53 protein-coding genes, 1 other RNA gene and 1 pseudogene (2 of these 55 running past the window's edge) are annotated in these 55,790 nt (G+C 61.5%); 24 read left to right on the top strand and 31 right to left on the bottom strand.

Annotated elements, in window-relative coordinates; all coding sequences use genetic code 11:
- From gcvP to CKW30_RS15790, 10 genes are all read right to left on the bottom strand, one after another.
- On the bottom strand, positions 1–1,521 hold the 5' portion of the coding sequence (gene gcvP, locus CKW30_RS15835; RefSeq protein WP_095181285.1) for an aminomethyl-transferring glycine dehydrogenase. It extends 1,353 nt beyond the left edge of the window; the window shows 1,521 of its 2,874 coding nt (coding positions 1–1,521); its start codon is at positions 1,519–1,521; its stop codon lies beyond the left edge, outside the window.
- Positions 1,522–1,757: 236 nt separating this feature from the next.
- The gene (gcvH, locus tag CKW30_RS15830) at positions 1,758–2,141 is read right to left on the bottom strand and encodes a glycine cleavage system protein GcvH (protein WP_095181284.1); all 384 of its coding nucleotides are present in this window, start codon (positions 2,139–2,141) and stop codon (positions 1,758–1,760) included.
- Between the two features lie 47 nt (positions 2,142–2,188).
- Positions 2,189–3,271, bottom strand: a complete 1,083-nt coding sequence (gene gcvT, locus CKW30_RS15825) for a glycine cleavage system aminomethyltransferase GcvT (protein ID WP_095181283.1) — start codon at positions 3,269–3,271, stop codon at positions 2,189–2,191.
- Between the two features lie 155 nt (positions 3,272–3,426).
- Positions 3,427–5,043, bottom strand: a complete 1,617-nt coding sequence (locus CKW30_RS15820) for an iron ABC transporter permease (RefSeq protein WP_095181282.1) — start codon at positions 5,041–5,043, stop codon at positions 3,427–3,429.
- A gap of 242 nt (positions 5,044–5,285) precedes the next feature.
- A complete protein-coding gene (locus CKW30_RS15815; protein ID WP_095181281.1) occupies positions 5,286–6,290 on the bottom strand; it encodes an extracellular solute-binding protein in 1,005 nt (334 codons plus the stop codon).
- Positions 6,291–6,510: 220 nt separating this feature from the next.
- The gene (locus tag CKW30_RS15810; protein ID WP_177434217.1) at positions 6,511–7,728 is read right to left on the bottom strand and encodes a 2-octaprenyl-3-methyl-6-methoxy-1,4-benzoquinol hydroxylase; all 1,218 of its coding nucleotides are present in this window, start codon (positions 7,726–7,728) and stop codon (positions 6,511–6,513) included.
- A 9-nt stretch (positions 7,729–7,737) separates the two neighbouring features.
- The gene (locus CKW30_RS15805; protein WP_095181279.1) at positions 7,738–8,223 is read right to left on the bottom strand and encodes a DUF4442 domain-containing protein; all 486 of its coding nucleotides are present in this window, start codon (positions 8,221–8,223) and stop codon (positions 7,738–7,740) included.
- Positions 8,216–9,403 (bottom strand): 2-octaprenyl-6-methoxyphenyl hydroxylase, encoded by a 1,188-nt coding sequence (gene ubiH, locus CKW30_RS15800; protein WP_095181278.1) that lies wholly within the window; start codon positions 9,401–9,403, stop codon positions 8,216–8,218. Before ubiH ends, CKW30_RS15805 begins: the two co-directional genes overlap by 8 nt.
- Positions 9,400–10,734 (bottom strand): Xaa-Pro aminopeptidase, encoded by a 1,335-nt coding sequence (gene pepP / locus CKW30_RS15795; RefSeq protein WP_095181277.1) that lies wholly within the window; start codon positions 10,732–10,734, stop codon positions 9,400–9,402. The genes ubiH and pepP overlap by 4 nt, the downstream gene beginning before the upstream one ends.
- Positions 10,735–10,761: 27 nt before the next feature.
- The gene (locus CKW30_RS15790; protein WP_041476897.1) at positions 10,762–11,322 is read right to left on the bottom strand and encodes a YecA family protein; all 561 of its coding nucleotides are present in this window, start codon (positions 11,320–11,322) and stop codon (positions 10,762–10,764) included.
- Positions 11,323–11,447: 125 nt separating this feature from the next.
- Between CKW30_RS15790 and CKW30_RS15785 the strand changes: the two genes are divergently transcribed.
- The 4 genes from CKW30_RS15785 (at position 11,448) to CKW30_RS15770 (ending at position 12,867) form a co-directional block, all read left to right on the top strand.
- Positions 11,448–11,657 (top strand): TIGR02449 family protein, encoded by a 210-nt coding sequence (locus CKW30_RS15785; protein ID WP_007911197.1) that lies wholly within the window; start codon positions 11,448–11,450, stop codon positions 11,655–11,657.
- Positions 11,654–11,971, top strand: coding sequence for a cell division protein ZapA (locus tag CKW30_RS15780; RefSeq protein ID WP_056791703.1), 318 nt, complete (start codon positions 11,654–11,656; stop codon positions 11,969–11,971). The genes CKW30_RS15785 and CKW30_RS15780 overlap by 4 nt, the downstream gene beginning before the upstream one ends.
- Before the next feature lie 30 nt (positions 11,972–12,001).
- Positions 12,002–12,180, top strand: a non-coding RNA gene (gene ssrS, locus CKW30_RS15775) — 6S RNA.
- Between the two features lie 81 nt (positions 12,181–12,261).
- Complete coding sequence (locus CKW30_RS15770) at positions 12,262–12,867, top strand: 5-formyltetrahydrofolate cyclo-ligase (RefSeq protein ID WP_095181276.1); 606 nt, start codon at positions 12,262–12,264, stop codon at positions 12,865–12,867.
- A 35-nt stretch (positions 12,868–12,902) separates the two neighbouring features.
- Here the strand turns inward: CKW30_RS15770 and CKW30_RS27330 are convergent, their stop codons facing one another.
- Complete coding sequence (locus tag CKW30_RS27330) at positions 12,903–13,058, bottom strand: hypothetical protein (protein ID WP_024014743.1); 156 nt, start codon at positions 13,056–13,058, stop codon at positions 12,903–12,905.
- Between the two features lie 197 nt (positions 13,059–13,255).
- Here CKW30_RS27330 and CKW30_RS15760 point away from each other — a divergent pair, with 197 nt between their 5' ends.
- The 4 genes from CKW30_RS15760 (at position 13,256) to CKW30_RS15745 (ending at position 18,632) form a co-directional block, all read left to right on the top strand.
- A complete protein-coding gene (locus CKW30_RS15760) occupies positions 13,256–13,705 on the top strand; it encodes an EVE domain-containing protein (protein ID WP_095181275.1) in 450 nt (149 codons plus the stop codon).
- A gap of 123 nt (positions 13,706–13,828) precedes the next feature.
- A complete protein-coding gene (locus CKW30_RS15755; RefSeq protein ID WP_095181274.1) occupies positions 13,829–14,794 on the top strand; it encodes an HlyD family secretion protein in 966 nt (321 codons plus the stop codon).
- Complete coding sequence (gene rbbA, locus CKW30_RS15750) at positions 14,791–17,514, top strand: ribosome-associated ATPase/putative transporter RbbA (RefSeq protein WP_095181273.1); 2,724 nt, start codon at positions 14,791–14,793, stop codon at positions 17,512–17,514. The genes CKW30_RS15755 and rbbA overlap by 4 nt, the downstream gene beginning before the upstream one ends.
- Positions 17,514–18,632, top strand: a complete 1,119-nt coding sequence (locus CKW30_RS15745) for an ABC transporter permease (RefSeq protein ID WP_095181272.1) — start codon at positions 17,514–17,516, stop codon at positions 18,630–18,632. The genes rbbA and CKW30_RS15745 overlap by 1 nt, the downstream gene beginning before the upstream one ends.
- A gap of 19 nt (positions 18,633–18,651) precedes the next feature.
- Here the strand turns inward: CKW30_RS15745 and CKW30_RS15740 are convergent, their stop codons facing one another.
- Positions 18,652–19,059 (bottom strand): flagellar basal body-associated protein FliL, encoded by a 408-nt coding sequence (locus tag CKW30_RS15740; protein WP_041476900.1) that lies wholly within the window; start codon positions 19,057–19,059, stop codon positions 18,652–18,654.
- Between the two features lie 150 nt (positions 19,060–19,209).
- Here CKW30_RS15740 and CKW30_RS15735 point away from each other — a divergent pair, with 150 nt between their 5' ends.
- Positions 19,210–20,187 (top strand): NADPH:quinone oxidoreductase family protein, encoded by a 978-nt coding sequence (locus CKW30_RS15735; protein WP_041476901.1) that lies wholly within the window; start codon positions 19,210–19,212, stop codon positions 20,185–20,187.
- Positions 20,188–20,444: 257 nt separating this feature from the next.
- Complete coding sequence (glpT, locus tag CKW30_RS15730) at positions 20,445–21,794, top strand: glycerol-3-phosphate transporter (RefSeq protein ID WP_024014747.1); 1,350 nt, start codon at positions 20,445–20,447, stop codon at positions 21,792–21,794.
- Here glpT and CKW30_RS15725 read toward each other — a convergent pair.
- From CKW30_RS15725 to CKW30_RS15700, 6 genes are all read right to left on the bottom strand, one after another.
- A complete protein-coding gene (locus CKW30_RS15725; protein WP_024014748.1) occupies positions 21,770–22,438 on the bottom strand; it encodes a gamma-glutamylcyclotransferase in 669 nt (222 codons plus the stop codon). The two genes, glpT and CKW30_RS15725, sit on opposite strands and share 25 nt — an antisense overlap.
- Before the next feature lie 184 nt (positions 22,439–22,622).
- Positions 22,623–23,591, bottom strand: coding sequence for a CDP-6-deoxy-delta-3,4-glucoseen reductase (locus CKW30_RS15720; RefSeq protein ID WP_056791686.1), 969 nt, complete (start codon positions 23,589–23,591; stop codon positions 22,623–22,625).
- The gene (gene ubiD / locus CKW30_RS15715) at positions 23,591–25,057 is read right to left on the bottom strand and encodes a 4-hydroxy-3-polyprenylbenzoate decarboxylase (RefSeq protein WP_039757427.1); all 1,467 of its coding nucleotides are present in this window, start codon (positions 25,055–25,057) and stop codon (positions 23,591–23,593) included. The genes CKW30_RS15720 and ubiD overlap by 1 nt, the downstream gene beginning before the upstream one ends.
- A 239-nt stretch (positions 25,058–25,296) precedes the next feature.
- Complete coding sequence (gene rho / locus CKW30_RS15710; RefSeq protein WP_003229334.1) at positions 25,297–26,556, bottom strand: transcription termination factor Rho; 1,260 nt, start codon at positions 26,554–26,556, stop codon at positions 25,297–25,299.
- Positions 26,557–26,804: 248 nt separating this feature from the next.
- Complete coding sequence (gene trxA, locus CKW30_RS15705; protein ID WP_003206727.1) at positions 26,805–27,134, bottom strand: thioredoxin TrxA; 330 nt, start codon at positions 27,132–27,134, stop codon at positions 26,805–26,807.
- A gap of 120 nt (positions 27,135–27,254) precedes the next feature.
- A complete protein-coding gene (locus CKW30_RS15700) occupies positions 27,255–27,962 on the bottom strand; it encodes a FadR/GntR family transcriptional regulator (RefSeq protein WP_056791723.1) in 708 nt (235 codons plus the stop codon).
- A gap of 256 nt (positions 27,963–28,218) precedes the next feature.
- On the opposite strand from CKW30_RS15700, the gene CKW30_RS15695 reads away from it, so the two are divergent.
- The 5 genes from CKW30_RS15695 to ppx all read left to right on the top strand — a co-directional run bounded on the left by CKW30_RS15695 (position 28,219) and on the right by ppx (position 32,788).
- Positions 28,219–29,004, top strand: a complete 786-nt coding sequence (locus tag CKW30_RS15695; protein ID WP_016772623.1) for a transporter substrate-binding domain-containing protein — start codon at positions 28,219–28,221, stop codon at positions 29,002–29,004.
- Positions 29,005–29,025: 21 nt separating this feature from the next.
- Complete coding sequence (locus CKW30_RS15690) at positions 29,026–29,694, top strand: amino acid ABC transporter permease (protein ID WP_024014752.1); 669 nt, start codon at positions 29,026–29,028, stop codon at positions 29,692–29,694.
- Complete coding sequence (locus tag CKW30_RS15685; RefSeq protein ID WP_016772621.1) at positions 29,691–30,341, top strand: amino acid ABC transporter permease; 651 nt, start codon at positions 29,691–29,693, stop codon at positions 30,339–30,341. The genes CKW30_RS15690 and CKW30_RS15685 overlap by 4 nt, the downstream gene beginning before the upstream one ends.
- Positions 30,328–31,065, top strand: a complete 738-nt coding sequence (locus tag CKW30_RS15680) for an amino acid ABC transporter ATP-binding protein (protein WP_007911148.1) — start codon at positions 30,328–30,330, stop codon at positions 31,063–31,065. Before CKW30_RS15685 ends, CKW30_RS15680 begins: the two co-directional genes overlap by 14 nt.
- Before the next feature lie 220 nt (positions 31,066–31,285).
- On the top strand, positions 31,286–32,788 hold the full coding sequence (gene ppx / locus CKW30_RS15675; protein ID WP_041476907.1) for an exopolyphosphatase: 1,503 nt from the start codon (positions 31,286–31,288) through the stop codon (positions 32,786–32,788).
- 245 nt (positions 32,789–33,033) lie between these two features.
- Here the strand turns inward: ppx and ppk1 are convergent, their stop codons facing one another.
- Together ppk1 and hemB are read right to left on the bottom strand one after the other, a co-directional pair.
- On the bottom strand, positions 33,034–35,259 hold the full coding sequence (ppk1, locus tag CKW30_RS15670; RefSeq protein WP_095181271.1) for a polyphosphate kinase 1: 2,226 nt from the start codon (positions 35,257–35,259) through the stop codon (positions 33,034–33,036).
- A gap of 18 nt (positions 35,260–35,277) precedes the next feature.
- Positions 35,278–36,291 carry a porphobilinogen synthase gene (gene hemB, locus CKW30_RS15665; RefSeq protein WP_095181270.1) on the bottom strand — a complete coding sequence of 338 codons (1,014 nt, stop codon included), beginning with the start codon at positions 36,289–36,291 and terminating at the stop codon, positions 35,278–35,280.
- 207 nt (positions 36,292–36,498) lie between these two features.
- On the opposite strand from hemB, the gene CKW30_RS15660 reads away from it, so the two are divergent.
- Together CKW30_RS15660 and elbB are read left to right on the top strand one after the other, a co-directional pair.
- Complete coding sequence (locus CKW30_RS15660; RefSeq protein WP_095181269.1) at positions 36,499–37,158, top strand: DedA family protein; 660 nt, start codon at positions 36,499–36,501, stop codon at positions 37,156–37,158.
- Between the two features lie 167 nt (positions 37,159–37,325).
- Positions 37,326–37,994, top strand: a complete 669-nt coding sequence (gene elbB / locus CKW30_RS15655) for an isoprenoid biosynthesis glyoxalase ElbB (protein WP_016772616.1) — start codon at positions 37,326–37,328, stop codon at positions 37,992–37,994.
- Between the two features lie 128 nt (positions 37,995–38,122).
- Here elbB and CKW30_RS15650 read toward each other — a convergent pair whose 3' ends face one another.
- The gene (locus tag CKW30_RS15650) at positions 38,123–38,578 is read right to left on the bottom strand and encodes a YaiI/YqxD family protein (protein WP_041476910.1); all 456 of its coding nucleotides are present in this window, start codon (positions 38,576–38,578) and stop codon (positions 38,123–38,125) included.
- Between the two features lie 102 nt (positions 38,579–38,680).
- On the bottom strand, positions 38,681–40,579 hold the full coding sequence (locus CKW30_RS15645; protein ID WP_095181268.1) for an FTR1 family protein: 1,899 nt from the start codon (positions 40,577–40,579) through the stop codon (positions 38,681–38,683).
- Between the two features lie 242 nt (positions 40,580–40,821).
- Between CKW30_RS15645 and CKW30_RS15640 the strand changes: the two genes are divergently transcribed.
- From CKW30_RS15640 to CKW30_RS15620, 5 genes are all read left to right on the top strand, one after another.
- A complete protein-coding gene (locus tag CKW30_RS15640) occupies positions 40,822–42,228 on the top strand; it encodes a COG3014 family protein (RefSeq protein ID WP_095181267.1) in 1,407 nt (468 codons plus the stop codon).
- Between the two features lie 205 nt (positions 42,229–42,433).
- The gene (locus tag CKW30_RS15635; RefSeq protein ID WP_095181266.1) at positions 42,434–43,828 is read left to right on the top strand and encodes a COG3014 family protein; all 1,395 of its coding nucleotides are present in this window, start codon (positions 42,434–42,436) and stop codon (positions 43,826–43,828) included.
- Between the two features lie 16 nt (positions 43,829–43,844).
- Positions 43,845–44,216, top strand: coding sequence for a YcfL family protein (locus tag CKW30_RS15630; RefSeq protein WP_095181265.1), 372 nt, complete (start codon positions 43,845–43,847; stop codon positions 44,214–44,216).
- 36 nt (positions 44,217–44,252) lie between these two features.
- Positions 44,253–44,840 (top strand): penicillin-binding protein activator LpoB, encoded by a 588-nt coding sequence (gene lpoB / locus CKW30_RS15625; protein WP_016772610.1) that lies wholly within the window; start codon positions 44,253–44,255, stop codon positions 44,838–44,840.
- A 3-nt stretch (positions 44,841–44,843) separates the two neighbouring features.
- On the top strand, positions 44,844–45,590 hold the full coding sequence (locus CKW30_RS15620; RefSeq protein WP_016772609.1) for a hypothetical protein: 747 nt from the start codon (positions 44,844–44,846) through the stop codon (positions 45,588–45,590).
- Positions 45,591–45,807: 217 nt separating this feature from the next.
- On the opposite strand, the gene rhtB is transcribed toward CKW30_RS15620, so the two are convergent.
- The 3 genes from rhtB to CKW30_RS15605 form a co-directional block, all read right to left on the bottom strand.
- Positions 45,808–46,440: a homoserine/homoserine lactone efflux protein gene (rhtB, locus tag CKW30_RS15615; RefSeq protein ID WP_024014759.1), complete on the bottom strand. Its 633-nt coding sequence runs from the start codon at positions 46,438–46,440 to the stop codon at positions 45,808–45,810.
- A gap of 206 nt (positions 46,441–46,646) precedes the next feature.
- Positions 46,647–47,228, bottom strand: coding sequence for a mechanosensitive ion channel family protein (locus CKW30_RS15610; RefSeq protein WP_056791670.1), 582 nt, complete (start codon positions 47,226–47,228; stop codon positions 46,647–46,649).
- Complete coding sequence (locus tag CKW30_RS15605; RefSeq protein WP_016772606.1) at positions 47,228–49,138, bottom strand: ATP-binding cassette domain-containing protein; 1,911 nt, start codon at positions 49,136–49,138, stop codon at positions 47,228–47,230. The genes CKW30_RS15610 and CKW30_RS15605 overlap by 1 nt, the downstream gene beginning before the upstream one ends.
- Before the next feature lie 50 nt (positions 49,139–49,188).
- On the opposite strand from CKW30_RS15605, the gene CKW30_RS15600 reads away from it, so the two are divergent.
- Positions 49,189–49,650, top strand: coding sequence for a TIGR02444 family protein (locus CKW30_RS15600; protein ID WP_095181264.1), 462 nt, complete (start codon positions 49,189–49,191; stop codon positions 49,648–49,650).
- Here the strand turns inward: CKW30_RS15600 and CKW30_RS15595 are convergent.
- Positions 49,647–50,825 (bottom strand): AlgP family protein, encoded by a 1,179-nt coding sequence (locus tag CKW30_RS15595; protein WP_095181263.1) that lies wholly within the window; start codon positions 50,823–50,825, stop codon positions 49,647–49,649. The genes CKW30_RS15600 and CKW30_RS15595 overlap by 4 nt on opposite strands.
- A gap of 192 nt (positions 50,826–51,017) precedes the next feature.
- On the opposite strand from CKW30_RS15595, the gene CKW30_RS15590 reads away from it, so the two are divergent.
- Entirely contained in the window at positions 51,018–51,683 is a 666-nt protein-coding gene (locus CKW30_RS15590) for an FKBP-type peptidyl-prolyl cis-trans isomerase (RefSeq protein WP_095181262.1), read from the top strand.
- Positions 51,684–51,740: 57 nt separating this feature from the next.
- On the opposite strand, the gene rsd is transcribed toward CKW30_RS15590, so the two are convergent.
- The 5 genes and pseudogenes from rsd to CKW30_RS27590 form a co-directional block, all read right to left on the bottom strand.
- Entirely contained in the window at positions 51,741–52,199 is a 459-nt protein-coding gene (gene rsd / locus CKW30_RS15585; protein ID WP_095181261.1) for a sigma D regulator, read from the bottom strand.
- Positions 52,200–52,380: 181 nt separating this feature from the next.
- Positions 52,381–52,932, bottom strand: coding sequence for a disulfide bond formation protein B (locus CKW30_RS15580; protein ID WP_016772601.1), 552 nt, complete (start codon positions 52,930–52,932; stop codon positions 52,381–52,383).
- A gap of 216 nt (positions 52,933–53,148) precedes the next feature.
- The gene (locus CKW30_RS15575; RefSeq protein WP_041476923.1) at positions 53,149–54,387 is read right to left on the bottom strand and encodes a heme biosynthesis protein HemY; all 1,239 of its coding nucleotides are present in this window, start codon (positions 54,385–54,387) and stop codon (positions 53,149–53,151) included.
- Positions 54,384–55,526, bottom strand: a complete 1,143-nt coding sequence (locus CKW30_RS27595) for a uroporphyrinogen-III C-methyltransferase (RefSeq protein WP_056791721.1) — start codon at positions 55,524–55,526, stop codon at positions 54,384–54,386. The genes CKW30_RS15575 and CKW30_RS27595 overlap by 4 nt, the downstream gene beginning before the upstream one ends.
- A 36-nt stretch (positions 55,527–55,562) precedes the next feature.
- A pseudogene (locus tag CKW30_RS27590) lies at positions 55,563–55,790 on the bottom strand (uroporphyrinogen-III synthase) (its annotated part continues 519 nt past the right edge of the window); the annotation flags it as partial.

Genomic DNA, 55,790 nt, shown 5'->3' with positions numbered 1-55,790 from the left:
CGGGATCATCGATTGGTTGAGCGCCAGATCCTTGTTTTCCAGCTGTTTGAGATAACGCAGCATCTCGGTTTCGCTGTGGTGAGCGTTGAACACCGGATGTTGCAGGTACGGCGTGCTGCGCTGGAGTTCGTCGGGAATTCCCGAGGCGATGTCCTCCGCATCAAGCGCATCAACGCTCAGGCCGTGATCGGCGCCGAGCAGCACGTCGAACAGTTTTGCCACGGTGTATTCATCACAGGTCTCATCCAGACTCAGACCGACGCGGCCGCGACCGAGAATGCGCAGGTTGATCTGCGCTGCCTGAGCACTTTCGATGATCGCCGTTTGCGCACCGCCGACCTCCAGGGTCAGGGTGTCGAAGAACTGCTCGTTGAGCCGTTTGATACCGTTGCGCTCGAGTCCCGCCGCGAGGAGGCAGGTCAGGCGATGCACGCGCTGGGCGATACGCTTCAAGCCTTCGGGGCCGTGATACACCGCGTAGCAACTGGCGATATTGGCCAGCAATACCTGCGCTGTGCAGATGTTCGAATTGGCTTTCTCGCGGCGGATGTGTTGCTCGCGGGTTTGCAGGGCCATGCGCAGCGCGACGTTGCCACGAGCATCTTTCGATACACCGATAATTCGTCCCGGAATCGCCCGTTTGTATTCTTCACGACTGGCGAAAAACGCCGCGTGCGGGCCGCCATAACCCATCGGCACACCGAAACGCTGGGACGAACCGAACACCACGTCGGCACCCAACTCACCCGGCGGCGTCAGCACCAGCAGGCTGAGCAAATCAGTGGCGACGCAGGCCAGGGCCTGTTGCGCGTGCAGGTGGTTGATCAAGGGTTTGAGATCGCGGATTTCGCCGTGGGTGTCGGGGTATTGCAACAGCGCGCCGAACACCTCGTGCTGCGCCAGGTTATCCACCGCGTCGACGACCAGCTCGAAGCCGAAACCTTCGGCGCGGGTCTGCACCACGGAGAGGGTTTGCGGATGGCAGTTTTCATCCACAAAAAACAGATTGCTCTTCGACTTCGCCACGCGCCTGGCCAACGCCATGGCTTCGGCCGCTGCGGTGGCCTCATCGAGCAGCGAGGCGTTGGCCAGTTCCAGGCCGGTGAGGTCGATGGTCAGCTGCTGAAAATTCAGCAGGGCTTCGAGCCGGCCCTGGGCGATCTCTGGTTGATATGGGGTGTACGCGGTGTACCAGCCGGGATTTTCCAGCACGTTACGCAGAATGACGGTCGGCGTGACGGTGCCGTGATAACCCATGCCGATCAGGCTGGTGAACAGCTGATTCTGCTCGGCATAACCGCGTAGTTTCGCCAGCGCAGCCTGTTCGTCGAGTGCCGGCGGCAGATCCAGTGCGCGATTGAAGCGAATCCCCGGCGGCACGGTCTGCTCGATCAGCTCGGCACGACTGCCCAAGCCCAGGCTGTCGAGCATCGCCTGCTGCTCGGCGGCATCCGGGCCAAGGTGGCGGCGCAGAAAGGCTTCGGGATCGCGTAACTGGCTCAGGGACGGCGACTGGGACATGACGGGCTCTCCTGGCTGGCGCTTGGCGTCAATCGACACGGTCAAACCAGCATAGCAGGCGAATTTTCAAGATCACGCCGCCCCTGTGGGAGCGAGCCTGCTCGCGAAAGCGGTGTTTCAGAAACCTTGGCATTGACTGATATGGCGCTTTCGCGAGCAGGCTCGCTCCCACAAAGGGATATTCGTCGCCCATAAAAAAGCCCCGACGAATCGGGGCTTTGGGTGTTGCCGGCAACTTACTCGCCGATTGCAGCCTTGTACCCAGCAGCATCCAGCAGCTTGTCCAGCTCGGCCTTGTCGCTTGGCTGGAGCTTGAAGATCCACGCGCCGTACGGGTCATTATTCAGCTCTTCTGGCGAGTCGGTCAGCGCCTCGTTGATCGCGATGACTTCACCGCTGACCGGGGCGTAGATGTCGGAGGCGGCTTTCACCGACTCGACCACGCCGGATTGATCACCGGCGGCGAACACCTTGCCGACTTCGGTCAACTCGACGAACACCACGTCGCCCAGCGCTTCCTGCGCGTGATCGCTGATGCCCACGGTGACGGTGCCGTCGGTTTCCAGACGCGCCCATTCATGACTTTCGGCAAAACGCAGTTCGGCAGGGATATCGCTCATCTTCGGTTCCTCGGAAATTGGTCAGCGGTCATGCCCGCCAGAAAAGGTTAGATCAAGGTTTTGCCATGGCGCACGAAGGTCGGTTTGACCACCCGTACCGGGTACCACTTGCCACGGATTTCCACTTCGGCGCGGTCGGCGGTTGCCATCGGTACACGCGCCAGGGCAATCGATTTGCTCAGCGTAGGAGAGAAACTACCACTGGTGATCTCCCCTTCGCCAACATCGGCGATGCGAACCACTTGGTGAGCGCGCAAAACCCCACGTTCCTCCAGCACCAGACCGACCAGTTTGTGCGCCACGCCGGCGGTTTTTTCCGCCTCCAGCGCCGCGCGGCCGATGAACTGCCGCGAGGCCGGCTCCCAGGCGATGCTCCAGGCCATGTTCGAGGCCAGCGGTGAAACGTCCTGATGAATGTCCTGACCGTACAGGTTCATTCCGGCCTCGACACGCAAGGTGTCGCGAGCGCCAAGGCCGATCGGCGAAATACCGGCACCGACCAGGTCGTTGAAGAAACCCGGCGCCTGATTGGCCGGCAGGCAGATTTCCAGGCCATCCTCGCCGGTGTAACCGGTACGCGCGATGAACCAGTCGCCGTCGATGGCGCCTTCGAAAGGTTTGAGTTGCTGGATCAGCGTGGCGCGCGACTGGGTGACCAGTTCGGCAATCTTGTGCCGGGCCTGCGGGCCTTGGATGGCAAGCATCGCCAGCTCGGCGCGCTCGTGCAGTTGCACGTCGTAGGCGCCGAGCTGGGCGTTCATCCAGGCCAGATCCTGATCGCGGGTCGAGGCGTTGAACACCAGCCGGTACGCGTCGTCGAGGCGATAGACGATCATGTCGTCGACGATGCCGCCGCGCTCATTGAGCATGGTGCTGTACAACGCCCGGCCGGGGCGGTGCAGACGTTCGACGTCGTTGGCCAGCAAATGCTGGAGCCAGGCCTTGGCCTGGGCGCCGGTGACATCGATCACGGTCATATGGGAAACATCGAACACCCCGCAATCGCGGCGCACTTCGTGGTGCTCCTCGACCTGCGAGCCGTAATGCAGTGGCATGTCCCAACCGCCAAAATCGACCATCTTCGCGCCGAGCGCGAGGTGCAGGTCATACAGAGGCGTACGCTGTCCCATGGGTTTCTCCTTCCGGGCGTGGCGAGGGTGCGGACCGCCGCTATACGGCTGAAAGCCTTGATGGATAAGGCTTGCAGCCGATTCCAGCGCACGGGTCTGTCAGACGAACCGCACCGAATGCCGCGCATTGTAGCCGCATGATGTAGGACTGACGACTAAGTGTTTCGATGCGCCGAACGTCGAATCAATCCGATCACCGGCAACAACCCGACCAGCACCAGCGTCAATGCCGGCAATGAGGCGCGCGCCCATTCGCCTTCGCTGGTCATTTCAAAGATGCGCACCGCCAGCGTGTCCCAGCCAAACGGGCGCATCAGCAGGGTCGCGGGCATTTCCTTGAGCACATCGACGAACACCAGCAACGCGGCGCTCAACGTGCCGGGCAGCAAGAGCGGCAGATACACTTTGAAAAACAGTCGCGGCCCACTGACACCCAGGCTGCGTGCCGCTTCAGGCAAAGATGGCCGTATACGCGCCAGACTGCTTTCCAGCGGCCCATAGGCGACGGCAATGAAGCGCACCAGATAAGCCATCAGCAACGCCGCGAGGCTGCCGAGCAGCAACGGTTTGCCGGTACCACCGAGCCAGGCGGAGAGCGGAATCACCAGTTCACGATCCAGATAACTGAAGGCAAGCATGATCGACACCGCCAGCACCGAACCGGGCAAGGCGTAGCCGAGATTGGCCAGGCCGACCCCGGAGTTGATGGCTGGGGTCGGTGCCAGGCGCCGGGCAAACGCCAGCAACAGCGCAACGCTGACGGTGATCAGCGCCGCCATCGCGCCCAGGTACAGCGTGTGCAGAATCAGTCCGGCGTAGCGCTCGTCCAGATCGAAACGCCCACGCTGCCAGAACCACACGATCAGTTGCAGCACCGGGATGACGAAGGCGCAGGCGAACACCAATCCACACCAGCCTGTCGCCGCGAAGGCCTTGATTCCCCGCAGGTGATACAGCGCCTTCAGCCGAGGCCGCTCGTTGCTGGCCCGATTCGCCCCGCGCGCGCGGCGCTCGCCGTACAGCACCAGCATCACCACCAGCAGCAACAGACTGGCCAGTTGCGCAGCGCTGGGCAGGCTGAAGAAGCCGTACCAGGTCTTGTAGATTGCCGTGGTGAAGGTGTCGAAATTGAACACCGACACCGCGCCAAAATCGGCGAGGGTTTCCATCAGCGCCAGCGCCACGCCCGCGCCAATCGCCGGACGCGCCATCGGCAGCGCAACCCGCCAGAACGCCTGCCACGGCGACTGGCCCAGCACCCGCGCCGCTTCCATCAAACCTTTGCCCTGAGCCAGAAACGCGGTGCGCGCCAGCAGATAAACGTAGGGATAAAACACCAGCACCAGCACCACGATCACCCCGCCGGTGGACCGTACCCGAGGCAGGCGCAGGCCGCTGCCGAACCATTCGCGCAACAGGGACTGCACGGGGCCGGCGAAATCCAACAGGCCGACGAAGACGAACGCCAGTACATAGGCAGGGATGGCGAAGGGCAGCATCAGCGCCCAGTCGAGCCAGCGCCGACCGGGAAATTCGCAGAGGCTGGTCAGCCATGCGAGGCTGACACCCAGCAGAATCACGCCGACACCGACGCCGAGGATCAGCGTCAGGGTATTGCCGAGCAGACGCGGCATCTGGGTTTGCCACAGGTGCGACCAGATCTGCTGATCGATGGTTTGCCACGACAGCAGCAACACGCTCAGGGGCAACAACACCAGCGCGGCGATGGCGAAGACGATGGGGTACCAGCGGCGTTGGGCGGGGTGGGCCACTTTTGGGTCTCTGGAGGGATTGGGGTGTTCTTGGAATGCGTATTTCAGGTTGGGATTGCTGCCCTCACCCTAGCCCTCTCCCGGAGGGAGAGGGAACTGACCGAGGTGCTCATGCAAACTACATCGACCTGAGATATTGAGTCGAACTCAAGTTTCGAAAACAACACAAGTTGGCTCCCTCTCCCTCCGGGAGAGGGCTGGGGTGAGGGAGCGATCTTAGATCAACAGTTACACGAAACGCCTCAGTTCCACCCCGCCCGATCCATCATCCGGATCGCCTCGGCCTGACGTTTACCCGCCACCTCAACCGGCAACGTATCAGCAACAAACTTGCCCCACGCCGCCACTTCTTCCGATGGCGCCACCGCCGGGTTGGCCGGGAATTCCTGATTCACATCAGCAAAAATCTTCTGCGCCTCAGGCGTGGTCATCCATTCGACCAGCGCCTTGGCCGCTTCCGGGTGCGGTGCATGTTTGGTCAGGCCGATGCCCGACAGGTTCACATGCACACCGCGATCGGCCTGATTCGGCCAGAACAGTTTCACCGGCAATTCAGGCTTCTGCTTGTGCAGGCGACCGTAGTAGTAGGTGTTGACGATGCCAACGTCACACTGCCCGGCGTTGATCGCTTCCAGCACCGCAACGTCATCGGAGAACACGTCAGTGGACAGGTTGTTGACCCAGCCCTTGAGGATTTTCTCGGTCTTCTCGGCGCCGTGGACTTCGATCATGGTCGCAGTCAACGACTGGTTGTAGACCTTCTTCGCCGTGCGCAGGCACAAGCGGCCTTCCCAATTCTTGTCGGCCAGCGCTTCGTAGGTGGTCAGTTCGCCCGGTTTCACCCGCTCGGTGGAATAGGCGATGGTCCGCGCGCGCAGGCTCAGGCCGGTCCAGGCGTGGCTGGACGAGCGATATTGCGCGGGAATGTTGGTGTCGATGGTTTTCGAGGTGAAAGGCTGCAGAATACCCATCTGCTCGGCCTGCCACAGGTTGCCGGCATCGACGGTGAGCAGCAGATCGGCGGTGGCGTTTTCACCTTCGGCCTTGATGCGCTGCATCAGCGGCGCTTCCTTGTCGGTGATGAACTTGATCTTCACCCCGGTCTTGGCGGTGTAGGCATCGAATACCGGTTTGATCAGCTCATCGATACGCGACGAGTAAACCACCACCTCATCGGCGGCCTGGGCAGTGGTGCTGCCGATCAGGGTCAAGGCCAGTGCGGTCAGAAGACGCTTGGGTGCCAACATGGGAGGGGTCTCACGGTCGGGAAAGGTGGGCCAAATGATAAGGACTCACATTTACCACCACAATCGAACACTGGGGGAAGGCGTTACCAGATGTTGCACGGCTCAAAACTGCGGTAAGTGGGCGGACGCTTTCGCGAGCAGGCTCGCTCCCACATTGGAATGCATCTCAACAGTGGGAGCGAGCCTGCTCGCGAAGGGGCCATCAGCCTCAATGAGGCGGTCAGGGCTTTGCCAGAGCTGGAAGATCCCCGGTCAACCCCAGCGCCTCGCGCACAAACAACGCTTTCGCCTCGGGCATCTGCTCGACCAGTTTCAACCCGGCATTGCGCAACCAGCGCAGCGGCAGGGGGTCGGCCTGGAACAACCGCTCGAAGCCTTCCATCGCCGCCATCAGCGCCAGATTGTGTGGCATGCGCCGGCGCTCATAACGGCTCAATACTTTGACATCCGCCAGTCGCTCACCGCGCTGATGCGCTTGCAGGAGCACTTCCGCCAGCACGGCGGCATCGAGGAATCCAAGGTTCACACCCTGCCCCGCCAAGGGGTGAATGGTGTGCGCCGCATCACCGATCAAGGCCAGGCCCTCAGCGACGTAGCGCTTGGCATGGCGCTGACGCAGCGGCACGCACAGACGCGGATCGGCGCTGATCACTTCACCGAGGCGCCCTTCGAACGCTCGCTCCAGCTCAGCGCAAAACGCAGTCTCCTCGAGCGCCATCAAGCGCTCGGCTTCAGCCGGTGTGGTCGACCAGACGATCGAGCACCAGTCCTGCTGACCATCACGCTCCAGCGGCAAAAACGCCAATGGCCCGTGATCGGTAAAGCGCTGCCAGGCGGTTTTGCGGTGCGGCTGGCTGCAGCGCACGCTGGTGACGATGGCGTGATGCAGATAATCCCACTCGCGAGTCGCCACGCCGGTCAGACGGCGCACAGCAGAATTGGCGCCATCGGCCGCGATTACCAGCGGCGCGCGCAAGGTGCGGCCGTCGGCCAGGGTCAGCAGCCAGTCATCGCCGGAGCGACGCATCTGTTCCAGCCGCGCAGTGGCGAGCATGCCCAGGTCGCAGTCATGCAAACGCTCGAGCAGCGCATCCTGGACCACGCGGTTTTCGACGATGTGGCCGAGCACATCGGCATGCACGCTGCTCGCCGAGAAATGAATCTGCCCGGTGCCGCTGCCGTCCCACACGTGCATGTCGGTGTACGGGCTGCTGCGCCGCAGGACGATGCCGTCCCAGACACCGAGGCGCTCGAGAATACGCTGGCTCGCCGCCGACAATGCACTGACGCGCGGTTCGAACGCCGCTTCGGCATCGAAGGGTTTGACACTCAGCGGGCTACCGTCGAGCAACAGCACTTCCAGCCCACTGTCCTGTAACGCCAGCGCCAGGGCGCTGCCGACCATTCCGGCTCCGACAATGAGCACATCTGCGCGCATTTCCATGCTTTAGGCCTGTCTCGCTTGCGGCTTGAGCCGCACGTAAAGGGTTTTACCGACCCGCGCCACAAGGTTGCCGGCGCCGTCATGAATGTCGACCTGCAACTGCGGCAGGTATTTCTCGCCGTTGGCGGTCTGCCGGCGGATCTCGTCGAGCAGGGTCTGGTCGATGTTGAACCGGGCGAATACCGGGCCTTTGCCCGGCGCAATGAAATCGATGTCGGCGGCCTTGTCCCAGACGATGTATTTCGGACCGAGGTTTTCCATGAGCATCAACATGAAGAACGGGTCGACCATCGAATACAGACTGCCGCCAAACTGGGTGCCGACGTAGTTGCGGTTGTACCAGCCCAACCCCATGGACACCTGCACGTCGCGAAAGTCATCGCTGATGTGCCGCACCCGCACACCCGCGCCGAGATACGGCGGGTAGCAGGTCATTACCCAACGCATCAGTCGTGCCTTGCCGAATTTCTTGCTCAGCCACTCAAGCATCCGGACGGGTTCCCAGGCCCATCGCCTGCCGGGCGAACCAGCGTTTGGCTGGCGGCAGCAGGTCGAGACCGAGCAGGCCGAGATTGCGCCCCAGCGACACCAGCGGCTGGGTGCTGCCGAACAGACGCGTGACCTGATCGGAGAAGCCCACCGTCAGGTCCTGATCGAGGCGCTGCCGTTCGCGATAGGCCTGCAACGTGGCGAAGTCGCCCAGCGGCTTGTCGCTGGCCAGCAGCGCGGCAGCCAAGGCGTCGGCGTCACGCAGCGACAGGTTGAAGCCCTGGCCGGCGATCGGGTGCAGGCTGTGTGCGGCGTTGCCGAGCACGGCCAGATGCGAGCGCACCTGTTCTTCAGCTTCGATCAGTGACAGCGGATAAAGATGCCGTGCGCCGACCTGTTTCAAAGTGCCGAGGCGGTAACCGAATACGCCTTGCAGCTCGCTGAGAAAATCACGCTCGCTCAATTCAGTCAGACGCTGCGCGTCCATGCCCAGCCGCGTCCACACCAGTGCGCAACGATTGTCCGGCAGCGGCAGCAGGGCCATCGGCCCCTCATCGGTAAAGCGCTCGAAGGCCATGCCGTTGTGCGCTTCGCTCGGGGTGATGTTGGCGATCAGCGCGCTCTGGTTGTAAGGGCGCTTGCGCACGTTGATGCCCAACTGTTCGCGCAAGCCGGAGCGGCCGCCATCGGCGAGCACCGCGAGATCGCATTCCAGCGTGGTTTCATCGTTGAGGGTCAGGCGATAGCCATCGGCCAACGGCTCCATGCGCGTGACTTCCGCCGGGCAGCGCCACGTGATCACGTCTTTGTCGAGGTGCTGCCACAGGCACTGGCCGAGCCAGGCGTTTTCCACCACGTAACCGAGCGCAGGAACCCCCTCTTCCATCGCGGACAAACGCGCGGTGGAGAAACGGCCACGGTCGGAGACATGAATCTGTTTGATCGGCTCGGCGCGGCGGGAGATTTCCTGCCACACGCCCAAGCGCTGATAAATCTGCCGCGAGCCGAACGACAACGCCGAGGAGCGGGCGTCGTAGCTCGGCTGCCAGCTGTCGCCGGGGGCGAACGGTTCGATCAGGACGATCTTCCAGCCCTGCGCTTTGGCCCCGGCCTGCAACGCCAACGCCAGACTGGCGCCGACCAGACCGCCACCGATGATTGCCAGATTGACTCGACTCATGCTGCGTGTGTCCTTGCTTGTGCCATCAGCGCTTCGATCTCGGCGACGGTTTTCGGCACGCCGCTGGTGAGGATTTCACAACCGGATCGGGTCACGACCACGTCATCCTCGATGCGCACGCCAATGCCACGCCATTTCTTCGCCACGTTCTGATTGTCTGCCGCGATGTAGATGCCAGGCTCCACGGTCAGCGCCATGCCGACCTCCAGCACACGCCATTCGCCGCCGACCTTGTACTCGCCGACGTCATGCACATCCATGCCCAGCCAGTGGCCGGCGCGGTGCATATAAAAAGCCTTGTAGGCTTCGCTGGCGATCAACTCGTCAACCTCGCCCTGCAACAAGCCAAGCTTGACCAGACCTGCGGTGATCACCCGCACCGTGGCTTCGTGCGCCTGGTTCCAGTGCTTGTTGGGGGCGATCTCGGCGAATGCCGCTTCCTGCGAAGCCAGCACCAACTCGTAGATCGCCTTCTGCTCTGGCGAGAACCTGCCATTGACCGGCCAGGTGCGGGTGATGTCGCTGGCGTAGCAATCGATCTCGCAACCGGCGTCTATCAACACCAGGTCGCCGTCCTTGAGCAGCGCGTCATTCTGCTGGTAATGCAGGATGCAGCTGTTGCGCCCGGCGGCGACGATCGAACCGTAGGCCGGCATCTTCGCCCCGCCCTTGCGGAATTCGTAATCCAGTTCGGCTTCGAGGCTGTACTCGTGGAGCCCGGCCCGACTGGCTTGCATCGCGCGGATGTGGGCTTGCGCCGAGATCCGTGCGGCTTCGCGCATCACCTTCACTTCTGCCGCCGATTTATACAGGCGCATGTCGTGCAGGAGGTGATCCAGGGCAACGAATTCATTCGGCGGCTGCGCGCCGAGGTGCGCCTTGGAGCGGATCACGTTGATCCAGTCCATCAAATGCCGATCGAATTCAGGGTTGCTGCCCATCGCCGAATACACCCGGTCGCGGCCTTCGATCAGGCCCGGGAGGATGTCGTCGATGTCGGTAATCGGAAAGGCGTCGTCGGCGCCGTACTCGCGGATCGCGCCTTCCTGCCCGGCGCGCAGGCCATCCCACAATTCGCGTTCGGCGTTGCGTTCACGGCAGAACAGGATGTACTCGCCGTGCTCGCGGCCGGGCATCAGGACGATGACGGCCTGTGGCTCGGGAAAACCGCTGAGGTACTGGAAGTCGCTGTCCTGACGATAGACATGCTCGACGTCGCGGTTGCGGATGGCCACCGCGGCGGCGGGCAGGATCGCGATGCTGTTGGGTTCCATCTGCGCCATCAGGGCCTTGCGGCGACGGCTGTATTCCGCTTTGGGGATATGGGTCATGGGCAGATGGCTTTCCCTGGCTCGCGATTAATGCAGCGAAGGTTTGGCGGCTGGCGGCACATCGGACTTCTTGGTTTCCGAGAACAGCAGCAACGGCGCGACGCGCAGGTATTCCATGACTTCCATGTAGTCGGATTCGCCGTCTTCGGATTCCTCCAGCGCGTCCTGCACCTGGGAAATGGCGGCCAGATCCTGCAGCACTTCGGTGGCTTCGGTGCTGAGCATGCTGCTGTCGCGGCAGTTCAGGCCGAAACCGCTGAGGAAGCCCTGGCACCATTCGCCCAGTGCAGCAGCGCGGTCGGCCAGCGGTGCATCGTCGGTCGGCAGCAGCAGCACGACAGTGACGTCGTCGCCGGTCAGCTCGCCTTTGACCATCTCCTGCAGGCCGATCAGGGCGTTGCGGACGTTGTCCTGGATATCGCCTTCGAGCAGTTCGGCGGCGTCGATCAGCCAGCCTTCGTGATCGAAGCCGGCCCCGGCGCAACTGCGCCCGAGCAGCACGCCGTGCAGTTCGGCAGGCGAGACGTTGTGGCCGCTGGCAGTCAGCAGGGTGGCAAAGGCTTGGTACGGGGAATTCGCAATGGTCATGGGCAGCTAGGCGCCAGACGGCGCTATGTCTAGAATGAAGGCCTTGTATCCTACATCGACAGCCCCGCCAAGACCATTAAAGGCTGTCCGCCAGTCACCACCCATCAGACGAACACGTGGACCCAATGGAAGACACCGACCTGCAAGCGCTGATGGCCAGACTCGAACTGCTGATTGGCCGAGTCGAGCAACTTAAGAGTCAAAACGCACTCTTACTAGCTCAGGAAAAAACCTGGCGCGAGGAACGCGCTCACCTCATTGAAAAAAACGAAATCGCCCGGCGTAAGGTCGAATCGATGATTTCGCGCCTCAAGGCCCTGGAGCAAGACTCATGAGTTCAAGCAATAGCGTTACCGTGCAGATCCTCGACAAAGAGTATTCGATCATCTGCCCGCCGGAAGAACGCAGCAATCTGGTCAGTGCCGCCCGCTACCTGGACGGCAAGATGCGCGAGATCCGCAGCAGCGGCAAAGTCATCGGCGCCGATCGCATTGCCGTGATGGCCGCGCTGAACATCACCCACGACCTGTTGCACAAAGAAGAGCGCCCGGACATCCAGGCCAGCGGTTCGACCCGCGAACAGGTGCGCGACTTGCTCGATCGTGTCGATCTGGTCCTGGCCGACGATCAGAACACCGTCAAGGGCTGATTCGCCTGACAGCTTGAGGTATACTCGCGGCACTCCCTGGGGTGCTTGCCAGTTGACGATGTCCCGGAGCCGATTCGCACTACCCTGGAAGTTGCACGTTGGGCTGGTGTGCATGTCCGCTAGACGGAAAGCCTTAAAGTCTACTGCTTCTTCCACCTTGAACTTTCGGGTTCAAGGGCTGAGTTGACAGCGGTTCATCCGGGGAGCCTGATTCGAAATCCGATGTCGGTGTATGCCGACATCGGATTTTTTATGCGTACGTTTTTGCATCCACCTGCCGAAGCCGAACCATGACCGAACCCGCGCTGCTGCCCCGCCCGCAACTCCGCCGCCTGCTGCGCAAGGCGCGCCGCGCACTGACGCCGGGCGAACAACGCCAGGCTGCCAAAGGCCTGTTCCGGCAATTGGCCCAGGACCCGCACTTTCGCCGGGCAAAACATATCTCTCTGTATTTGCCCACCGACGGTGAAATCGATCCGCGCCTGCTGCTGCGCGAAGCCCAGAGTCGCGGCAAGGCAACTTATCTGCCGGTACTCAGCGCGTGGCCACGAACGAAAATGGTCTTCCAGCGCATCCGCCCCGGCGAAAAGCTGATCCCCAATCGTTTCCGCATCCTCGAGCCCCGGGTCAATCTGGCTCGGCAACGCAAGGTCTGGGCGCTGGATCTGGTGCTGTTGCCGCTGGTAGGGTTTGACGATGTCGGCGGGCGCCTGGGCATGGGCGGCGGATTTTATGATCGCAGCCTCGCCTATCTGGCCCGGCGCAAGAACTGGCGCAAGCCGACGCTGCTGGGCCTGGCCCATGAGTGTCAGAAGGTCGAGCGTTTGGCGCAGGCGAGCTGGGATGTCCCGTTACAAGGCACGGTCACCGACAAGGCGTGGTATTTCGCAGAGTAGACGCCGCATGGAACAGCGGCGTCGAAGAGACAGGTTCAGCGTTTGAAAGCGGTCGACTGTTGCACCTGTTGCGCCACTTCAATCGGCGCGTCGGTCTTGTTCGCCCACAGGCTCTGCGCGTAACCGGTGGTTACCACGCCCAAGCCAAACAAAATTACCAAAGTCCATAGCAAATCCGGTTTGCGTTTCATCGATTGCCCCCCTCAAGGCACATCATCACGATGACAGCAGCGGTTTCCGTTCGTAGGCCGTGCAGCAGCGTCAAGCTTTAAAGGCCGGCATTTTGCGGCAACGTGAACCTGTGCGCAAACGCTGACGTCAACCGACTGTCGGTTTGTCATAAAATTGCCCGACAACCTGCCCAATGACCGCTTCAGGAGCACACGACATGGCCTACTGGCTGATGAAATCAGAGCCCGACGAACTCTCGATCAAGGGCCTGGAAAAGCTCGGCAAGGCGCGCTGGGACGGGGTTCGCAACTATCAGGCACGCAACTTCCTGCGGGCGATGGCGGTCGGTGACGAGTTCTTTTTCTACCATTCCAGCTGCCCGGAGCCGGGGATTGCCGGGATTGGCAAAATTATCGAAGCAGCGTATCCCGATCCGACGGCGCTGGAGCCGCAGAGCCATTACTTCGATCCGAAGGCCACAGCGCAGAAGAATGCCTGGAGCGCCATCGACGTGGCGCACGTCGAAACCTTTGCGCGAGTCTTGAAGCTCGACTACCTGAAACAGCAGACCGCGCTGGCAGAAATGCCACTGGTGCAGAAAGGCTCGCGGCTTTCAGTGATGCCCGTCACCGCTGAACAATGGGCCGCAGTGCTCGGCCTGCGCTGAGAACTGCCAAGTCACACCGTGGTGGCAGACAAAAGGGTCTAGGCTTGACGCTCATTTGACTGACATCAAGCGCCCCCAGCGCTTGAACCGTCAGAGTGGACGCCACAGCCGCAGGATGCCCCCATGTCGACGCACCGCCGTTCCTCACTGTTATTTGCCGGATCGCTCATAGCCTTGCTGTTGGCCGCTGGCGGCTTCGGTTACTGGAAGTCGATGAGCAGCCGCCTGCCCGAGGGGCTGTCGGCCGGCAACGGACGACTTGAGGCCACCGAAGTGCAAATCGCCAGCAAGACCCCCGGTCGCCTCGCCGAGGTGCTGGTCGATGAAGGCGACAAGGTCACTCAAGGCCAACTGCTGGCCCGCATGGACACCCGCACCCTTGAAGCCCAGCGCAACCAGGCCGAAGCCGAGGTGTTGCGCGCCCGGGAAAACCTCAACGCCGCCCAGGCCAACGTGCAGTTGCGTCAGAGTGAGCTACTGCTGGCCCAACAGGAACTCGGGCGCTCTGAGTCGCTGTTCAAGCACGGTTTCGTCAGCGCTCAGGTCATCGATCAATTGCAGTCGCGCATCGGCACCGGCAACGCTGCCGTGACGGCGGCCCGCGCCCAAGTGTCGGCGGTCGCTGCAGCGATCGGCGCAGCCCAGGCGCAGGTCGCTCAACTGACCAGCGAAATCGACGACAGCAGCCTGCGCGCGCCGATTGACGGCGTGATCCAGTTACGCATGGCCGAACCCGGGGAAGTGCTGGGTGCCGGTGGCCGCGTCCTGCTGTTGATTGACCCCAACGATCAGTACATGAACCTCTACTTGTCCGCCTCGGTGGCCGGGCGTCTGGCGGTGGGCGATGAGGCCCGGGTACTGCTCGATGCCCTGCCCGACAAGCCCTTGCCAGCGAAAATCAGTTTTGTCGCCGGCAAATCGCAGTTCACCCCCAAGGAAGTCGAAACCCGCGACGAGCGGCAAAAACTGGTGTTCCGCGTCAAACTGCGCTTGACCCAACCCAGCGCCGTACCGCAAGCCAAGCCCGGCATGCCCGGTGCCGGGTATGTGCGCACCGCGCCGATCGCCTGGCCGGCCAATCTGCAATGAGCAGCCTCGCGGTCCAGGCCAATGCTATCGCGCACCGCTACGGCAAACAGCAAGCACTGAGCGATATCACCTTCAGCCTGCCAGCCGGCACCCGTTGCGGTCTGATCGGCCCCGATGGCGCGGGCAAGTCCAGCCTGCTGGGGCTGATCGCCGGCGTGAAGGCCTTGCAGCAAGGGCAACTGGACGTCCTTGGCGGGCCGATCCAGCAGCGCCACCACCGCGACACGCTGTATGCACGCATCGCTTTCATGCCGCAGGGATTGGGCGGCAACCTGTATCCAGAACTGTCGATCCGCGAAAACATTCAGTTCTTCGCCACGCTGTTCGGCCTGTCGAAGGCCGACAGCGAACAACGCATGCGCAATCTGCTGCTTGCCACCGACCTGCTGAAGTTCGCCGAGCGCCCCGCCGGCAAGTTGTCCGGCGGCATGAAACAGAAACTCGGACTGTGCTGCGCGCTGATCCACGAACCGGATCTGTTAATCCTCGATGAGCCAACCACCGGCGTCGACCCGCTCTCACGACGGCGTTTCTGGGAGCTGATCGACGACGTGCGGCGCCAGCGCCCGCAACTGACCCTGCTGGTCGCCACCGCGTACATGGAAGAAGCCGAACAGTTCGAGCATTGCCTGATGCTCGACAACGGCAAATTGATTGCCACCGGTCTGAGCCGTGAACTGGCGGCCGTCACCCCCAGTGGCAAACTTGATGAGGCGTTCACCCATTTCCAGGGTGACAGCCAGCATGACGCCAGGCCGCTGGTGATTCCGCCACGTAGCAGTGGCAGCAGCGACACCGCCATCGAGGCCCACGACCTGACACTGCGTTTCGGCGACTTCACTGCGGTCGATCACGTCAACTTCGCCATCGGTCGCGGCGAAATTTTCGGTTTTCTCGGCTCCAACGGCTGCGGCAAGACCACCACGATGAAAGTCCTGACCGGGCTGATGCCGGCCAGCGAAGGCCGCGCGACACTGCTCGGCAACCCGGTAAATGCCAAGGATCTGGCCACACGCAAACGGGTCGGTTTCATGTCCCAGAGCTTTTCGCTGTATGGCGAACTCAGTGTGCGACAGAACCTTGATCTGCACGCCCGGCTGTTCGACTTGCCCAAAGCCGAGAGTGCGCCACGCATCGATGCCCTCATTCAACGCTTCAACCTGCTCAGCGTCGCCGATCAGCCGTCCGGCGCCCTGCCTCTGGGGCTGCGTCAACGCCTGTCGCTGGCGGTTGCGGTGTTGCATCGTCCGGAAGTGCTGATCCTCGATGAGCCGACCTCCGGCGTCGACCCGGCAGCCCGTGATGACTTCTGGCGACTGTTGATCGAACTGTCTCGCGAGCAAGGCGTGACGATTTTTCTCTCCACCCACTTCATGAACGAAGCCCAGCGCTGCGACCGCATTTCGCTGATGCACGCCGGCCAAGTGCTGGCGTGCGACACCCCGGCAGCGCTGCAACGTCAGTTCGCTGGAGAAACGCTGGAAGCCGCTTTCGTGACGTGCCTGGAACAGGCTCAGGGCATTGCGCAGTCGCCGCCTGCCAGTGAATCGCCGACCGCGCCAACGACCGCCACGCCGCCGCTCCAGCAGCGCGGTTTCAGCCTCGGTCGCCTGCTGGCGGTGGCCAGCCGCGAAGGCAAGGAGCTGCTGCGTGACAAGGTGCGCATGGCGTTCGCCCTGGCGGGGGCGATTTTCATGATGGTGATTTTCGGCTACGGGATTTCCCTGGACGTGGAAAACCTCGCGTTTGCCGTGTACGACCAGGACCAGACACCGCAGAGCCGAACCTATCTGGAGGCCTTTCGCGGCTCGCGTTACTTCGATGAACGGCCAGCCATCCATGATGCACAGGAATTGCACCGACGCCTGCAACGCTCGGAGATCAAACTTGCGCTGGAAATCCCCCCCGGTTTCGGCCGTGACCTGTACGCCGGACGCCAGCCCGCGGTGGCGGCATGGCTGGATGGCGGCATGCCGTTTCGCGCCGAGACCAGCCGCAATTATGTCGAAGCGGTGCACTTGGCCAACCTGCAACAGTTGGCCGAACAGAGCAGTCTCGCCATCAACCATCAGGCGGGCGCCAGCCTGGAAACGCGCTTTCGCTACAACCAGGATGTGGTCAGCGTCAACGCCATCGGCCCCGGCGTCATGGCGCTGATACTGGCGTTCATTCCAGCGATGCTCACCGCACTCGGCATCGTGCGCGAGAAAGAACTGGGCTCGATCACCAACTTCTACGCCACGCCTCTGACCCGCCTGGAGTTTCTGTTGGGCAAGCAGGCGCCATACCTGCTGGTCAGTCTGATCAACCTTGCGCTGCTGGTGGCAATGAACCGCTGGCTGTTTGGCGTGCCGTTCAAGGGCAGCCTGCTGACACTGGCGTTTGGCGGCCTGCTCTACGTGCTGGCGACCACCAGCATGGGTCTGCTGATCTCGGCCTTCACCCGCACACAGATCGCCGCGATCCTCGGCACCATGATCATCACCAGCCTGCCGACCATCCAGTTCTCCGGGCTGATCGTGCCGCGTTCTTCGCTGCAAGGTGCGGCTGCGGTGATGGGCATGCTGTTTCCGGCAGGACATTTTCTCGATATTGCCGTGGGGACGTTCACCAAGGCGCTGGACTTGCGGCAGCTGTGGCCACAATGCCTGGCCCTGTTCGGCTTCTTCGTCGGGTTCACAGGGTTGAGCCTGATCATGCTGAAAAAGCAGGAGGCCTGATGCACAAGTTCGCGCACATCCTGCGCTTGGGACTCAAGGAACTGACCAGCCTGCGCCACGACAGCGTGTTGTTGCTGTTCCTGTTCTACGCCTTCACCGTGGCGATCTACATGCCCGCCGCCGGTTCGGTAATCGGCGTGCACAACGCCAGCGTGGCGATCGTCGACGAAGACCGCAGCGCCCTCTCGCGCCAGTTGGCCCAGGCCCTGCAACCGCCGGAGTTCCAGACGCCGGTGCTGCTGCCTTACCCGCAACTGGATCAGGTGATGGACAGCGGCCAGTACACCTTCGTGATCAACATTCCGGCGGGGTTTCAAACCAACCTGCTCGCGGCGCGGCGACCGGCCATTCAGGTCAACGTCGATGCCACCGCGATGAGCCAGGCGTTCATGGGCGCCGGTTACATCGGCCGGATCTTCCAGCGTGAACTGCAGGCCTACGGCGGTCAGAGCGATGCCGCGAGCAAGACGCCGATTTCGCTGACCACCCGCGCGCTATTCAATACCAACCTGGAGGGTGGCTGGTTTCTGGCGGTGATCCAGATCGTCAACAACATCACCATTCTGGCGATCATCCTCACGGGCACGGCGCTGCTGCGCGAACGCGAGCACGGCACGCTCGACCATTTGCTGGTGCTGCCGCTGACGGCGCTGGAAATCATGCTGGCGAAAATCTGGAGCAACCTGCTGGTGGTGGTGCTGTGCACCTGGCTGTCCGTGGAGGTGGTGGTCAAAGGCGCACTCGGCGTGCCGCTTTCCGGCTCAATGAGCCTGTTTTTGCTGGTGACTGCGGTTTATCTGTTTGCCAGTACCGCGCTGGGCATCTTTCTGGCGACACTCGCGCGCTCGACGCCGCAGTTCGGCTTGCTGGCGATTCCGGTGATCATCCCGATGCTGCTGCTGTCGGGCGGCAGCACGCCACTGGACAGCATGCCGCACTGGCTGCAGTGGGTCATGCAGGGCTCACCGTCCACGCATTTTGTCAGCCTCAGCGCCGCGATTCTGTTTCGCGACGCCGGGCTGAGCGTGGTCTGGCCGGAGTTGCTGGCGCTGACTGCCATCGGTCTGCTGTTCTTCGCCATCGCCCTGGCACGCTTTCGCAAAAGCCTGGCGTCCTGAAGAGCAGCAGCCAACGTATTTACTGAATGATCAGGTTGTTGAACAACAGATCTTCAACAACAGGCTTGCCGGTCTCGTCATTCATGACCTGCTGGGTCTGCTTCAACGCTTCCTGACGCAGCTTTTCCTTGCCCTCGATGCTGCCCATCGCCTCGGTCGACTGCTGAGTGAACAACGCCACCAGCTGATTGCGGATCAGCGGCTCGTTGGCCTTGACCAGTTTGGTCGCCTCCTCACCAGTCACACGCAATGCCACATCGGCCTTGTAGACCTTGAGCTTCGGCGTGCCGTCGAGGCCATAGTTGCCGACGAACGGCGGGCTCAGGGTGATGTAATTGACCTTCGGCGCCTCGCCTTCTTTGGCTTCTTCGGCCAGTGCTGCCACAGGCAGAGACAGGGCCAGCAACAACATGATCCACGCTTTCACAATTCGCTCCTTATCCGGTTTGCGGCCTAGCATAACGACCCGCCGCGCAAGCACAAGCTTATGGCTGACTATCAGGGCCGGGCATGCTCGTTGACCCGTTGATTCACACACCTACACTTATCGGCCATCACTCCCAAAGGAATAGCCCTGATGAAAGCCGTGCTGTGCAAAGCCTTCGGCCCTGCCGAATCGCTGGTGCTGGAAGACGTCGCCAGCCCTGTCGCGAAGAAGAATGAAATCCTGCTGGACGTGCACGCTGCCGGAGTCAATTTCCCGGACACGCTGATCATCGAGGGCAAATACCAGTTCAAACCGCCCTTCCCGTTTTCGCCAGGCGGTGAAGCGGCGGGCGTGGTGCGCGAAGTCGGGGAAAAGGTCAGCCATCTGAAAGTCGGCGACCGGGTCATGGCGCTGACCGGTTGGGGCAGTTTTGCCGAGCAGGTGGCGGTCCCGGGCTACAACGTCCTGCCGATTCCGCCGTCGATGGACTTCAACATTGCCGCTGCATTCAGCATGACCTACGGCACGTCGATGCACGCGCTCAAGCAACGCGCCAACCTGCAACCGGGCGAAACCCTGCTGGTGCTCGGCGCGTCGGGCGGCGTCGGCCTTGCCGCTGTGGAGATCGGCAAAGCCATGGGCGCCCGCGTGATCGCCGCCGCCAGCAGCGCCGAGAAACTCGCGGTGGCCAAGGCTGCCGGCGCCGATGAGCTGATCAATTACAGCGAAGCCAGCCTCAAGGAGGAGATCAAGCGCCTCACCGACGGCCAGGGCGCCGACGTGATCTACGACCCGGTCGGCGGCGACCTGTTCGACCAAGCCATCCGCGCCATCGCCTGGAACGGCCGCCTGCTGGTTGTCGGCTTCGCCAGCGGACGCATCCCGGAACTGCCGGTCAACCTCGCCCTGCTCAAGGGCGCGGCTGTACTCGGCGTGTTCTGGGGTTCTTTTGCCCAACGCCAGCCCCAGGACAACGCAGCCAACTTCCAGCAGCTGTTCAGCTGGTTTGCCGAGGGCAAACTCAAACCGCTGGTGTCGCAGGTGTATCCGCTGAGCAATGCCGCGCAGGCAATCGATGATCTCGGTCAGCGCAAGGCTGTGGGCAAGGTTGTCGTTCAGGTTCGTTAACAACATGGAGCGATCCGGAGCAACCATCCGGATCGCTTTGGCGTTGAGGTCTGCCTCTCCCATGCGCAAAACCGCAGAAACCCACCCGAGCCACCATTCCCTCAGCGCCGCGTACTTGTCTCAGAGCGACATGTTCAGAAAGGAACGTTCATCTGCCCAAATTTCCGCTGTTTTGCCGACGTGAAGCGATGCTATTTTCGGTAACGAAACTGTAACATTCGCATCCGCAGTCAAAACAAGAAAACTGGAGCTCTTGAATGTTTGCTTTCTTTCGTCCTGCCGCACATCAGGCTCCATTGCCTGAAGAAAAAATAGACAGCACCTACCGCCGCCTGCGCTGGCAGATCTTCGCCGGTATCTTTATCGGCTACGCCGGTTACTACCTGCTGCGCAAGAACTTCTCCCTCGCCATGCCGTACCTGATCGACGAAGGCTACAGCCGTGGCGACCTCGGCCTGGCGATGTCGGCGATCGCCATTGCGTATGGTTTGTCGAAGTTCCTCATGGGCCTGGTGTCCGACCGTTCCAACCCGCGCTTCTTCCTGCCGTTCGGTCTGCTGGTCTCGGCCGGGGTGATGTTCATTTTCGGTTTCGCGCCGTGGGCAACGTCCAGCGTGACGATGATGTTCATCCTCCTGTTCATCAACGGCTGGGCGCAGGGCATGGGCTGGCCGCCGAGCGGGCGGACCATGGTGCACTGGTGGTCGCAGAAGGAACGCGGTGGCGTGGTGTCGGTGTGGAACGTGGCGCATAACGTCGGCGGCGGTCTGATCGGCCCGCTGTTCCTGATCGGCATGGGCCTGTTCAACGACTGGCACGCGGCGTTTTACGTCCCGGCAGCAGTCGCACTGGGCGTAGCGGTATTCGCCTTCATCACCATGCGTGACACTCCGCAATCGGTCGGCCTGCCGCCGATCGAGCAGTACAAAAACGACTACCCGGAAGGCTACGACGCCAGCCACGAAGACGAATTCAGCGCCAAGGAAATCTTCGTCAAATACGTGCTGCGCAACAAAATGCTCTGGTACATCGCTCTGGCCAACGTTTTCGTCTACTTGCTGCGCTACGGCGTGCTGGACTGGGCGCCGACGTACCTGAAGGAAGCCAAGGGCTTCACCGTGGATAAAACCTCGTGGGCCTATTTCTTCTACGAGTGGGCAGGCATTCCGGGCACGCTGCTGTGCGGCTGGATGTCAGACAAGATCTTCCGTGGCAACCGTGGTCTGACCGGCATGGTGTTCATGGCCCTGGTGACTGTTGCGACCCTGGTTTACTGGCTGAATCCGGCCGGCAATCCGATGGTCGACATGATCGCCCTGCTGTCGATCGGCTTCCTGATCTACGGCCCGGTGATGCTGATCGGCCTGCAAGCGCTGGAACTGGCGCCGAAGAAAGCCGCCGGTACTGCAGCGGGCTTCACCGGTCTGTTCGGTTATCTGGGGGGTTCGGTCGCGGCCAGTGCGGCGATGGGCTACACCGTTGACCACTTCGGCTGGGATGGCGGTTTCGTGCTGCTGGTCGGCGCTTGCCTGCTGGCGATGGCCTTCCTTGCGCCAACGCTGTGGCACAAGCAAGTCGCCAGTCAGAGCCGTGAAGCGGTCGCCTGATCGCTGTGTGATTTACAGCGCTTGAGCCGCGCCTCCAGATTTCGATCCGGCATGGCGTGGCTGCGCAGGGCGTGCGCGGTCTGCTCGACATAATCGCGAGTGGTGCCGTAACGCCCGCTGGCGCTGGCGAACACCTGGCTGAGCACATGATCCGGCAAGTTGCCGGCATAGCTCGGCAGGTGGCGCTCCAGAACGAATCCCAAAGCCTGCACCTGAGTGCCATCTTCGAGCCGGCAATTGAGCCAGTGTGGGCGATACGAGGGAAACGGCATCTCGCGTTTCCACAGGGCGTACAGCGCGGTATCGAGATTGTCTTCCGGCAAGCGGTAGGCAAAACCGCTGCATGAACCGCCGCGATCCAGACCGAACACCAGACCGGGCATTTCCGGGGTACCCCGATGCTCGTGGGACCACAGGTACAAGCCGCGATGATAGCCATGCACGCGACCGCGCATGCGCTCAACCGCCGTGCATTCCGGCCGCCAGATCAGCGAGCCATAGGCGAACAGCCACACCGGCCCGCCCTTGTGGCGTGCCATGGTTGATTGCATGGAAGCGAGAAGTTGTTCGTGCGTCAGCTGCGGCCCAAGATCGAGCCGCGGAGGGTAAGCCAGGTTCAGAATTGCGTTTTCAATGGCGCTCATGGCGAATAGCGTTCAGCTCCCCGCGGGTGAAGAATTACTTAATAGAACGCACCGTTGTAACAATAAGGCACATATGTTTTAAGGCAAATTAAGTGCCACTGATTAATTGCCTGATTCATATATAACCTAGCGATATTTACTGTTTAGGGTAAATACCGATCGGCTATATACCAAGTTATAAGTCTCAGGAGCGCGGCGCGTAGGCGAACACATCAGCGCGCATCTGATGCGCATCCATCCCCGCCTCGACCAGCGCGTCCAGCGTGCCGTAAACCATCGCCGGCGAACCGCTGGCATAGACATGCAGCGGCTTCAGATCGGGGAAATCCTCGCAAACCGCTTCGTGCAACATCCCGCAGCGCCCTTCCCAGCCGCACTGGTCGCTGACCACTTTGTGCAGGAACAGATTGGGCAGCTTCAGCCATTCGTCCCAGTGCTCGATCTGATAAAAGTCTTCTGGACGGCGTACGCCCCAATACAGATGCACTGGATGCTTGAAGCCTTCGGCGCGGCAATGTTCGATCAGGCTGTGAATCTGGCCCATGCCGGTGCCGGCGGCGATCAACACCAGCGGACCGTCGGGTAGTTCCGCAAGATGTGTGTCACCGAACGGCAACTCGACACGCACCAGCGGGTTGCGTTGCAGCTGCTCGATCAGGCTCAACGCACTGGTTTCGCGCGCCAGCACATGGATTTCCAGATCACGTCCGCCGTGGGGCGCCGAAGCCATGGAGAACGCCGATTTCTCGCCGTTCTCACGCTCGATCATCAAATATTGCCCGGCGTGATAGCGCGGCGGCTTGCCCGCCGGTGCCCGCAGACGCACGCGCCAGGTGTCGCCGCCGACCTCGCGGCACTCGATGACCTGACACGATAGGCTGCGCACCGGCAATTCACCGAGTGCGAGCACGCCATCCCACAACAGCACGCAGTCTTCCAGCGGTGCGGCGATGCAGGTGTAGAACTCGCCATGGTCGTGGACTTTGCCGGCCTGCTCGACGCGGCCCTCCACCAGCAGCGCTGCACACACGTGGCAATTGCCGTTGCGACAGCTTTGCGGGCAGTCATAGCCCAGACGCCGCGCGCCGTCGAGAATCCGCTCACCGGGCTGTATCTCGAGCACTGCTCCGGAAGGCTGCAGGGTTACACGCATCAATCTATTCCTAACTGATTCCAGATGGCATCGATCCGTTGGGTGACGGCGTCGTCCTTGACGATCACGCGGCCCCATTCGCGGGTGGTTTCGCCCGGCCACTTGTGGGTGGCATCCAGGCCCATTTTCGAGCCCAGGCCGGAAATCGGCGAAGCGAAGTCGAGGTAGTCGATCGGCGTGTTGTCGATCATCACCGTGTCGCGCTTGGGGTCCATGCGCGTGGTGATGGCCCAGATCACGTCGTTCCAGTCGCGGGCGTTGATATCGTCGTCAGTGACGATAACGAACTTGGTGTACATGAACTGTCGCAAAAACGACCAGACGCCGAGCATCACGCGCTTGGCATGCCCCGGATACGACTTCTTCATCGTCACCACGGCCATGCGGTACGAGCAGCCTTCCGGCGGCAGGTAGAAGTCGGTGATCTCAGGGAACTGCTTCTGCAGAATCGGTACGAACACTTCGTTCAGCGCCACGCCGAGAATCGCCGGCTCATCCGGCGGCCGCCCGGTGTAGGTGCTGTGATAGATCGGCTTGATCCGGTGGGTGATGCGCTCGACGGTGAACACCGGGAAGCTGTCGACTTCGTTGTAGTAACCGGTGTGGTCGCCATACGGGCCTTCGTCGGCCATTTCGCCGGGATGAATCACGCCTTCAAGAATGATTTCGGCAGTGGCCGGCACTTGCAGATCGTTGCCACGGCACTTGACCAGTTCGGTACGGTTGCCGCGCAAGAGCCCTGCGAAAGCATATTCGGAGAGGCTGTCCGGCACCGGCGTCACGGCACCGAGAATCGTCGCCGGATCGGCGCCAAGGGCCACGGACACCGGGAACGGCTGGCCCGGGTGCTTCTCGCACCACTCGCGGAAGTCGAGAGCGCCGCCACGATGGCTGAGCCAGCGCATGATCACCTTGTTGCGGCCGATCACTTGCTGGCGGTAGATGCCGAGGTTCTGGCGCTCCTTGTTCGGGCCTTTGGTGACCGTCAGGCCCCAGGTGATCAGCGGGCCAACGTCGCCGGGCCAGCAGGTCTGCACCGGCAACATCGCCAGATCGACGTCGTCGCCTTCGATGACCACTTCCTGACACACCGCGTCTTTGACGACTTTCGGCGCCATCGAAATGATCTTGCGGAAGATCGGCAGTTTCGACCATGCGTCCTTCAAGCCCTTCGGCGGCTCCGGCTCCTTGAGGAAGGCTAGCAGCTTGCCGATCTCGCGCAGCTCGCTGACCGACTCGGCGCCCATGCCCATGGCCACGCGCTCGGGGGTGCCGAACAGATTACCGAGCACCGGAATGTCGTAACCGGTAGGCTTCTCGAACAACAGTGCCGGGCCTTTGGCCCGCAGCGTGCGATCGCACACCTCAGTCATCTCCAGCACCGGCGAGACGGGAATCTGGATGCGTTTCAACTCTCCGCGCTGCTCAAGCTGCTGCACGAAATCCCGAAGATCCTTGAATTTCATTGACGATGGCACCCTCAAAATAGGCGTACATCCTACCTGCTCTGAGGAGCAAACAGCAGCCCGTCATTGCTCGATTGTGGCCCCCGCGCTGCGGCGAAGGCGCAGGCCTCGAACTCGGGAGTGCGCTGCCGACGCCGCAATATCGGCCCATCAACAGATATCCGTGATGGGCGCGAGATTTTTCGGGGCAAAAAAAAACGCCCCCTCGCGGGAGCGTCCTTTGTTGAAACGCCAGCGTATTACTTGCGTTTCATCGACAAGAAGAACTCGTCGTTGGTCTTGGTCGTTTTCAGCTTGTCGACCAGGAACTCGATGGCGGCGACTTCGTCCATCGGGTGCAGCAGCTTGCGCAGAATCCACATGCGCTGCAGTTCGTCGTCGGCGGTCAGCAACTCTTCGCGGCGGGTGCCGGAGCGGTTGATGTTGATGGCCGGGAACACACGCTTCTCGGCGATCTTGCGATCCAGAGGCAGTTCCATGTTGCCGGTACCCTTGAACTCTTCGTAGATCACTTCGTCCATCTTCGAGCCGGTTTCAACCAGCGCGGTGGCGATAATGGTCAGCGAGCCGCCTTCTTCGATGTTACGCGCAGCACCGAAGAAACGCTTCGGCTTCTCCAGAGCATGGGCATCGACACCACCGGTCAATACCTTGCCGGAGCTCGGGATCACGGTGTTGTAGGCACGGGCCAGACGGGTGATGGAGTCGAGCAGGATCACCACGTCTTTCTTGTGCTCGACCAGGCGCTTGGCCTTCTCGATCACCATTTCAGCAACCTGCACGTGACGGGTCGGCGGCTCGTCGAAGGTCGAGGCAACCACTTCGCCGCGCACGGTGCGCTGCATTTCGGTCACTTCTTCCGGACGCTCGTCGATCAACAGCACGATCAGGTGAACTTCAGGATTGTTACGGGCGATGTTCGCTGCGATGTTCTGCAGCATGATCGTTTTACCGGCTTTCGGCGGTGCGACGATCAGGCCACGCTGGCCTTTGCCGATCGGTGCGCACAGGTCGATCACGCGACCGGTGAGGTCTTCGGTGGAACCGTTGCCGGCTTCCATCTTCATGCGCACCGTCGGGAACAGCGGCGTCAGGTTCTCGAAGAGAATCTTGTTTTTCGCGTTCTCCGGACGATCGAAGTTGATCGTGTCGACCTTGAGCAGGGCGAAATACCGCTCGCCTTCCTTCGGAGGGCGGATCTTGCCAACGATGGTGTCACCGGTGCGCAAGTTGAAGCGGCGGATCTGGCTCGGCGAGACGTAGATGTCGTCAGGGCCGGCGAGGTAGGAAGCGTCTGCGGAGCGCAGGAAGCCGAAGCCGTCCTGGAGAATCTCCAGCACGCCATCACCGGAGATTTCCTCGCCGCTTTTCGCGTGCTTTTTGAGCAGGGAGAAAATCACGTCCTGCTTGCGCGAACGGGCCATATTTTCTATGCCCATCTGTTCGGCCAATTCGAGCAGTTCGGTAATCGGCTTTTGCTTGAGTTCAGTCAGATTCATATAGGAATGACGTAATCATTTATGGAGGGGGGGAAATTAAGCTTTTGGCTTAATGAGGCCGCGCCGCGGAGAAGGCGACAGGATCGCGAACTAATTCGAAAAGGAGTGCGTCGGCGACGGCTAGCAGGGGGCATTGGAGAAACCAGTGCGGGGCCGAATGTACCACCTGAGTTTCGGAGCGTCTAGCCCTGAATACGCAAAAAGCCCCGCGATTTGCGGGGCTTTTTTTCAGCGTTTTACTGCGACGCTCAGATGTTGGCGTCGAGGAAAGCCGCCAGCTGCGACTTCGACAGTGCGCCGACCTTGGTCGCTTCAACGTTGCCGTTCTTGAACAGCATCAGCGTCGGGATACCACGCACGCCATGCTTGGCCGGGGTTTCCTGGTTTTCGTCGATGTTCAGTTTGGCGACGGTCAGCTTGCCTTTGTAAGTCTCGGCAATCTCGTCCAGAACCGGTGCGATCATTTTGCAAGGGCCGCACCATTCAGCCCAGTAGTCGACCAGGACAGCGCCTTCGGCCTTGAGTACGTCGGCTTCGAAGCTAGCGTCGCTAACGTGTTTGATCAGATCGCTGCTCATGGAATTCTCCAGGTTGTAAGCAAAAAAACGTGGCCCATCATAGCCGCCCTTCCCTTGTTCAGGAAGCCGCAGATGATTGAGTGTTGCTATGGCCCTTGATGAGTTTGGGTATAGCTCAACTCACGCCGTGGCGGGAGCGATGAAGGCGATTCCGGTGCGCAGGGCGGCGTTGCGCACGTGTTCCTGCATGGCTTTCTGCGCCGCCGCCGAGGCGCGGCGCGCCAGTGCGCGGAGGATCTTGCGGTGTTCCTGCCAGGTTTCCATGGCGCGCTCGGCGCGGATGAACGGCAGTTTCTGGCTCTCGAGAAAGATCTCGGCGCTGGCGGTGAGGATGCTCAGCATCGCCTGATTGCCGCTGGCGAGAAGGATGCGCCGGTGAAATTCGAAGTCGAGTTTCGCCGCTGCCTCAAAGTCGCCGAGCTTCAATTGCTCGCGCATGGCCGCAACGTTGTCTTCCAGCGCATCCAGATCGAACGTGCTCAACGTCACTGCCGCCAAACCTGCTGCAAACCCTTCGAGCGCATAGCGCAATTGAAAGATATCCAGCGGCGATGCCTGCGCCGCAAACGACCAGCCTGGCGCGTTGTCGCCGCGCGACAATTCGACCGGCGACTGCACGAACACGCCCTTGCCCGGCTGAATGCTGACCACGCCCAGTGCACTGAGCGACGACAGCGCTTCACGCAACGATGCTCGACTGACGCCCAGTTGCAGCGCCAGATCCCGTTGCGAAGGCAACGCGTCGCCGGCACCGAAGCCCTGTTCGGTGATCAGTTTGCGGATCGCTTGCAGCGCCACTTCGGGTACGGCGCGGGAGATCGAATTCATGATGTGCGGACGCGTCAGGGCCAAGGTGCGGCTAGTTGTAAAGCTATTCGTCGAGTCCGGCAAGTCGTGCCCCAGCGGGGTTCGGCGCGCACTGCCGATGCGCCATCGCAGTGCGAAAACCGAGTTGACTGTTCAGACCAGTAAGACCGAACCAAGCCGCTGATGCCGCGGCCTGCCGGGGCGAAATCCGCCTGTTGGCACGGCCCATGCTCTGTCCGATCGCAGCAACCACTTCCCGCCGATCCGGAGATTGTCCATGACCCAGCGTTACAGCGCCCTCCTCGCTTCCCTGTTTGCCGGCCTGCTGCTGTGCCAGGCCCCCGCTCACGCCGACGGTCTGGACGACGTGGTCAAACGCGGCACGCTGAAAGTCGCCGTGCCCCAGGACTTCCCGCCGTTCGGCTCGGTCGGCCCGGACATGAAGCCGCGCGGCCTGGATATCGACACGGCGAAGCTGCTCGCTGACCAACTCAAGGTCAAACTCGAACTGACCCCGGTCAACAGCACCAACCGCATCCCGTTCCTCACCACCGGCAAAGTCGATCTGGTGATCTCCAGCCTCGGCAAAAACGCCGAGCGTGAGAAAGTCATCGACTTCTCCCGCGCCTATGCGCCGTTCTACCTCGCCGTGTTCGGTCCGCCAGACGCCGCGATCACCAGCCTCGACGACCTCAAGGGCAAGACCATCAGCGTCACCCGGGGCGCCATCGAAGACATCGAGCTGAGCAAAGTCGCCCCCGAAGGCGTGACCATCAAACGTTTCGAAGACAACAACTCGACCATCGCTGCTTATCTGGCAGGCCAGGTCGATCTGATCGCCAGCGGCAACGTAGTGATGGTGGCCATCAGCGAGAAGAACCCCAAGCGCGTGCCGGCGCTGAAGGTGAAGCTCAAGGATTCCCCGGTCTACGTGGGCGTGAACAAGAACGAAGCGGCGTTGCTGGCCAAGGTCAACGACATCCTCAACACCGCCAAGGCTGACGGCGCGCTGGAAAAGAACTCGCAGACCTGGCTGAAAGAGCCGCTGCCGGCCGATCTCTGATCGACTGCGCGGGAGACGTTCATGGCTTATCAGTTCGATTTTATGCCGGTGGTGGAAAACACCGACCTGCTGCTGCGCGGCGCACTGTTTACCCTTGAGCTGACCGCCATCGGCGCGCTGCTCGGGGTCGGCGTGGGCATTGTCGGCGCGCTGGTGCGAGCGTGGCAGATCCGCCCGTTCTCAGCGATCTTCGGCGTCTACGTCGAGTTGATCCGCAACACGCCGTTTCTGGTGCAACTGTTCTTCATCTTCTTCGGCCTGCCGTCGCTCGGCGTGCAGATTTCCGAGTGGCAGGCGGCAGTGCTGGCGATGGTGATCAACCTTGGCGCCTATTCGACCGAGATCATCCGCGCCGGCATCCAGGCGATTCCGCGCGGGCAACTGGAAGCGGCTGCGGCACTGGCGATGACGCGCTTCGAAGCGTTCCGCCACGTCGTCCTGCTGCCGGCGCTGGGCAAGGTCTGGCCGGCGCTGAGCAGCCAGATCATCATCGTCATGCTCGGTTCGGCGGTGTGTTCGCAGATCGCCACGGAAGAATTGAGCTTCGCCGCCAACTTCATTCAGTCGCGCAACTTCCGCGCCTTTGAAACCTACGCGCTGACCACCCTGATCTACCTGTGCATGGCGCTGCTGATCCGCCAATTGCTCAACTGGTTTGGCCGGCGGTTCATTGCGAGGAGCAGCCAATGAGCGATTTCACTTTCTGGGACATCCTGCGCAACCTGCTCACCGGCCTGCAATGGACCCTGGCGCTGTCACTGGTGGCGTTCATTGGCGGCGGCCTCGTCGGCCTGCTGATTCTGGTGATGCGCATCTCCAAGAACACGCTGCCCAGCAGCATCGCCCGCACCTGGATCGAGCTGTTTCAGGGCACGCCCCTGTTGATGCAACTGTTTCTGGTGTTCTTCGGCGTGGCGCTGGCCGGGATCGAGATTTCGCCGTGGATGGCCGCCGCGATCGCTTTGACCTTGTTCACCAGCGCCTATCTGGCGGAGATCTGGCGCGGCTGCGTAGAGGCCATTCCCCACGGTCAGTGGGAAGCCTCGTCGAGCCTGGCGCTCAATCCGCTTGAGCAGTTGCGCTACGTGATCCTGCCGCAAGCGCTGCGCATCGCCGTGGCGCCGACCGTGGGCTTCTCGGTGCAAGTGGTCAAAGGCACAGCGGTGACTTCGATCATCGGCTTCACCGAACTGACCAAGACCGGCGGCATGCTCGCCAATGCCACGTTCGAACCGTTCATGGTCTACGGCCTCGTCGCCCTCGGCTACTTCCTGCTCTGCTACCCCTTGTCCCTCAGTGCGCGCTACCTGGAAAGGAGACTGCATGCCTCTGCTTAGAATTTCCGCCCTGCATAAATACTACGGCGATCACCACGTGCTCAAAGGCATCGACCTCAGCGTCGAGGAAGGCCAGGTCGTGGCGATCATCGGCCGCAGCGGCTCGGGCAAATCGACTCTGTTGCGCACACTCAACGGCCTGGAGTCGATCAACGACGGCGTGATCGAAGTCGACGGCGAATACCTCGACGCCGCCCGCGCTGATCTGCGCAGCCTGCGACAGAAGGTTGGCATGGTCTTCCAGCAGTTCAACCTGTTCCCGCACCTGACCGTCGGGGAGAACGTCATGCTCGCGCCGCAAGTGGTGCAGAAAGTACCCAAGGCCAAGGCAGCCGAACTGGCGCGCGAAATGCTCGAGCGAGTCGGGCTCGGGGAGAAATTCGATGCCTTCCCGGACCGTTTGTCCGGTGGTCAGCAGCAACGGGTGGCGATCGCCCGGGCTTTGGCGATGTCGCCGAAGGTGCTGCTGTGCGATGAAATCACCTCGGCGCTGGACCCGGAACTGGTCAATGAAGTGCTCAGCGTGGTGCGGCAATTGGCCAAGGAAGGCATGACGCTGATCATGGTCACCCACGAGATGCGCTTTGCCCGGGAGGTGGGCGACAAACTGGTGTTCATGCACCATGGCAAGGTGCATGAGGTGGGCGATCCAAAGGTGTTGTTTGCCAATCCGCAGACGGCCGAGCTGGCGAACTTTATTGGCACGGTGGAAGCGACAGCCTGAAGCAGCCTCATCCTGATCGTTCCCACGCTCCGCGTGGGAATGCAGCCAGGGACGCTCCGCGTCCCAAAAGCGGACGCAGAGCGTCCGGTGAGGCATTCCCACGCGGAGCGTGGGAACGATCAGGTTCGGGGTGCGCGCTCCGGCGGTTTGAGCCATGCGCGTTGGCGCCAGCGTTTGATCGTGGCACGATGTCGGGGTTATCGACCGAGACCCCCTGACCATGCCGCAATCCCAAGCCAAGAATCTGTCCCTGATCGCCGCAATCGACCTGGGCTCCAACAGCTTTCACATGGTCGTGGCCAAGGCCCAGAACGGCGAAATCCGCATCCTCGAGCGCCTCGGCGAGAAGGTGCAACTGGCCGCCGGCATCGACGACGCGCGCCAGCTCAACGAAGAATCGATGCAGCGCGGCCTCGATTGCCTCAAGCGCTTTGCCCAACTGATCAACGGTATGCCGCTCGGCGCCGTGCGCATCGTCGGCACCAACGCCCTGCGTGAAGCGCGCAACCGTGGCGAGTTCATCCGCCGCGCCGAGGAAATCCTCGGCCACACGGTTGAAGTCATCTCCGGCCGTGAAGAAGCGCGCCTGATCTATCTCGGCGTTTCGCACACACTCGCCGACACCCCGGGCAAACGTTTGGTCGCCGACATCGGCGGCGGCAGCACCGAATTCATCATCGGCCAGCGCTTCGAGCCTTTATTGCGCGAAAGCCTGCAAATGGGCTGCGTGAGTTTCACTCAGCGTTATTTCAAGGACGGCAAGATCACCCCGGCCCGCTACGCCCAGGCCTACACGGCGGCGCGCCTGGAGATCATGAGCATCGAGCACGCCCTGCATCGCCTGACCTGGGATGAAGCCATCGGCTCCTCCGGTACGATTCGCGCCATCGGCCTGGCCCTGAAGGCCGGCGGCCACGGCAGCGGCGAGGTCAACGCCGAAGGCCTGGCGTGGCTCAAGCGCAAACTGTTCAAGCTGGGCGACGCCGACAAGATCGATTTCGAAGGCATCAAGCCTGACCGCCGGGCGATCTTCCCGGCGGGCCTGGCGATTCTCGAAGCGATCTTCGACGCCCTCGAACTGCAACGCATGGATCATTGTGAAGGCGCGCTGCGTGAAGGTGTGCTCTACGACCTGCTCGGCCGCCATCATCACGAAGACGTGCGCGAACGCACCCTGACCTCGCTGATGGAGCGCTATCACGTCGATCTTGAACAGGCAGCGCGGGTCGAGCGCAAGGCCCTGCACGCCTTCGATCAGGTCGCCGTGGACTGGGAACTGGATGACGGCATCTGGCGCGAACTGCTCGGCTGGGCGGCGAAAGTGCACGAAGTCGGCCTCGACATCGCTCACTATCACTACCACAAGCATGGCGCCTACCTGATCGAGCACTCCGACCTGGCTGGCTTCTCCCGCGAGGATCAGCAGATGCTCGCGCTATTGGTGCGTGGGCATCGGCGCAATATTCCCAAGGACAAATTCGCCGAATTCGGCGATGACGGCATCAAACTGATTCGCCTGTGCGTGCTGCTGCGGTTTGCGATTCTGTTCCATCACATTCGCGGGACCCAGGCGATGCCACAGGTGGCGCTGCATGCCAATGGCGATCATCTCGACGTGGAATTCCCGGAGAACTGGCTGGATGAAAATCAGCTGACCCAGGCGGATTTCGGCCTCGAAGCGGATTGGCTGACGCGGGTTGGAATTGTCCTCACGGTGCACTGAGTAACTGGCTGGCACAAAAAAGGCGATCCGTTAGGATCGCCTTTTTATTGGGTTTGGCTTGAGAGCGGCGGTGTAGCTCTCCCCTCACCCCAGCCCTCTCCCGAGGGAGAGGGAGCCGATTTGTACTAGCGTTGAGGCCAGAGTTCGATCAGGTATTTCAGGTCAGTGTATGACGCAAGACACCTCGGTCAGTCCCCTCTCCCTCCGGGAGAGGGTTAGGGTGAGGGGCTTTTGACCTTCGGCACTTAACTGCTGACAGGCAATATCGGGCTGCCCAGCCGCTCCAGCAACGTCGCCTGGGCACTGCGCGGGTTCTGGTTGCCAGTGGGTGTGTTGCGGATGTAGCGGCCGTCCGACTGCAAACTCCAGCTGTGGGTGTTGTCGGTCAGGTACAGCTCCAGCTCCTTCTTGACCCGAGTCAGCAGCTTCTTGCCTTCCACCGGGAAGCAAGTCTCGACGCGCTTGTCGAGGTTGCGCTCCATCCAGTCGGCGCTGGAAAGGAACATCTGCTCGTCGCCGCCGTTGAGGAAGTAGAACACCCGCGTGTGCTCAAGGAAGCGGCCAATGATCGAGCGCACATGAATGTTGTGCGAGACCCCGGCGATGCCCGGACGCAGGCAGCACATGCCGCGCACCACCAGATCGATGCGCACGCCGGACTGGCTGGCCTTGTACAGCGCGCGGATGATCTTCGGATCGGTCAGCGAGTTGAACTTGGCGATGATGTGCGCCGGTTTGCCTTCGAGGGCAAACTGGGTTTCGCGGGCAATCATGTCGAGCATGCCCTTCTTCAGGGTGAACGGCGCATGCAGCAGCTTTTTCATGCGCAGCGTCTTGCCCATGCCGATCAACTGGCTGAACAGTTTGCCGACGTCTTCACACAAAGCGTCGTCGGAGGTCAGCAGGCTGTAGTCGGTGTAGAGCTTGGCGTTGCCGGCGTGATAGTTACCGGTGCCGAGGTGCGCGTAGCGGACGATTTCGCCAGCCTCACGGCGCAGGATCAGCATCATCTTGGCGTGGGTCTTGAAGCCGACCACGCCGTAGATCACCACTGCGCCCGCCGCTTGCAGACGGCTGGCAAGCTGCAGGTTGGATTCTTCGTCGAAGCGCGCGCGCAGCTCGATCACCGCCGTGACTTCCTTGCCGTTACGCGCGGCGTCGACCAGCGCATCGACGATCTCCGAGTTGGCGCCGGAGCGGTACAGGGTCTGGCGAACCGCGAGCACGTGCGGGTCTTTCGCGGCCTGACGCAGCAGGTCGACCACCGGCGTGAACGACTCGAACGGGTGCAGCAGGAGGATGTCCTGCTTGCTGACCACACTGAAGATGTTTTCGCTGTTCTGCAGCAGTTTCGGGATCTGCGGGGTGAACGGCGTGTATTGCAGCTCCGGATGACTATCGAGGCCAGTGATGCTGAACAGACGCGTCAGGTTGACCGGGCCGTTGACCTGATACAGCTCGGTCTCGCTCAGGTTGAACTGCTTGAGCAGGTAGTCCGAGAGGTGTTTCGGGCAGGTGTCGGCAACTTCCAGACGCACCGCGTCACCGTAACGCCGCGAGAACAACTCGCCACGCAGGGCGCGGGCCAGGTCTTCGACGTCTTCGGAATCGAGCGCCAGGTCGGCGTTTCGGGTCAGACGGAACTGGTAGCAGCCTTTGACCTTCATGCCCTGGAACAGGTCATCGGCGTGGGCGTGGATCATCGACGACAGGAACACATAGTTGTCGCCGGCGCCGCCGACTTCTTCCGGCACCTTGATGATCCGCGGCAGCAGACGTGGCGCCGGAATGATCGCCAGACCGGAGTCGCGCCCGAAGGCGTCGATGCCTTCGAGCTCGACGATGAAGTTCAGGCTCTTGTTCACCAGCAGCGGGAACGGGTGCGTCGGGTCGAGGCCGATCGGGGTGATGATCGGCGCGATCTCGTCGCGGAAATAGCGGCGTACCCAAGTCTTGAGCTTGGTTGTCCAGTTGCGCCGACGGATGAAGCGCACCTGATGCTTTTCCAGCTCCGGCAGGAGGATGTCGTTAAGGATCGCGTACTGGCGGTCGACGTGACCGTGGACCAGCTCGCTGATCCGCGCCAGCGCCTGATGCGGCTGTAAGCCGTCAGCACCGGCCTGTTCACGGGCGAAGGTGATCTGCTTTTTCAGCCCGGCGACCCGGATCTCGAAGAATTCGTCGAGGTTGCTGGAGAAGATCAGCAGGAACTTCAGCCGCTCCAGCAACGGGTAGGACTCGTCCAGCGCCTGTTCCAGCACGCGGATGTTGAACTGCAATTGCGAAAGCTCGCGGTGGATGTACAGGCTGCTGTCATCCAGGCCGGGAATGGTGATCGCCGGCACCGCCACAGCGGTTTCGGCAACCGGCGCGGGTGGCGCAGGCTCCAGTTCCGGCGGGGTTTCGGTGATTTGCTCGACCACCGGCTGAGCTTCTTTTACGGCAACTTCAGTGAGTCCTTCGGTATTCATGGAATGTTCCTGGGAGGGCTATTTCTGCTCTCGTAACAATTGAGCGGCACGAACGGCAAAGTAAGTCAGGATGCCATCTGCACCGGCACGTTTAAAGGCGGTCAGTGACTCGAGGATCACCGCTTCGCTCAACCAGCCATTCTGGATAGCGGCCATGTGCATGGCGTATTCGCCACTGACCTGATAGACGAAGGTCGGCACCTTGAAGGCATCTTTGACGCGAAAAAGAATGTCCAGGTAGGGCATGCCCGGCTTGACCATGACCATGTCCGCGCCTTCGGACAAGTCGGCACCGACTTCGTGCAGCGCTTCGTCGCTGTTGGCCGGGTCCATCTGATAAGAGGCCTTGTTGGCCTTGCCGAGGTTCGACGCCGAACCCACGGCATCGCGGAACGGGCCGTAGTAGGCGCTGGCGTACTTGGCCGAGTAGGCCATGATGCGCACGTTGACGTGGCCGGCAATTTCCAGCGCCTCACGTATCTCCTGGATGCGGCCGTCCATCATGTCCGATGGCGCCACCACCTGCGCGCCGGCTTCGGCGTGGGACAACGCCTGACGCACCAGCGCATCGACAGTGATGTCGTTCTGCACGTAGCCGTCTTCGTCGAGAATGCCGTCCTGACCGTGGGTGGTGAACGGGTCCAGCGCCACGTCAGTGATCACGCCCAGCTCCGGGAACCGCTCACGCAGGGCGCGAGTGGCGCGCTGGGCGATGCCTTCGGGATTCCACGCTTCGGCAGCATCGAGGGATTTTAGTTCAGGCGGCGTGACCGGGAACAGCGCCAGCGCCGGAATGCCCAGCTCGACCCATTTCGCCGCTTCTTCAAGCAGCAGATCAATGGTCAGTCGCTCGACGCCCGGCATCGAGGCCACGGCTTCGCGGCGGTTTTCACCGTCGAGCACGAACACCGGCAGGATCAGGTCATCGACCGTCAATACGTTTTCACGCACCAGCCGCCGCGAAAAATCATCACGACGATTGCGACGCAGACGAGTGGCTGGGAACAGACGATTGGCGGGGGTAAAGCTCACGGCAGACTCCTGAGCCCGGGCAAACGGGCGAGCGTGACAGTTATAGACGGCCATTATGACTAACAGATGACAGTTATGTGTGCTCTGTGACAGGTAGCCGCAATCCATTGTCGATGTAGGAAATGTTCACGTCGAGACACATTTGGACACTTTCATGAATGTGCCCGAAGGGTTAGGCTGCGCGTTCATTTCGCCAGCACCCAGACAATGCTCCAACAATTTCTGCACGACTTTGGCTACTTTGCCTTGTTCCTCGGCACGTTCTTCGAAGGCGAAACCATTCTGGTGCTCGCAGGCTTCCTTGCGTTCCGTGGATACATGGACATCAACCTGGTGGTGGTTGTGGCGTTCTTCGGCAGCTATGCCGGCGATCAGCTGTGGTACTTCCTGGGGCGCAAGCACGGGCGCAAATTGCTTGCGCGCAAGCCGCGCTGGCAGATGATGGGCGACCGCGCGCTGGAGCACATCCGCAAACATCCGGACATCTGGGTCCTGAGCTTCCGCTTCGTTTATGGCCTGCGCACCGTGATGCCGGTGGCGATCGGCCTGTCCGGTTATCCACCGGGACGTTACCTGCTGCTCAACGGTATCGGCGCGGCGATCTGGGCCACCGCATTGGCTGCGGCGGCTTACCACTTCGGCGCAGTGCTGGAAGGCATGCTCGGCAGCATCAAGAAGTACGAGCTGTGGGTGCTCGGCGCCTTGCTGATCCTCGGGCTGGGCCTGTGGCTGCGGCGCCGCTTCAAGAATGCGCAACTGGCAAAGAAAATCTATCAGGACGAGCAGCTCGCCAAGGCCGCCGAGGCAGAGCAGTTGCGCCAGGCCGAAGCGCCCCCTCCTGCCGGGCCGAAAACGCCAGCCGAATAAGCCATTCGCTGGCGGCTGCCACGCGCATTCCAGGCAAATAATGAACACCCCGCCGCCGTTGCGATCCATTGAGAGAGCGCTCTGTTCCCGCGCGCGCCAGCCATGCCCCTATGGCCACGCGCGACGATTTAAGGGACATTGAGCGCCATGAATCTGGAGAGAAGCCCATGAGCAAAAAAGTTGCAGTGATCCTGTCCGGCAGTGGCGTGTACGACGGCGCCGAAATCCAGGAAAGTGTCATCACCCTGCTGCGCCTCGACCAGCGCGGCGCACAGGTGCAGTGCTTCGCGCCAAACATCGCGCAATTGCATGTGATCAACCACCTGACCGGCGAAGAAATGCCGGAATCGCGCAACGTACTGGTGGAATCGGCGCGGATTGCCCGGGGCAACGTCAAGGATATCCGCGACGCCGATGTCGAGGATTTCGACGCACTGATCGTGCCCGGCGGTTTCGGCGCGGCAAAGAACCTGTCGAACTTCGCCATCGAAGGCGCCGGCTGCACCGTACAACCTGAAGTGCTGGCCCTGGCCGAAGCATTTGCCGAAGCGGGCAAACCGGTCGGGCTGATCTGCATCTCACCGGCGCTGGCGGCGAAAATCTATGGCCCGGGGGTGACTTGCACCATCGGCAACGACGCCGACACCGCTGCGGCCATGAACAAAATGGGCGCCACCCACGAAGAGTGCGCCGTGACGGAAATCGTCGAAGACAAGGCGCGCAAACTGGTCACCACCCCGGCGTACATGCTGGCGCAGACCATCAGTGAAGCGGCTTCGGGGATCAACAAACTGGTCGACCGCGTGCTCGAACTGACTCACGAAAACGACGCTTGACCCCTGCCTGCACCTAAACCCGAGTGTGGGAGCGAGCCTGCTCGCGAATGCGTTGTATCAGCCAACGTCAGGTTGTATGACACACAGCTTTCGCGAGCAGGCTCGCTCCCACAGGGATTGTGCAAGACTCAGGGCTTGCGGGTGAGCCGGGTGAGAATCCGATCCAGCGCATTGGCAAACGCCTGCTTTTCACGCTCGCCAAACGGCGCCGGGCCGCCGCTCATCTGGCCCTGCTCCCTCAGATCGGTGAACAGATTCCGCACCGCCAGCCGCTCGCCCATGTTCTGCGCATCGAACTCCTTGCCGCGCGGATCCAGTGCCGCCACGCCCTTCTTGACCAGCCGATCGGCCAGCGGAATATCGCTGCAGATCACCAGCTCGCCCGGCACGGCGTGCTCGACCAGATAATCATCCGCCGCATCCGGCCCGCTCGGCACCACGATCAGTTTGACGATGGCCAGCCCCGGCTTGGTCTGCGGCTGCCCGGCTACCAGCACCACTTCGAACTGGCGCTTGAGGGCGAATTTCACTACAAGATCCTTCGCCGCCCGTGGACAGGCGTCGGCATCAATCCATACACGCATGTTCTTGCCTCCAAAAAATTCGCGAGCAGGCTCGCTCCCACAGGATACGTACCGAACCTGTGGGAGCAAGCCTGCTCGCGAATATGAGCGCAGCGAATGCCTTTATGCAGCCGAAACCCGACGCTTCTCCGCCACCCAACTGCGCCCATACAGCACAGCAATCGCCACAATCGCCACCACCTGCGCGGTCAGCGAATAGGCATCGGCATGGATCCCCAGCCAGTCGAATTCAAAGAACGCGACCGGCCGTGTGCCGAAGATCCCGGCTTCCTGCAAGGCCTTGACGCCATGCCCGGCAAACACCACCGACAGCGCGCACAACAGCGCAGCGTTGATGCTAAAGAACAAGGTCAGCGGCAGTTTCGCCGAGCCGCGCAGAATCACCCAGGCCAGGCCGACCAGCAGCACCAGCGCCGTCGCGCCGCCGGCCAGCACGGCGTTGTGCCCGGCAGGACCGGCCTGCAGCCACAGGGTTTCGTAGAACAGGATCACTTCAAACAACTCGCGATAGACCGAGAAGAACGCCAGGATCGCAAAGCCGAAACGTCCACCGCCGCCGACCAGACTGCTCTTGATGTAATCCTGCCAGGCCGCCGCATGACGGCGGTCATGCATCCACACGCCGAGCCACAACACCATGACGCTGGCAAACAGCGCGGTGGCGCCTTCCAGCAACTCACGCTGCGAACCGCTGACGTCGATGACGTACGCCGCCAGTGCCCAGGTACCCAGACCTGCCAGCAGTGCCAGACCCCAGCCAACGTTGACACTGCGTACTGCCGATTGCTGACCGGTATTGCGCAGGAAGGCGAGGATCGCCGCCAGCACCAGAATCGCTTCCAGGCCTTCGCGCAGCAGAATCAGCAGGCCGGAGATGAAGCTCAGCGACCAGCTCAGACCATCGCTGCCCAGCAGGCCGGCGGATTCCTTGAGTTTGGCTTTGGCCGCGTCCAGACGCTGCTCGGCCTGCTCGACCGGCAGACCATCCTGCAATGACTGCCGATACGCCATCAGCGATTTTTCGGTGTCCTTGCGCACGTTGGCATCGACGTTATCCAGCGAGCTTTCGACCAGTTCGAAGCCTTCCAGATACGCCGCCACCGACAGGTCATAGGCCTGATCGTGTTCACCGGCGCGGTAGGCCGCGAGGCTTTTGTCCAGCGTGGCGGCGGTGTAATCGAGCAACTGCGCCGGACCGCGCTTGACCTGCGGCGGTTGCGCGCGCTGGGCACGGAACGTCGCCGCGACCTCTGCGCCCTCGGCAGCCTGCACCTCGGCCGGGGTCTGGCGGGCCAGGTCGGCGATGTTGTAGACCTTGTCGGACTTGGCGGCCGCCGCATCGGCGCTGAAGCCGGCGATGTAGGTGGCCAGATCCCAGCGCTGGCGATCATCGAGCTGATCGGCGAACGCCGGCATGTCGGTGCCTTCGACGCCCTGGCCGAGGGTGCTGTAGATCGCGTACAGACTCAGGTGATCCATCCGCGCAGCGTCGCGCAGGTTGGCTGGCGCAGGGGTCAGACCGACACCGGCCGGGCCGTCGCCAGCACCAGTGTCGCCGTGGCACACCGAGCAATTTTGCGCATACAGCGGCGCACCGCGTGTCGGGTCCGGAGTGATGATCGGTGCCTGGCTGACTTCATAAGCCACCGCCAGTTTCGCCCCCAGCTGTCGGGCCTGACGGGCGACATCAGCACCGTCCTGCTTCGCAGTGATGGCGGCGTGCAAAGATTCGACGCCCTGTTCCAGCGCGGCTTTTTCCGGTTTGGCTGGCAATGCAGTGATCAAGCCTTGCAGAACCTGGGTGAATTCCAGCTGCTCGCGGTATTCGCCATCGTCGATGACTTTGCCTGCCGCGACCGTCGGCGGGTAATCGGCACTGATGTAATCGAGCAGGTGCAACGCTTGCGGCGCGCCTTCCACGGTATCGGCCAGCAGCGGCAGGCTGCTCAGGGACAATAACGGGAACAGCAGCCAGGCCAGCAATCGGGACGAGGCAGTCATGAACGAATCTCAAATGGAAATGCGAAGTTACATATTGTTCACTTCGAAGACATTTCTCTCAAGCTTTGTCGGCGTTTCGCTTTGATTGGCAGGAAATACCCGGCAGACGGCAGCAGCGTTTGTCGCCGAGTATTGCCGCACTGCCCGCTGCCGATTGACGCTCGATCAAGATCGCAGCCATTTGCCACCATCCACTTTATACTGCCCGCCCCAGAGCATTTGCGCGCAAGGAATCAACCTCAATGCGGAGTCTTCCGTTCGTTTTGCTGCTTTGCGTCGCTGTTCAGTTGAGCGGTTGTGCCGCCTATCGCAACTACGATCTTGAAATGCAGCAGACCACCGAGCAAATGACCCGGGGCAATCTGACCGGGGCTCTGGCACTGGTGGAAATGAACAACCCGTGGGAAGACAAAGATCTGCTGTATTACCTGGAAAAAGGCGCGATCCTCAGCGCTGGCAGTGCCCTGCCCGACAGCCAGGACGCCTGGCGCAATGCCGACCGCATGATCTTCCAGCGCGAGGAAGCCAACCCGTCCGGCGCGATGAAATTACTGGCCCGTTTCGGTGATGAAATGGGCACGATGCTGGTCAACGACAAGCTGCGGCGCTATGAAGGCTACGATTACGAAAAGGTCATGTTGACTACGCAAATGGCCTTGAACCAGCTATCCGTCAATGACTTTGCCGGCGCCCGCGCAGACATCAGGAAAACCCACGAACGCGAAGCATTGATCGCCCGCCAGCGTGAAAAGCAATACGAAGCGGCCGAGGAACAGGCAAAAGCTCAAGGCAAAGTTCTCCATTACAAGGAACTGGAAGGCTACCCGGTCGCCTTGCTTGATGCGCCGCAGGTCGTTGAGCTGAAAAACGGCTATCAGAGTGCGTTCAGCCACTATCTGGCCGGATTCACCTATGAAGCCCTCGGCGAACGCGCCCTCGCGGCGGCCGGTTATCGTCAGGCGATCGAACTGCGGCCGGATATGCCCTTGCTGCAAAAGGCCCTGCGCAATCTCGACAAACCGCCAGCGAAAGCCGATGAAAGCGATGTGTTGCTGATTATCCAGAGTGGCCTGGCCCCGGCTCGCAGCTCCGTGCAGGTGCCGATCCCGGTTCGTCTGAACGAAACGCTGGTCATCATTGCGCCCATTTCATTCCCGGTGATGGTGCCGGACGCGGTCACACCCAACTTCAGCCATATCACCGTAGACGGTCGCAAACAGCCGTTGGTAGTGATCAATAGCGTGACCGATATGTCCATGCGCACACTGCGCGACGACATGCCGCAAATCATCTCGCGGGCGATGTTCCGTGCCAACATGGCCGCCATCGGTCAAGCGCAGGAAAACGAGCGCAACCCGGCGAAAGCCTCGTTGATCGTCACTCAGCATGATCCGTTCGAAGAAGCCGACACCCGCACATGGCGAGCGTTGCCGGACAAGACGCTGGTCGCCCGCCTACGCTTGAAAAAAGGCCTGCATACCTTCCGTTTTGCGCCTGCGTCCATCGACCACCCTTTTGAAATGCGCGTCGACCAGGACCGCCAGATTCTGCACCTGCGGGTATTCCGGGATCAGGTCTATACCGTCGGATCAGCCTTTGTACCGAATCAAAAACCCGCGTTGGATAAACCCGCTTCTGCGGAGAAGTGATGGCACAACATCTAGAAATGCACCCAAAAAGCTATTACATAGCCATCACCCCACGTTTATAATGCCGCGCCCTCGCCCAGCGAGCCGGCATCAAAAGCTCCTCACGCATGAGGAATTGGCAGGAGGCCAGCGCCGCCGTCGATAGGTCACACCAGCCCGACCAGCACACGCGGCTGCAAGTTTTTTACTCAGGGAAGAAGTACCCATGGCATTCCGCGCTCCCATGCTGCTCGCGCTCAGCGCCGTCACGCTGTTGTCCGGCTGCGCAGCGTTTCGCAACTACGATTCCGAACTGGCCCAGACCAATCAGCAACTGGCATCCGGCAACGTCGACGCGGCGCTGACCCTGCTGGAAAAGAACAACACCGGTACCGACAAAGACCTGCTCTATTACTTCGAGAAAGGCGAACTGCTGCGCGCCAAGGGCGACCTGTCAGGCAGCCAGAACGCCTGGGGCAGCGCCGATCAGGTGGTCGGTCAATGGGAAGACGCGGTCAAGCTCGACTCGGCCAAGTACCTGGCGCAGTTCGGCAGCTTCATCGTCAACGACAAGGTGCGTCGCTACGAAGGCTATGACTACGAAAAAGTCATGCTGACCACGCAGATGGCTCTGAACCTGTTGGCGGTCAACGATTTCGATGGTGCCCGCACGGCGATCAAAAAGACTCACGAACGCGAAGCAGTGATCGCTGACCTGCGCGACAAGGAATACCTCAAGAGCGAAGAACAGGCCGAGAAAGAAGGCATCAAGACCCAGTACAAGGATCTGCAGGGTTATCCGGTGGCCAGCCTCGACGCGCCGGAAGTGGTCGGCCTGAAAAACAGCTACCAGAGTGCGTTCAGCCATTACCTGGCCGGTTTCGTTTACGAAGCCCTGGGCGAGAAGGATCTGGCCGCGCCGGGTTATCGCAAGGCTGCCGAATTGCGCCCGAATACGCCGCTGCTCGAGCAGGCGCTGGTCAACCTCGACAAGCCTTCCAAATCCGATGACAGCGACATTCTCATCGTCGTGCAGAGCGGTCTGGCCCCGGCCCGTGACTCGATTCGCGTACCGCTGCCGCTGCCGATTTCCAACAACGTGGTGATCACCCCGTTGTCGTTCCCGATCATCAAACCGGACACCTCCACCGCGCCTTTTACGCAGATCGGCGTCGACGGCAAGCAGGTCGACCTGACCGCACTGAACAGCACCACCGCCATGTCCCGCCGCGCTCTGCGTGATGACATGCCGGGGATCATCGTGCGCACCACCGTGCGCGCGATCACCAAAGGCGTGGCGCAGAAGCAGATCAACGAAACCAATCCGCTGGCCGGTCTCGCCGTGGGTATTTCTTCAGCAGTGCTCGAAGGTGCCGATACCCGTACATGGCGCACCCTGCCGGACAACACCCAAGTGGTGCGTCTGCGCCTGAAAAAAGGTGAGCATCAGGTTACCCTGCCGAGCGCCGTCGGCGGCTCGGTGGTCAAGGTCACTGTCGACCAGCGCTACCAAGTGATCAGCCTGCGTGCCGTGGGCAACCAGGTATTCGCTGGCGGCATCGCTGCTCACGTAATGCCGAGCGCTGCCGCGACCAACGTCGCCAGCCTCAAACAACCTTAAGAACGGAGTCTTTGCAATGCGCTTGAAGATCATCGCCGTCGCCGCCCTCGCCTTGCTGACAGGCTGCGCTACCCCGCCACCGCCAGAGCCGGGCAGCGCCGCGAGCAAAGTCGTGGCCATGGGCCCGCAGAAACACATCGTCGTCGGCGCCATGCGCGTGGCTCGTGAAAACGGCTTCATGACCGTCAACGTGCAGTTGAGCAACACCCTTAACAGCAACAAGATTTTCTACTACCGCTTCGCCTGGCTCGGCGCCGAAGGTTTCCCGGTTGCCGAAGAAGAAGTGTGGAAAAGCCAGATGATGTACGGCGCCCAGACCAGCTTCATTCAGGCCATCGCCCCGACCCCGAAAGCCGTGGATTTCCGTCTGGAAATCAAGACGCCTTAAGCCCGCCACCCTATTTCTGATTGAGAGAGCTTTCTCATGTTTGCACGCTTTTCCTGCATCGCCGTCATCGCCCTGCTCGCCTCCGGTTGCGCCAACACCTCGCCGACCCTGGGCAGCAAGAACATCAGCTACGGCGACACCAAGGCTGTTGAAACCGTGACCAACGAATTCGGTTCGACCGACCTGCAAATGATCGCCGAGTCGATGACCCGCTCGCTGGCCCAGTCCGGCATTCTGCAGGGCCGTCCGGTGGTTCAGGTCTACGATGTGAAGAACAAGACCAGCGAGTACATCGACACCCGCGAAATCACCACCAGCATCAAGACCCAGCTGATGAAGACCGGTGTCGCGCGCTTTGCCAGCGACAACAATGCAATGCAGAGCCAGGTTGACCAGCTCAAGCTGCAAAACCAGAGCGGTCTGTACAAGAAAAGCACCGTGGCCAAGACCGGCAACATGGTTGCCGCCAAGTACCGCATCGAAGGCTCGATCAGCTCGATCGTCAAGCGCAGCAGCGACTACAAGGACGTCTTCTACAAATTCAGCCTGCAGTTGATCGACGTCGAAAGCGGTCTGGCCGAGTGGATGGACGAAAAAGAGATCCGCAAAACCACGGAGCGTTAATCGATGCGCACATGGATTGGCATGATGGCCCTGGCTTGCGCGTTCAGCGCGCAGGCGGCCCCGAAAGTGGCGGTGACGGATCTGGCGTATCAGGAGCGCGTGGAGCAATACATCCACATCGTTTCGGCGCAGAGCAATCACCGCGAGAGTTACTACAGCGCCAGCGGTTCTTCGAGCTACAACGAGATCGAAGCGACCACCAGCTATATCGAACAGGGTGAGTTGCGCAAATTCACCGGCGACATCAAGGGTGAAATCCTGCGTACCGGCATGTTCCAGCTGGTGCAGGGCACGCCGTATACCGCCTCATCCAAAGGCGACGTGTATGACGTGATCAAGCGCATCAAGGCCGGCAACTTCAAAGGCGCCGACTACGTGCTGTTCGGCACCGTGTCCGACATCGATTTCACCCAGGACATCAACGAGCTGGCGCACACCGACAGCTACTCGGCAGTGCTGGGCCTGACGCTGGTGGCGGATTTCAGCCTGATCAATACCAAGACCTACGAGATCACCTCGGCCTTCACGGCGATGGGCGAAGCGCAGGACACCAAACTGGTGAACCATCGCGACATCAAGATCTCGCTGAACCGTCCGCGGGTGGTGCGTGAGGTGTCGAAGGCCTTGGGCGAAGACGTGGCCGGGCAACTGAGCATGCAACTCGGTGGCGGTGACGGTTATGAGCAGCCGCGTGAAGCGCCGCAGCGCAATAATCTGCCGCGTGATACGGCGCCGGTGATTTTACGCTGAGCCGATCTGAGGACTTTTGTGGCGAAGGGCTCTGTGGCGAGGGGATTTATCCCCGTTGGGTCGCGAAGCGGCCCTCGCTATTGATTCAAGACGATTGGGACTGCTGCGCAGTCCAACGGGGATAAATCCCCTCGCCACAAAAGCTCGCTTGCCCCGATGTCTCGGTAGAAATGAAAAAGGCGACCTCTTGAGGTCGCCTTTTTTCTGTCCGAGCGGTTTACGCCGCCGCTTTGCGCAACGTCGCCATGAACGCCGCCGCGCCAATGAATAACCCGGCAAAGGTGCGGTTCATGCGTTTCTGCTGCTTGGGCGTGCGCAACAGGCGCAGCACCTTCGACGCCAGTCCGGTGTATCCGGCCATGACAATCAGATCGACGAAAACCATGGTCACGCCGATCACCACATACTGAATCAGCAGCGGCGCATGGGGATTGATGAACTGCGGCAACACCGCGAGCATGAACACCAACGCCTTGGGGTTGCTGATGTTCACCAGAAAGCCGCGAAACACCAAAGCCAGCGGCTTGCCGATCGGCCGCACTGCGGCGTCATCGCTCATGTCCATGGGCAGCGCCCGCCATTGCTTGATCGCCAGGTAAACCAGATAGGCGACACCGAACCATTTGATCGCATGGAATGCTGTGGCCGAAGCGGTGAGCACAGCGCCAACACCCGCGCCGACAATCGCGATCTGCACCGCCAGACCGATCTGCAGGCCCAGTGCGTTCCAGTAGCCGCGCCAGAATCCGTACTGCAGACCGCTGGACATCGACGCGATGGCGCCCGCGCCCGGGGACAGGCTGATCACCCAGCAGGCGGCAAAGAATGCCAGCCATGTTTGAAGCTCCATCGCACACCTCGGCTGATGCTTGTGACAAATGCCTAAGCTAATGCGGCTTCGTGTGGATGACTACCAGTTTTTTGCTAAATATTGCGGGAAGCTGAGGGCCCCTTCGCGAGCAGGCTCGCTCCCACAGGGGGAACGGATTCCAATGTGGGAGCGAGCCTGCTCCGGGCGGCGTTCCGACGAAGGCGTCGGAACAGACGACGTAGAAATTACTTCTCAAACCCGCTGGAAGGAAACACATCGGTCCCGCGCCAACGCCGCACCGAACGCTGGAAGAACAGGCTGTTCGGCACCTGCACCATGGCGCTGCCGGTGCCTAACTCTTCGGCTTCGACCAGCGTGGTGTAGAGCAGATTGATCGCGATCACCCGGCCTTTGACGCCAGGCTTGTCGGTGGTATCCACCAGCTCGACTACGTCGCCGAGGCGGAACGGCCCGACGGTGAAGATCAGAATCGCGCAGAGCAGGTTCGACAGCACGCTCCACATGGCGAAGAACGCCACCGCCGCCACCGCGACAAATCCCGACAGCGCCGTCCACAGCACCGTGGCCGAAACGCCGAGGCGCTCGAGCACGAAAAGCAGCGCGCTGCCCATGATCAGCCAGCGCAACACGCCGCGAAGCGGCATCAGCAACTGCGGCGGAAACGGATAGCGCTCACCCAGGCGAGTGAGGCCTTTGGCGACGAAACGCTGGGTCAGGTAACCGGCCAGCAGAATCAGCAGAATCTGCGCGGTGAACCACAACGGTTCGACCCACACCGCCGAGAAAGGCAGCTTGAAGGCTTCCATCAGGACAACGCCTCCAGCTCCGCCTGCATGCTTTCCAGGGTTTCCAGCGCTTCCATCCAGGCTTCTTCCAGCTCGGCTTCACGTACCTTCAACTTGGCCTGTTCGGCGAGCAGATCACGCAATTCATTCTTGCGCGCCGGCTCGTAGATATCGCTGTCACCGAGGCTGGCATCGACCTTGGCCAGTTTCTCGTGCAGCTTGCCCAGCTCGGCTTCAAGCTTGTCGGCCTCGCGCTTGTGCGGCGCCAGTTGCTGACGCAACGCTGCCGCCGCCTGGCGCTGCGCTTTCTTGTCGGTCTTGTCCGGGTTGACAGGCGTGTTGCTGACCGGCGCATTGCGCTGACGGTATTCCACCAGCCAGCGCGCGTAGTCTTCGAGATCGCCGTCGAACTCTTCGACCTTGCCGTCAGCGACCAGATAGAAGTTGTCGGTGGTGCTCTTGAGCAAGTGCCGATCGTGAGAGACCACCAGCACCGCGCCGCTGAATTCCTGCAAGGCCATGGTCAGCGCCAGACGCATTTCCAGGTCGAGGTGGTTGGTCGGTTCGTCGAGCAGCAGCAGGTTCGGCCGCTCCCAGGCGATCAGCGCGAGGGCCAGACGCGCCTTCTCGCCACCGGAGAAATTCAGCACCGGCTCATCGATGCGCGCGCCCCGGAAGTCGAAGCCGCCGAGGAAATCGCGCAAGGTCTGCTCGCGCTCACCCGGCGCGAGGCGCTGCAAATGCAGCAACGGGCTGGCCTTGGAGTCCAGCGAATCGAGCTGATGCTGGGCGAAGTAGCCGACCACGGTGTTTTCGCCACGGGTCAGGCGCCCGGCCAGCGGTTCAAGCTCGCCGGCGAGGTTCTTGATCAGCGTTGACTTACCCGCGCCGTTCGGCCCGAGCAGACCGATCCGCGCCCCGGGGGTCAGTTGCAGCTTGACCTTCTCGAGGATGGTCTTGTCGCCGTAACCAAGGCGCGCATCGGACAGGTCGATCAGCGGACTGGAGATCTTGGTCGACTCGCGGAAGACAAAGTCGAACGGCGAATCGACGTGGGCCGCCGACAATTCTTCCATGCGCTCCAGCGCCTTGATCCGGCTCTGCGCCTGACGGGCCTTGGTCGCTTGCGCCTTGAAGCGAGCGATGTAGCTTTCCATGTGCGCACGCTGCGCCTGCTGCTTCTCGTAGGCCTGTTGCTGCTGGGCCAGACGCTCGGCACGGGCGCGTTCGAACGCGGTGTAGCCGCCCCGGTAGAGGGTCAGTTTGCGTTGATCGACATGGGCGACGTGATCCACAACTTCGTCGAGGAAGTCACGGTCATGGGAAATCAGCAGCAAGGTGCCCGGATAACTCTTCAGCCACTCTTCGAGCCAGATGATCGCGTCGAGATCCAAGTGGTTGGTCGGTTCGTCGAGCAGCAGCAGATCCGAAGGGCACATCAGTGCCTGCGCCAGATTCAGACGCATCCGCCAGCCACCGGAGAAATCGCCTACCTGACGATCCATCTGCTCATTGGTGAACCCAAGACCGGCGAGCAGCTTGCGCGCCCGCGCATCGGCGGTGTAACCGTCGGCGCTGTCGAGTTCGGCGTGCAGGCGCGCCAGTGCGGTGCCGTCATGGGCCTCCTCGGCGGCGGCAAGCTCGCGTTGCACCTCGCGCAGACGCAGGTCGCCATCGAGCACATAATCGACCGCCAGGCGCTCGAGGGTGTCGACCTCCTGACGCATGTGCGCAATGCGCCAGTCGGCCGGCAGCAGGCAGTCGCCCGAATCCGGGTGCAACTCGCCGCGCAGCAGGGCGAACAGGCTGGATTTGCCGGCACCGTTGGCGCCGATGAGGCCGGCTTTGTGGCCGGCGTGCAGGGTCAGCTCGGCGTCTTCTAGCAGACGTTGCGGGCCACGCTGTAAAGTCAGGTTCTGAAGTCGGATCATAATGGCGGCGGAGTCTACCAGCTTCGCTCACAACTGGCGCGAGTAGCACGATGTCCTCTGACCTGTGGAGCTTTGCCCTTGATGTCTACGCCCGCCCGGGTGTGGAAGATGCCTGCCTGCAATTGCAAACGGCGGGCGCCAATGTCTGCCTGCTGCTGTGCGGTTTGTGGCTGGAGCAGCGCGCGGTGGCCTGCGATCAGCCGCGCGTACGCTTGCTCAAGGCCTTGACCGCGCCATGGGATATCGAAGTGGTGCAGCCGCTGCGAACCCTGCGCCTGCAATGGAAAGCGCGGGCCGTCGACGATGCGGTGGTGGCCGGCATGCGCGAGCAGATCAAATCACTGGAGCTTGAAGCTGAGCGCACCTTGCTTTCACGCCTTGAAGGTGTGGCGCAGGAGTGGACGCGCAACGATGCAGGTTCGGTGACCTGGCTTGAAGACCTGGCCGGCAATGCCGCCAGCCTGAACCGCGACGCGCTGCAAGTGCTGCGCGTCGCGGCAACCGGCACTTAGGAAGCGCTGGTCGGGGTGCTGCTGACGTTCGACGAAGCGGCTGGTGCTGGCGCAGTCGAAGGGGTCGAGTGGGCGGCGGACGACGATGCCGACGCAGCTGGAGCAGCCGGGGTAGCGGCAGTGGCAGGCTTGGCCGCTGGAGCGGTAGCCGGTTTGGTCGCGGCTGGCTTGGCAGCTGCAGGCTTTTTCACCGCTGGTTTTGCGGCTGGCTTGGCGGCCGGTTTTGCAGCAGCGGTCGCAGGCTTGGCAGCAGGCTTGGCGGCCGGTTTCGCAGCGGTTTTTGCCGCAGGTTTTGCTGCCGATGTTGCGGCTGGTTTGGCAGCCGGTTTTACCGTCACTTTCGCAGCAGGTTTGGCGCCGGCCGGCTTGGCCGCAGTCCTGGCAGCAGGCTTCGCAGCGGCAGTCTTGGCAGCAGGTTTTGCTGCTGGTTTCGCTGCTGCTTTGGCAGCAGGTTTGGCGGCTGCGGTTTTCGCCGGTGCAGCTTTGCTCGCGGCCGGTTTTGCAGCGGCTTTGGCAGGAGTGGCTTTCACTGCTGGCTTGGCTGCAGCAGGTTTGGCTGCGGTGGTTTTAGCCGCCGGTTTTGCCGCGCTCGCCGCCGGCTTCTTCGCTGCAGTTTTCGCCGCTGGTTTGGCAGCCGCTTTCACTGGCGCCTTGGCCGCTGGTTTGGTGGCGGTTTTCGCAACAGCAGGTTTCGCCGCAGCGGTCTTCGCCGGGGCTTTGCTTGCAGCAGGTTTAGCAGCGATTTTCTTCGCTGGTGCTGCTGCCGGTTTGGCCGAACGCGACGACAGAACTTTGCCCACTGCTTCCTGAACGCGGCCAACACCCTGGGCCAGTTTCAGGCTTTCCTGAGCATCGCGCTTGAGTTGCAGAATGTAGCTGCGGGTTTCGGACTGACGATCTTTCAAAGCGTCCAGCAGGTCTTCGAGTTCTTTCACGGAAGACTTGGCTTTGTTCTGAGCCTTGGCTTTGCCGGCAGTGGCGGCGTCCTGCAACTTGGTGCGCGATTTGTGCAGTTTTTCCTGCGCCTTGCCACGCTGTTTTTCCAGCTTGGCGAGCAGTTTTTCAGCATCAGCCAAGGCTTGCGAGCAAGCGTTTTCCAAATGCTCGAGCAGGCTGCCCGACAATTGTTGGAGTAAGTGCAACGGAGTATTTACAGGCTTCTTGGTGGCCGACATGGTTTACCTCCTGGCTGACGTGAGTGCGGCTCATACTAGACCTCTGCTGATACCGCCGCTAGGGCATGTTGACAGTATCTGCACCGTTGCGTTGCACCGCAGCCGAAATGTTCTGCGCCGAGGAAAAAGCAGTTCACCGATGCAGACGTTTGCACTGGCATAATCCCCCGCATCTCAGGTCGGAGAGTGCCCATGTCGCGCTACTTTATTTTGTCCCTCTGCGTGTTTTTTTCGGCGGCGTATGCCGATGAAAAAACCACGGCGAACGATGCTCATGATCTGGCTTACAGCCTCGGTGCCAGCCTCGGCGAACGGCTGCGCCAGGAGGTGCCCCAATTGCAGATTCAGGCGCTGATCGAAGGTCTGCAACAGGCATATCAGGGCAAGCCACTGGCGCTGAGTGAAGCGCGTATCGAACAGATTCTGGCCGACCATGAATCGCAAAATGCCGAGCAGGCTTCACGGCAGTCGAGCGATGCTGCGATGGAAAACGAGCAACGCTTTCTCAGCACAGAAAAAGCCAAACCGGGGGTGAAGGAACTGGCCGATGGCATCCTCCTGACTGAACTGGTTCCGGGCACTGGCACCAAGGCCGGCCCGGACGGCAAAGTGCAGGTGCTGTATGTCGGCAAGCTGCCGGACGGCACCGTGTTCGATCAGAACACCCAGCCGCAATGGTTCAACCTCGACAGCGTGATTGCCGGTTGGCGCACCGCCTTGCAGAACATGCCGGTGGGGGCGAAATGGCGGCTGGTGATTCCATCGGATCAGGCCTATGGCGCCGACGGTGCCGGCGACCTGATTGCGCCGTTCACGCCTCTGGTTTTTGAAGTGGAGTTGCGTGGTGCGACGAGCTGATCAGGCATAAAAAAACGGTGCGCTTGCGGGCGCACCGTTTTTCATGAAGGACGTGGATCAGGCCTGAACCGAATATTCTTCCTTGTGTGCCGTGTGCAGCACTTCGATCAGGCAGTCTTCAAGTTCGAAACGCTCATGCAGCAAGCCGCCCAATTCCTTGAATTTCTCCGCAACGCATTTGCCTTCATCGCACAGGTCGTTGAACGCGAGCAGCTTCTCGGTAATGACGTCGATGCGCGGGTATATGGTCTCGGCGAGTTCCAGACCGCGCTTGTCGTTGAACGCCTTGGCTTCGCCAGTCAGCTGTTCATAGATTTCGAAGTGCCCCGCCGATACGTAATCGACCAGCACGCCGCAGAATTCCTGCAAAGGCTTGCGGCTCTCGGACAGCGACTCAGGCTGCGCACCGAGCTTGTCGTAGGCGCCGATCAGCTCTTCACGCTCCTGCAACCAGCGGTCGATCAGCAGATGAACCCCACCCCAACGTTCCTGAGCATTCTGACAACTTTCGAGCATGGCGATCTCTCTTCCCTTGTGGGTCATGCTGCTCTACACCCGCGCCCCTGTTCTGATTTGACTGGTGGACGATCGGGCAGAGCGTCATCGAGCAACATAAATCCAATGACACGTGCCGGCCAGATTATGCCCGCACGCCTATGGCTTCAAGGTACGCAGGAGATAAAGTTCATACAAGTGTTTAATCCCTGACCAGCAGGTGGTGCGACGCTTCGTCGCTGACCGGTCGTTGCAGAGCGCTCCAGATCAGACGCAACAACTGATAAACCGCAAGGATCGACACCCCGACAAAAAACAGCAGGCTCCATTCCGGGATGCTCAAATCGAACAGTGTCCAGGAGATGTCCGCACAATCGGCGCCGCCGTTGAACATCCGTTGCAAAGCGCAGATCCACGGCAGGTCGCTGAACAGTGACTCCACGGTCGGCGAGCATTTGACCAGTTGCAGCATGGAGTCACTCTGAATCAACACCTGCCGCCACGCAGCGGTGGTTCCCCCCAGACTGGCGCCGAGCGCAAACAGCCAGTACCACCATAAGCCAACGCGCCGGGGGCCATGCACCGCCGCCACGCCGCAGCCGATGCACAGCAATGTGAGGAACAACCGCTGCACCAGGCACAGACTGCAAGGCGTCAGTCCGACCGCGTATTCGAGGTAATAGGAAGCTCCCAGAGCAAAGGCCCCCGCAATGAAAGCCATGAAGAACAAGGAGCGTGAGCAGGCCAACGACATGGCTTTTCCGTAACAGTAGAGACAGACGGTTACGGTAGAGGAAAGCGTGTCAGCCTTTCAAGGCAAGGGCCTGGCGACAGTTCACCACAGGTGTAGGGAAAACCCGACAGGCTCGATAGGAAACGGTGAAGCGCTTTGTAGGACTTTGTCTGTAGAGCGCAAAGAAGGGGAATTTTCGGTCATCGAAGTTCACGAGGGAGCAACCTCCCTCGCCATTCATACCTTCGCCGGGACTGGCAGAGGCGCCGCCAGCAGGCGTTCATCAAGCAGCCCCAGACCTTCCTGGAACAACTGATTGCTGCGCTCGGTATCGCCAAGCTGTGCAAGCAGACGGGCCAACTCCGCACAGGTCTCCGGATTGCGCTGCACGCGCAGACTGCTTTCCAGATAGTCACGGGCCTTGCCCCAAAGGCTGGTTTGCAGACACAGGCGTCCAAGGGTCAGCAGCAGGCTCGGATCGGCCGGGTGCTCCTTGAGCCAGCCTTCGGCCGTCTGCAACTGACGCGCAGGATCACTGCCACGAACCAGACCATAAAGCCGCGCCAGATGGCTGTCGTATTTGCGCTTGAGCGCTGCTCGCAGGACCTCTTCGGCCTCGACCTGAGCGCCCAGCTGGCGCAATTGCTCGGCATAGGCCAGTACCAAAGGTGCTTCCTGACGCTGCGCCGAAGTCAGCTGTTCCCACGCCCGCTTGAGCGATTGCAGACCCACCGTACCGTCTTCTTCACGATGCGCTGCCAGCGAGAGGTTCTCACCCCAGGCGCGCCGTTCGAGCTCGGCCAGTTCTGCCGGCGGCAGCACTTTGTCCTTGCGCAACTCAGGCAGCAAACGAATCACCGCCGACCATTCGCCACGCTGCTGATGCAGACGTTGCAATTGACGCAACGTCTGCGCGCTGCGCGGATGCCGTTCATGCATTGCCTGCAAGGTCACCAGCGCACCGTCGGTGTCGCCACGGTCGGTTTGCAGTTGGGCGTGACTGAGGGCAATTGCCAATTCGGCTTGCGGCTGACGCTCCAGCGCGCGTTCGAGCAAACGATCACTTTCTTCGTACTGGCCCTGCTCGTTCGCCGCACGTGCGGCGCCGAGGTAATAAAGCAATGGTTGGCGCTCGGCTTCCGCCGCGCGGGTCAGATGCCGTTGCGCACTGGCCCAGCGACCTTCAGCCAGATCCAGCTGCCCGTGCTCGATCGCCACTTGCACGCGGCGGCTGCGATTGCGTCGCGACCACGGATTGACCACGCCGGTGGAGGTCATCACCAGCTCGACCAGTACCTTGATGCCCCAGAACAGCAGCCACAGCACCGCGATCACCGCCAGTGTCGCCCACAGGCTCGACTCGTAACGGAAGCTCTTGTACGCCACCAGCACGTAACCGGAATGCTCGGCAATCGCCAGGCCCAGCGCTGCCGTCGCGGCGATGACCAGAAACACGATTACATAGAGGCGCTTCATGGGGTCGCCTCCTGCGCAGCATTGGCGGCAGGCTTGGCGAACGGTTTCACCGATTCTTCAGCATTGACGTTACGCCGCTCCAGATACCCCTGCACCGCACTCAAGGTACCGGTCAGATCCGGCGTCTTGACGGTGACCGGCTCCTTGCTCAGCTCGGAGACCTGTTCGAGCATGACTTTGCTTTGCGGATTGTCCGGGTTGAAATTGCCCTTGAGCACATCGCGTGCCTCGGCCAGCGCCTGGGTGTACACCGCCGCCTGACCGTTGAGCGCCGCCCACTGCGCTTGCTCCAGCGCCAGGCTCAGGGCCAGGCGCACCTGGCTCAGGCTTTGCCCGGCCAGCAGCGGTTTGACGTTTTTGTCAGCGTTGAAATCGATGCGGATATAGCGCGACACCTTGTCCCACCACTGCGCCCAGCGACCGGCGCCATCGCCATCGGCGGTCAGCCCCAGCAGCGACTCGCCGCGATCCTTGTACTCCGGCGCCAGCTCGGTGAGGTCGATGACCTGATCGCGCAGCGCGCCGAGACGCAGGAACAGCCCGGTGCGATCCGGCTGTTCGGTGCTGCGCAAGGCGACCAGGGTTTTCGCCACTTGCTCGCGCGCGGCGAAGGAACCCGGATCGTTCTGCTCACGGAGAATTTCATCGGCGCCCTGCACCAGTGCCTGGGCGCTGCTGATGTCCTGCAGCGCTGAAAGGCGCAGGCTGGCCAGACGCAGCAAGTGCTCGGCCTCGGCCAGACGCCAGTCCTTGCGGCTGGCGCCGAGGACGGTTTCCAGACGTTGATTGAGGCGCTGCTGATCGCCCTGCAATTGCGTGACCAGACGCTGGCGCTCGGCGAGCTCGTCAGCACCGGGCAGCTGCGCCAGGCGTTCGGTCAGACGCTGTTCGTTGAGCTTCAGACTCTGCGCCTGATCGTTCAGCGCCTGCACCTGACTCGACTGTTGCTGCGTGTTGTTCTGCAGGTGGCGCACCTGCCAGACACCCCAGCCGCCAATGGCGACACCGGCGGCGCCGAGCAGCAGGGCGACAATTGCCAGTCCATTGCCTCGGCGCGGCTCTTTGGCCGGTGGTGGAGTTTCAACCTGGGCATCGAGCGCAGGCTGGACGTCATCTTTTGGCAAGGCTGTTTCGCTCACGTATCCATCCTTTGCATTAGAAAACGGCACGGGACATTCCCGTAACGCCGTCAGCAAAGCCGCGGCACTCGCGCCGCGGCAATCCACAACTGTTTGAGCCCCGGCGGCACGTGCCAGCTCGGCGACTCTCGGACTTGGAACAAACAACGGCAACGGCGCGATCTTCGGCCAGGCATCACCGGCCATCTGCCGCAGGTGCTCGAAACCCTGTCCACTGCTGACCACCAGCCCGTTCAAGCGTTCCGCTTCGATCCGCCGTGGCAG

Origin of the sequence: Pseudomonas sp. Irchel 3F6 (genome assembly GCF_900187595.1) — a bacterium.
Classification (GTDB): domain Bacteria; phylum Pseudomonadota; class Gammaproteobacteria; order Pseudomonadales; family Pseudomonadaceae; genus Aquipseudomonas; species Aquipseudomonas siliginis.
Note: the sequence above shows the minus strand (reverse complement) of the source record. Positions and strands in the feature narration are given on the sequence as shown.

Excerpts from the sequence above, each read along its gene's own strand:
- gcvH (WP_095181284.1), bottom strand. The coding sequence starts at position 2,141 with ATGAGCGATATCCCTGCCGAACTGCGTTTTGCCGAAAGTCATGAATGG.
- gcvT (WP_095181283.1), bottom strand. The coding sequence starts at position 3,271 with ATGGGACAGCGTACGCCTCTGTATGACCTGCACCTCGCGCTCGGCGCG.
- CKW30_RS15815 (WP_095181281.1), bottom strand. The coding sequence starts at position 6,290 with ATGTTGGCACCCAAGCGTCTTCTGACCGCACTGGCCTTGACCCTGATC.
- CKW30_RS15810 (WP_177434217.1), bottom strand. The coding sequence starts at position 7,728 with ATGCGCGCAGATGTGCTCATTGTCGGAGCCGGAATGGTCGGCAGCGCC.
- CKW30_RS15805 (WP_095181279.1), bottom strand. The coding sequence starts at position 8,223 with ATGCTTGAGTGGCTGAGCAAGAAATTCGGCAAGGCACGACTGATGCGT.
- ubiH (WP_095181278.1), bottom strand. The coding sequence starts at position 9,403 with ATGAGTCGAGTCAATCTGGCAATCATCGGTGGCGGTCTGGTCGGCGCC.
- pepP (WP_095181277.1), bottom strand. The coding sequence starts at position 10,734 with ATGACCCATATCCCCAAAGCGGAATACAGCCGTCGCCGCAAGGCCCTG.
- CKW30_RS15790 (WP_041476897.1), bottom strand. The coding sequence starts at position 11,322 with ATGACCATTGCGAATTCCCCGTACCAAGCCTTTGCCACCCTGCTGACT.
- CKW30_RS15785 (WP_007911197.1), top strand. The coding sequence starts at position 11,448 with ATGGAAGACACCGACCTGCAAGCGCTGATGGCCAGACTCGAACTGCTG.
- CKW30_RS15780 (WP_056791703.1), top strand. The coding sequence starts at position 11,654 with ATGAGTTCAAGCAATAGCGTTACCGTGCAGATCCTCGACAAAGAGTAT.
- CKW30_RS15770 (WP_095181276.1), top strand. The coding sequence starts at position 12,262 with ATGACCGAACCCGCGCTGCTGCCCCGCCCGCAACTCCGCCGCCTGCTG.
- CKW30_RS27330 (WP_024014743.1), bottom strand. The coding sequence starts at position 13,058 with ATGAAACGCAAACCGGATTTGCTATGGACTTTGGTAATTTTGTTTGGC.
- CKW30_RS15760 (WP_095181275.1), top strand. The coding sequence starts at position 13,256 with ATGGCCTACTGGCTGATGAAATCAGAGCCCGACGAACTCTCGATCAAG.
- CKW30_RS15755 (WP_095181274.1), top strand. The coding sequence starts at position 13,829 with ATGTCGACGCACCGCCGTTCCTCACTGTTATTTGCCGGATCGCTCATA.
- rbbA (WP_095181273.1), top strand. The coding sequence starts at position 14,791 with ATGAGCAGCCTCGCGGTCCAGGCCAATGCTATCGCGCACCGCTACGGC.
- CKW30_RS15745 (WP_095181272.1), top strand. The coding sequence starts at position 17,514 with ATGCACAAGTTCGCGCACATCCTGCGCTTGGGACTCAAGGAACTGACC.
- CKW30_RS15735 (WP_041476901.1), top strand. The coding sequence starts at position 19,210 with ATGAAAGCCGTGCTGTGCAAAGCCTTCGGCCCTGCCGAATCGCTGGTG.
- glpT (WP_024014747.1), top strand. The coding sequence starts at position 20,445 with ATGTTTGCTTTCTTTCGTCCTGCCGCACATCAGGCTCCATTGCCTGAA.
- CKW30_RS15725 (WP_024014748.1), bottom strand. The coding sequence starts at position 22,438 with ATGAGCGCCATTGAAAACGCAATTCTGAACCTGGCTTACCCTCCGCGG.
- CKW30_RS15720 (WP_056791686.1), bottom strand. The coding sequence starts at position 23,591 with ATGCGTGTAACCCTGCAGCCTTCCGGAGCAGTGCTCGAGATACAGCCC.
- ubiD (WP_039757427.1), bottom strand. The coding sequence starts at position 25,057 with ATGAAATTCAAGGATCTTCGGGATTTCGTGCAGCAGCTTGAGCAGCGC.
- rho (WP_003229334.1), bottom strand. The coding sequence starts at position 26,556 with ATGAATCTGACTGAACTCAAGCAAAAGCCGATTACCGAACTGCTCGAA.
- trxA (WP_003206727.1), bottom strand. The coding sequence starts at position 27,134 with ATGAGCAGCGATCTGATCAAACACGTTAGCGACGCTAGCTTCGAAGCC.
- CKW30_RS15700 (WP_056791723.1), bottom strand. The coding sequence starts at position 27,962 with ATGAATTCGATCTCCCGCGCCGTACCCGAAGTGGCGCTGCAAGCGATC.
- CKW30_RS15695 (WP_016772623.1), top strand. The coding sequence starts at position 28,219 with ATGACCCAGCGTTACAGCGCCCTCCTCGCTTCCCTGTTTGCCGGCCTG.
- CKW30_RS15690 (WP_024014752.1), top strand. The coding sequence starts at position 29,026 with ATGGCTTATCAGTTCGATTTTATGCCGGTGGTGGAAAACACCGACCTG.
- CKW30_RS15685 (WP_016772621.1), top strand. The coding sequence starts at position 29,691 with ATGAGCGATTTCACTTTCTGGGACATCCTGCGCAACCTGCTCACCGGC.
- CKW30_RS15680 (WP_007911148.1), top strand. The coding sequence starts at position 30,328 with ATGCCTCTGCTTAGAATTTCCGCCCTGCATAAATACTACGGCGATCAC.
- ppx (WP_041476907.1), top strand. The coding sequence starts at position 31,286 with ATGCCGCAATCCCAAGCCAAGAATCTGTCCCTGATCGCCGCAATCGAC.
- ppk1 (WP_095181271.1), bottom strand. The coding sequence starts at position 35,259 with ATGAATACCGAAGGACTCACTGAAGTTGCCGTAAAAGAAGCTCAGCCG.
- CKW30_RS15660 (WP_095181269.1), top strand. The coding sequence starts at position 36,499 with ATGCTCCAACAATTTCTGCACGACTTTGGCTACTTTGCCTTGTTCCTC.
- elbB (WP_016772616.1), top strand. The coding sequence starts at position 37,326 with ATGAGCAAAAAAGTTGCAGTGATCCTGTCCGGCAGTGGCGTGTACGAC.
- CKW30_RS15650 (WP_041476910.1), bottom strand. The coding sequence starts at position 38,578 with ATGCGTGTATGGATTGATGCCGACGCCTGTCCACGGGCGGCGAAGGAT.
- CKW30_RS15645 (WP_095181268.1), bottom strand. The coding sequence starts at position 40,579 with ATGACTGCCTCGTCCCGATTGCTGGCCTGGCTGCTGTTCCCGTTATTG.
- CKW30_RS15640 (WP_095181267.1), top strand. The coding sequence starts at position 40,822 with ATGCGGAGTCTTCCGTTCGTTTTGCTGCTTTGCGTCGCTGTTCAGTTG.
- CKW30_RS15635 (WP_095181266.1), top strand. The coding sequence starts at position 42,434 with ATGGCATTCCGCGCTCCCATGCTGCTCGCGCTCAGCGCCGTCACGCTG.
- CKW30_RS15630 (WP_095181265.1), top strand. The coding sequence starts at position 43,845 with ATGCGCTTGAAGATCATCGCCGTCGCCGCCCTCGCCTTGCTGACAGGC.
- lpoB (WP_016772610.1), top strand. The coding sequence starts at position 44,253 with ATGTTTGCACGCTTTTCCTGCATCGCCGTCATCGCCCTGCTCGCCTCC.
- CKW30_RS15620 (WP_016772609.1), top strand. The coding sequence starts at position 44,844 with ATGCGCACATGGATTGGCATGATGGCCCTGGCTTGCGCGTTCAGCGCG.
- rhtB (WP_024014759.1), bottom strand. The coding sequence starts at position 46,440 with ATGGAGCTTCAAACATGGCTGGCATTCTTTGCCGCCTGCTGGGTGATC.
- CKW30_RS15610 (WP_056791670.1), bottom strand. The coding sequence starts at position 47,228 with ATGGAAGCCTTCAAGCTGCCTTTCTCGGCGGTGTGGGTCGAACCGTTG.
- CKW30_RS15605 (WP_016772606.1), bottom strand. The coding sequence starts at position 49,138 with ATGATCCGACTTCAGAACCTGACTTTACAGCGTGGCCCGCAACGTCTG.
- CKW30_RS15600 (WP_095181264.1), top strand. The coding sequence starts at position 49,189 with ATGTCCTCTGACCTGTGGAGCTTTGCCCTTGATGTCTACGCCCGCCCG.
- CKW30_RS15595 (WP_095181263.1), bottom strand. The coding sequence starts at position 50,825 with ATGTCGGCCACCAAGAAGCCTGTAAATACTCCGTTGCACTTACTCCAA.
- CKW30_RS15590 (WP_095181262.1), top strand. The coding sequence starts at position 51,018 with ATGTCGCGCTACTTTATTTTGTCCCTCTGCGTGTTTTTTTCGGCGGCG.
- rsd (WP_095181261.1), bottom strand. The coding sequence starts at position 52,199 with ATGCTCGAAAGTTGTCAGAATGCTCAGGAACGTTGGGGTGGGGTTCAT.
- CKW30_RS15580 (WP_016772601.1), bottom strand. The coding sequence starts at position 52,932 with ATGTCGTTGGCCTGCTCACGCTCCTTGTTCTTCATGGCTTTCATTGCG.
- CKW30_RS15575 (WP_041476923.1), bottom strand. The coding sequence starts at position 54,387 with ATGAAGCGCCTCTATGTAATCGTGTTTCTGGTCATCGCCGCGACGGCA.